This is a genomic window from Pseudomonas sp. GW458-11-26-14-LB4 (assembly GCF_059423925.1).
Map to the genome: position 1 here is coordinate 171,523 of NZ_JBWKYU010000012.1, position 46,151 is coordinate 217,673.

The window sequence follows — 46,151 nt, forward strand, 5'->3', positions numbered from 1 at the left end:
TTCAGCTCGACCGCGTAGGCGTTATCGGCACTCATCTAAACTCCTTGCGATGCAGCCTCTCACTCGGACGCCTGGCTTCCTGGAAGAAAGCCCCTACATCCCGGGCAGGCCGAACTGGCGGCGAACTATATCACTGCAAAGGGCAAGCGCCCAAGGCCTGCACCGGCCCGCATTCGGCGAGTTGAAGGGCTTCAGGCCTTATTTACAGAGTTTTGGTAACGAGGAATGACAAAGCACGACGAACTTGCGTGAGGCTTTTCAACATAACCGCTATAATCGCCGCCTTTTCATCGGGCTATACGATTTCTGACATGAGCCAAACCAGCGACCTGATTCAATCGGCACAACGCACCATCCGCCTCGAAGTGGAAGCCGTACAAGGCTTGTTGCCCCATATCGACGCCGATTTCGTACGCGCTTGCGAGATGATTCTGGCCAGCAAGGGCCGTGTTGTCGTGGTCGGTATGGGCAAGTCCGGGCACATCGGCAACAAGATTGCCGCGACCCTGGCCAGCACCGGCACCCCGGCGTTTTTCGTGCACCCGGCCGAGGCCAGCCACGGCGACATGGGCATGATCACTCGCGATGACGTGATTCTGGCCCTGTCGAACTCCGGCTCCACTAACGAAATCGTCACCCTGCTGCCACTGATCAAGCGCCTGGGCATCCAGCTGATCAGCGTCACCGGCAACCCGCAATCGCCGCTTGCCAAGGCTGCCGAGGTCAATCTCAACGTTCACGTCGAACACGAAGCCTGCCCGCTGAACCTCGCACCGACCTCCTCGACCACCGCTGCGCTGGTCATGGGCGACGCCCTGGCCGTGGCGCTGCTGGAAGCGCGCGGCTTCACTGCCGAAGATTTCGCCTTTTCCCACCCGGGCGGCGCACTGGGCCGACGCCTGCTGCTGAAAGTGGAAAATGTCATGCACGCCGGTCAGGAACTGCCGCAGGTACAGCGCGGCACCCTGCTCAAGGACGCGCTGATGGAAATGACCCGCAAGGGTCTGGGCATGACCGTCATTCTTGAAACGGACGGCAAACTGGCCGGGATCTTCACTGACGGCGACCTGCGCCGCACCCTGGATCGCAGCATTGATATCCATAGCGCCACCATCGACCAGGTAATGACCGTGCACGGCAAGACCGCCCGCGCCGAGATGCTCGCGGCCGAAGCCCTGAAAATCATGGAAGACCACCGAATCAACGCGCTGGTTGTCGTAGATGAAGAGGATCGCCCGATCGGCGCCTTCAACCTCTCCGATCTGCTGCGCGCAGGAGTGATGTAAATGAGCACCGATCTGCTGCAACGCGGCAAAGCCATCAAACTGGCGGTTTTCGACGTCGACGGTGTCCTCACCGACGGTCGCCTGTACTTCCTTGAAGACGGCAGCGAGTTCAAGACTTTCAATACACTCGATGGCCAGGGCATCAAGATGCTGATGAATGCTGGTGTACAGACCGCCATCATCAGTGGTCGCAAGACCCCGGTGGTCGAACGCCGGGCAAAAAACCTGGGGATCCCGCACCTGTTTCAGGGCCGCGAAGACAAACTGGTCGTGCTCGACGGTCTTCTGGAGCAACTGGGCCTAAGCTATGAGCAAGTGGCTTACCTCGGTGACGACCTGCCGGACCTGCCGGTGATCCGCCGTGTAGGGCTGGGCATGGCCGTGGCCAACGCCGCCCCCTTTGTGCGCGAGCACGCCCATGGCGTCACCCAGGCCCGTGGCGGCGAAGGTGCCGCCCGCGAATTCTGCGAACTGATCCTGCGCGCACAAGGCAGCCTCGACGCCGCCAACAACGCGTACCTGTGAGTCCAACCATGTTTAGCAAAAAGTTTCGCAACATCCTGCTGTTCGGTTGCATCGCAGCGATATTCGGTGCGGTCGGCTACTGGAACATCAGCCCGGAACGCTTCCTCGACAAACCGCCGGTTTCGGCAGAGGAAAGCCCGATCGACTGGTATGCGACCAATACCCACACGATCCAGTACCTCGAAGACGGCAAAGTGCAGTACGAAATGACGTCCGACAAGGCTGAGCACGTCAAGGCGACCGACATTACACTGGTCACCAAGCCTGATCTGAACATGTTCCGTGGCACCGATTTCCCATGGCACGTGACCAGTGAACGCGGTGAAGTGAACTCCGGTGGCACCGAGGTCGAGCTGATCGACTCGGTACGCGTCAAGCGCACCGACGAAAAGAACCGCGACACCCTGATCACCTCCACTCGCATGACGGTGTTCCCGCAGCAGCAATATGCGCAGACCCAGCAACCCGTTAGAATCGACGGCGCTGGCGGTGTATCGACTGGCGTAGGAATGAAAGCGTATTTGAAGGAAAGCAGGATACACCTGCTATCGAACGTAAGAGGACAGTATGAGGCTCGTTAAAACCCTCCCTATTTTGCTCAGTCTGGGCGCAGCACTGGGAAGCGTGAGCGCCTGGGCTCTGCCGAACGATCAAGAGCAGCCAATCCGTATTCAGGCCGACGATGCCCAGCTGGACGACAAGAACGGCGTTGCTACCTATAAAGGTGACGTGATCATCACTCAGGGTTCGATGATCGTCAAAGGCAATACCGTGACCATCACCCGCACCCAGACCGGCGATATCGACGTCGTGACCTCGGTGGGCAACCTTGCCTACTTCGAGCAGTTGCAGACGGCGGGCGACACCAAGCCTGTACAGGGCTGGGGCGTGACCATTCAGTACCACGCCGCGCAAAACCGCGTTGTGCTGATCGACAAGGCGAAAGTCGTCGACAAGGACAACAACACCACTCAGGGCGAGAAAATCGTCTATGACACGGTGAAAAAGCTGGCCAGCGCTGGTCGTGCCACCGGCAACAAGGTCACCGAAGCGCGTCCGCGCATTGACATGGTGATCCAGCCGAAGAAGAAAACCGACGAGAAAACCCAGTAATGGCAACTCTGAAAGCTCAGCACCTGGCCAAGGCCTATAAAAGCCGCCAGGTCGTGCGCGACGTCAGCCTGTCGATCGACAGCGGTCAGATCGTCGGCCTGCTCGGCCCGAATGGCGCCGGCAAGACCACCTGCTTCTACATGATCGTCGGTCTGGTCCAGGCCGATCAGGGTCGCGTACTGATCGACGATCTGGACGTCAGCCACCAGCCGATGCACGGTCGCGCCAAGGCCGGTATCGGCTATCTGCCGCAAGAAGCGTCGATCTTCCGCAAACTGTCGGTAGCCGACAACATCATGGCCATCCTTGAGACCCGTCAGGAGCTCGACAAGGCCGGTCGTCGCAAGGAGTTGGAAAGCCTGCTGCAGGAATTCCACATCAGCCACATCCGCGACAACCTCGGCATGAGCCTGTCCGGTGGTGAGCGCCGCCGGGTGGAAATCGCCCGTGCACTGGCCACGGCACCGAAATTCATCCTGCTCGACGAACCGTTCGCCGGTGTCGACCCGATCTCTGTCGGCGACATCAAGCAGATCATCCACCACCTCAAGGCCAAGGGCATCGGTGTACTGATCACCGACCACAACGTCCGTGAGACGCTGGATATCTGCGAAACCGCCTACATCGTCAACGATGGCCAGTTGATCGCCGAAGGCGACTCCGCGACCATCCTCGCCAACGATCTGGTGAAGGAAGTCTACCTGGGCCACGAGTTCCGCCTGTAAGCTCGACGGTATTCGACCAGCCGTCCGGGTGCTGTAACGTTGAAGCGCTTTTTTATACGCTTTTATTGTTACAGCGCTCTAGGCAAACACGACAGTTTCAGGCATATAATTTGCTTAAGTTTGGCGCTCCGGCGCCCTGTAGTGGATGGCGCATAGCGCCGGCGAATAAGGTGTTAAGCCCCTGCCATGAAACCATCGCTAGTCTTGAGAATGGGCCAGCAGCTGACGATGACACCGCAGCTGCAACAGGCCATCCGCCTGCTCCAATTGTCTACCCTGGATCTGCAACAGGAAATCCAGGAGGCTCTGGAATCCAATCCGATGCTCGAACGCCAGGAAGACGGCGACGACTTCGACAACTCCGATCCCATGGCCGACAACGCCGAACAGAAGCCCAACACCGAGATCCAGGAACCTTCTTATCAGGAGACCGCGCCGACAGTCGACAACCTCGAAGACGGCGAATGGAACGAGCGAATCCCCAACGAACTGCCCGTTGACACCGCCTGGGAAGACGTCTACCAGACCAGCGCCAGCAGCCTGCCGAGCAGCGACGATGACGAGTGGGACTTCACCACCCGCACCTCCGCCGGCGAGAGCCTGCAAAGCCACCTGCTGTGGCAGTTGAACCTCGCACCGATGTCCGACACCGATCGCCTGATCGCCGTCACCCTGATCGATTGCATCAACAATCAGGGCTACCTGGACGAAACCCTCGAAGAAATTCTCGAAGCCTTCGATCCCGAGCTCGACATCGAGCTGGACGAGATCGAAGCCGTCCTGCACCGCATCCAGCAATTCGAGCCGGCAGGCATCGGCGCACGCAACCTGGGCGAATGCCTGCTGCTGCAATTGCGCCAGCTGTCGGCCAAGACCCCTTGGCTGGCCGAGGCCAAACGTCTGGTCACCGATTACATTGACCTGCTCGGCAGCCGCGACTACAGCCAGCTGATGCGGCGCATGAAGCTCAAGGAAGATGAACTGCGCCAGGTCATCGAACTGGTGCAGAGCCTCAATCCGCGCCCAGGCTCGCAGATCGAATCCACCGAAGCCGAGTACGTGGTGCCTGACGTCATCGTGCGCAAGGACAACGAGCGCTGGCTGGTCGAGCTGAACCAGGAATCGGTACCGCGCCTGCGGGTCAACGCCCAATACGCCGGTTTCGTGCGCCGTGCCGACACCAGCGCCGACAATACCTTCATGCGCAATCAGTTGCAGGAAGCTCGCTGGTTCATCAAGAGCCTGCAGAGCCGCAACGAAACCCTGATGAAAGTAGCCACCCAGATCGTCGAGCATCAGCGCGGCTTTCTGGAGTACGGCGACGAAGCCATGAAGCCGCTGGTCCTGCACGACATTGCAGAGGCGGTTGGCATGCACGAGTCGACGATTTCCCGGGTGACCACGCAGAAATTCATGCATACCCCACGGGGCATATATGAACTGAAATACTTTTTCTCCAGCCATGTGAGCACCTCAGAAGGCGGTGAATGCTCGTCCACGGCGATCCGCGCGATCATCAAGAAACTGGTTGCCGCGGAAAATCAGAAAAAGCCGTTGAGTGACAGCAAGATCGCTGGTTTACTGGAGGCACAAGGCATTCAGGTGGCTCGCCGCACCGTCGCCAAGTACCGCGAATCCCTCGGGATCGCGCCTTCGAGCGAACGCAAGCGGTTGATGTAAGCCACGTTACAGCGTTCCAGTGGCAGGCTCTTCGGCCTGCCGCTTTATGCACTGGCAACGAAGGAGAAGCTGTATGCAAGTCAACATCAGTGGACACCAACTGGAAGTTACCCAGCCTCTGCGCGAGTACATCGAGCTCAAGCTCAAGAAGCTCGAAGGGCATTTCGACAAGATCACCAACGTACAGGTCACGATGTGCGTCGAAAAGCTGAAGCAGAAAATCGAAGCCACGCTGCATATTCCCGGCAACGAGGTCGTCGCAAACGCGGAACATACCGATATGTACGCTGCGATCGACGCGTTGACCGACAAGCTTGATAAACAACTCAAAAAGCATAAGGAAAAGACCCAGAGCCTGCTTCAGGGCGCTACCGGTCGATAACCCCCACCCCCATGATCCGACTTGAAAGTATCCTGACCCCCGGCCGTTCCCTGGTGAACGTGCCGGGCGGCAGTAAAAAGAAAGCCCTCGAACAAATTGCCAACCTGATCGCCCGGGAAGTTCCGGATCTGGAGATGCAAGATGTCTTCGAGGCTTTGATTGCCCGTGAAAAACTGGGTTCCACCGGTTTTGGCAACGGCATCGCCATTCCTCACTGCCGCCTCAAGGGCTGCGAAGCGCCGATCAGTGCTCTGATGCACCTTGATGCCCCTATCGATTTCGACGCTATCGACGGCGCGCCTGTGGACCTGCTGTTCGTCCTGCTGGTGCCGGAAGCCGCCACCGATGCGCACCTGGAGCTGTTACGCCAGATCGCCAGCATGCTCGACCGCAAGGACGTGCGCGACAGACTGCGCAGCGCGCCAAGCAACGAAGCCTTGTACCAGGTTGTACTGGAAGAACAGAACAGGCCGTAACCATGCGCTTGATCATTGTCAGTGGCCGTTCCGGCTCGGGTAAAAGTACCGCCCTGGATGTCCTTGAGGACAACGGCTACTACTGCATTGACAACCTGCCAGCCGGCTTGTTGCCAGACCTCGCCGAGCGCGCGCTGGTTCATACCGAAATGCTCCAGCCACAGGTGGCGGTCTCGATCGACGCCCGCAACCTGCCGAGCCATCTGTCACGCTTTCCAGAGTTGCTCGAGGAAGTGCGCAGCCGGCACATCCAGTGTGATGTCCTGTACCTGGACGCCGATGACGAAACGTTGCTCAAACGTTTTTCGGAAACCCGTCGTCGCCACCCGCTCAGCAATGCCAATCGCTCGCTGGCCGAAGCCATCAACGACGAAACCGCGCTGCTGGGCCCGATCGCCGATCTGGCCGACCTGAAGGTCAATACCACCAATCTGAACCTCTACCAGCTGCGCGATACCATCAAGCTGCGACTGTTGAACCAACCGGAGCCGGGGACTGCATTTCTGGTGGAGTCGTTCGGTTTCAAACGCGGCATGCCGGTGGATGCGGATCTGGTGTTCGATGTACGCTGCCTGCCCAATCCGTACTGGAAACCGGAATTACGCGCACAATCCGGGCTCGATGAGCCTGTGGCGGAATACCTGGCGGCGCAGCCGGAAGTCGAAGAGATGTTCCAGGACATCTATGCGTACCTGTTCAAATGGCTGCCGCGCTTCGCTGCGAGCAATCGCGCTTATGTGACCATTGCCATTGGCTGCACCGGCGGACACCACCGTTCCGTCTACCTGACCGAACGCCTGGGTCAGGCCCTGCAGAAAACCCTGAAGAACGTCCAGGTTCGCCACCGCGACCTCAGCTAAAGGATTCACACCGCGATGCCTGCTCTGGAAATCGAAATCATCAACAAGCTGGGCCTGCATGCCCGGGCGTCGGCAAAGTTCGTTGGCGTGGCGGGTCAATATCCCGACTGCACGATCAGAGTGGGTCGCACCCCGGAAACCACGGTTGATGGCAAAAGCATCATGGCGATGATGATGCTCGCCGCCGGCAAGGGCACCAAAATCCACCTGAGTACTGAGGGTCATCAGGAACAGGAAGCCATGGATGCGCTGGTCGCGCTGATCAACAACTACTTCGACGAAGGCGGTTGAAAGCCTTTAGTGTCGAGGGAGGGAGCAAGCCTCCCTCTCATCCCAACGCCGTATCCATCACCATCATCAGGCAGAACCCGATCAACAATCCCAGGCTCGCCAGCTTGTCGTGACCATTGCGCCGCGACTCCGGGATCACTTCGTGAGTCACCACCAACAGCATTGCCCCGGCCGCCAGCGCCAGTCCCAGGGGTAATAACAGTTCCGCCAGGCTGACCAGCCACGCACACAGCAGTGCAAACACCGGCTCGACCAGGCCCGATGCCGCCCCGATCAGAAACGCCTTGACCCGCGACATCCCGGCTCCGGCCAACACCAGCGCAATGACCAGTCCTTCCGGCACATCCTGCAAGGCGATGCCCATCGCCAGGCTGTCAGCATCCGGCATGCCGCCGCCAGCGGAAACACCGACGGCCATGCCTTCCGGGATGTTATGGGCAATGATGGCAAACACGAACAACCAGATACGTGGCGGAATCACCGGATGCTCGACAGTGCCGATGAGCATTTCCGGCGAAGCCCCGGACACCTTGCGATCCACCAGATACAGGCCGAACGCCCCGAGCATGATGCCGAAACAGATCAAACCACTGGCGCCCCACGGGCCAAGCCCCAGACTTTCGGCGGCAGCGATTCCCGGCACGATCAGCGAAAACGCGGTTGCCGCCAGCATCACGCCGGCGCCAAAACCCAGCAGCGTATCGCCCAGCGCCTGGGGCATGTTGCGGATCACCAGCACCGGAACCGCGCCGAGTGCGGTGCCGAGGGCGCAGATCGCGCCGCCCTGCAATGCCCGCGACAACTTCGGTTCCAGATTCAGCCATTCCAGTCCGTGGGCGACCAGCAAGGTCATGCCCGCCAACAGCAACAGCGAACCGATTGCGTAACGAAACATACGCCCACTTCCGATCGCCAGTGTTTCAGTGCCCATAGTCACCCTTGGATTGTTTTTATAGGAGACTTAAACCAGCGCGGCCTGATAGCGCGCAGCGACTTCTGGCCAGTTGATCACGTTGTAGAACGCGCTGATGTATTCCGGCCGACGGTTCTGATAGCGCAGATAGTAGGCGTGCTCCCACACGTCGAGGCCGAGAATCGGCGTGTTGCCGTTCATCAGTGGGCTGTCCTGGTTACCGCTGCTTTCCACCACCAGTTTCTTTTCCGGGTTGACGCTGAGCCACGCCCAGCCACTGCCGAAGCGGGTCAGCGCGGCTTTGGTGAAGGCTTCCTTGAAGCTGTCGAGGCCGCCCAGTTGCTCATCGATCGCCTTGGCCAGCGCACCGTCAGGTTTGCCACCGCCGTTGGGCACCATCACTTCCCAGAACAGCGAATGGTTGGCATGACCGCCGCCCTGGTTGATCACCGCCGCACGAAGCTTTTCCGGCAGTTGCTGGACGCTGGCGACCAGCTTCTCCACCGGCCAGTCCGCGAATTCGGTGCCCTCGACCGCAGCGTTCAGATTGTTGATATAAGTCTGATGATGCTTGGTGTAGTGGATCTCCATGGTTTGCGCATCGATGTGCGGTTCCAGTGCGTCGTAGGCGTAAGGCAAGACTGGCAGGGTAAAAGCCATTTCAGTGGACTCCATGGTGATGTTGGGCAGGCACGCGGCGCGCATTGCCGGTATCCGGGTGCAGCAAGCGTTGGGTGCGCGGGTATTCGCCGTGTTCGCTGATGAAATTGAGCAGCTCGACGTAGGTCTTGCTGCTCTGGCGAAGGGCCGCTTCACGCAGCGCCGGGCGCAGGCGCTCGTCCTGCATGGTCTGCAACAGTCGTTGATGGATCGCGCACAGGTACTCGGCGCTCTCCTCCGGCTGGTTCAGGCGCAGATGCAGGTCGGCCAGGTTGTGATGAGAAATGACGCAGGCCGCCACCGCTTCGTCGGCATCGGCCCAGCGCTCGAACAACACCTGTGCCAAAGCCAGGGCTTGCAGGTAAGCCTCGCGGGCATCGATCAGCTCGCCCAGCATGAAGCAGCGATTGGCCCGTTCGATCGTGCGTTTCCAGTGCTCCATGGTGAACCTCCAAAGCGGTTGCGGTGCTTACACGCCGCCGGCGGTGAGTTTCTCGGGATTGAGCAACTCTTCCAGCTGGCTGCGCGACAGGTCGGTGTGCTCCAGCGCGACATCAATCACCGGACGACCTTGTTTGTAGGCCTGCTTGGCGATCTCGGCAGCCTTCTGGTAACCGATGATCGGGTTGAGTGCGGTCACCAGAATCGGGTTGCGCGACAGCGCTTCCTTGAGGCGCGACTCATTGACCTTGAAGCTGGCAATCGCCTTGTCACCCAGCAGACGGCTGGAGTTGGCCAGCAACTCGATGCTGCTCAGCAGGTTCTGGGCGATGATCGGCAGCATCACGTTCAATTCGAAATTGCCCGACTGACCGGCGATGGTGATCACCGAATCGTTGCCGATCACTTGCGCGGCCACCATGGCGGTGGCCTCCGGAATCACCGGATTGACCTTGCCCGGCATGATCGAGGAACCCGGCTGCAGCCCTTCCAGTTCGATTTCACCGAGACCGGCGAGCGGGCCGGAGTTCATCCAGCGCAGGTCGTTGGCGATTTTCATCAGCGACACGGCGGTGGCCTTGAGCTGGCCCGACACGGCCACGGCAGTGTCTTGCGAGCCGATCAGAGCGAACAGATCCTTGCCCGGCGTGAACTGGACGTTGGTCAACTGGCTCAATTGGCGGCTGAAACGCGCAGCAAATTCCGGATGCGCGTTGATCCCGGTACCGACCGCCGTGCCGCCCTGGGCCAGGGATTGCAGGCTTGGCAGCAAATCCTGCAGGTGACCGATATTGGCCTTGAGTTGCTGCGCCCAACCGTTGAGCACCTGACTCATGCGCACCGGCATGGCGTCCATCAAGTGGGTGCGGCCGGTCTTGACGTGGTGATGCACCTGCTCGGCCTTGCGCTCGATCACTTGCACCAGATGCAGCAACGCCGGCAACAGTTGTTCGTGCAGGGCCAACGCCGCGCTGACGTGGATGGTGGTCGGAATGATGTCGTTGCTGCTCTGCCCGCAGTTGACGTGGTCGTTGGCGTTCACCGGCTCTTCGAGCAGGCGGCTGGCCAGGGTGGCGATCACTTCGTTGGCGTTCATGTTGGAACTGGTGCCGGAGCCGGTCTGGAAGATATCCACCGGGAAATGCTGCATGAAGTCGCCTTCCAGCAGACCTTGGGCGGCATCGCTGATGGCTTTGCCTTGCGCGGCGCTGAGCTGGTTAAGTTCGACGTTGGCGCGTGCGGCAGCCGCTTTCGCCAGAATCAGGGCGCGGATGAACTGGGTCGGCATCGGCTTGCCGCTGATCGGGAAGTTATCCACTGCACGCTGGGTCTGCGCGCCGTAGAGAGCGTCCACCGGCACCTGCAGTTCGCCCATGCTGTCGCGCTCAATACGTGTCTTGGTCATCTGAAAATCCTTGCACCAGTTCAATAAGAGGAATCGAGGGTTGCAACTCGCAGGTGGCGAGCTGCCAGGTGTAGATTTGCCAGCGTTTGAGCCGGCATTTGCACAGTGACAGGCGCTCCATTTCACGCAGCGGGAGCCAGGCTTGATCGAGGCAGAGGCTGCGCCAGTGCCACGGCAACGCGATGTCGGTGGCCGTGTCGAGCAGCAGACGGAAAGAGGTTTCGGCGACCGTCCAGGGCGAGGTCGCCGTGCAGCAGGCCAGATACCGGCCTTCAGCCAGGTAGTGTTCGATCAGGCGCGGTTCGTCGGGATCCATCGCGCAACGGATCTGGCGACTCATCCAGCGCCAGCTTTCGAGGTACGGCTGCTCGTGCAAGGCAGAACTCATGATTCTGGGCTCATCCGATAATGAGATTTATTATTAGTTGATAATGAGAACCAAAACAAGAGTGGCTTTTTTGCTGCCCTGATCAACCCGAAAAGTTTGCGGACACAAAAAAGGCGCGCCACCCAATCGGATGACACGCCTTTTTTTGTACCTGCCTGGGGCTTAGCTGCCCGCGACAGTCATCTTCTCGATCAACACCGAACCAGTGCGAATGTTGCTGCGCAGTTCCAGATCGTTACCCACCGCGACGATCTGCTTGAACATGTCACGCATGTTGCCGGCGATGGTCACTTCCTGCACCGCGAACTGGATTTCACCGTTCTCGACCCAGAAACCTGCCGCACCGCGCGAGTAATCACCAGTCACCATGTTCAGGCCATGGCCCATCAGTTCGGTGACCAGCAGTCCACGCCCCATGCGCCGCAGCAAGGCAGCCTGGTCTTCATCGCCATGGGTGACGAACAGGTTGTGCACGCCGCCCGCGTTGGCGGTGCTCGGCATGCCCAGTTTGCGACCGGAATAGGTGCCAAGGATGTACGAGACCAGTTCGCCTTTCTCGACGAACGGTTTAGCATAAGTCGCCAGGCCGTCACCATCGTAGGAAGCACTGCCCATGGCACGCATCAGGTGCGGACGCTCGTCGATGGTCAGCCATTCCGGGAACAGCTTCTGCCCCAGGGTGCCTTCGAGGAAAGACGATTTGCGGTACAGACTGCCGCCGGAAATCGCCGACAGGAAGCTGCCGAACAACCCACCCGCCAGTTCCGCCGAAAACAAAACCGGCACTTCGCAGGTCGGCACCGGACGCGCACCCAGACGGCTCGCTGCGCGCTGTGCCGCGCGCTGGCCAATGCTCACCGGATCCGCCAGCAAGCTGCCCTGACGGTTCACGTCATACCAGTAATCGCGCTGCATCTGGCCATCGGCTTCGGCAATCATCACGCAGCTCAGGCTGTGTCGGGTCGAAGCGTAACCACCGATGAAACCGTGGCTGTTGCCGTACACACGGCAGCCCTGATGGGTGCTCAACGTGGTGCCATCGGCATTCTTGATGCGTGCATCGGCGTCGAACGCGGCGGCTTCGCAGAGCAGTGCCTTCTCGATGGCCTGCTCCGGGGTGATGTCCCATTGGTGGAACAGGTCGAAATCCTGGATATCCCGGGCCATCAGCGCGGCATCGGCCAACCCCGAGGCTTCGTCTTCGGAAGTGTGCTTGGCAATCGCCAGCGCCGCAGCGACGGTTTCGCGAATCGCATCCGGCCCGGTGGCGGATGTACTGGCCGAGCCCTTGCGCTGGCCGACGTACAGCGTGATGCCAAAACCCTGATCGCGGTTGAACTCGACCGTTTCGACTTCACGTTGACGAACCGACGTCGACAGGCCCTGCTCCAGCGATACCGCTACTTCACAGGCACTGGCACCCTGACGCTTGGCTTCGGCGATGATCTGCTCGACCTGTTCCTGCAGTGCCGGCAATGCCTGTGGGCCGACGCTTTCAACTGCACTCATGCTCATCTCCACTCAAATTCTGCTTTCGGCTGGGGCCTTCGAGCGACCGGGCCGGACAAGCGGCCCCCGACTGGTTATCATGGCGGCGTTTCTTTGCGGACTGCCACCATGGTTGATTCTTACGACGACTCCCTCGATACGGGAGAAAAAAGCAAATCCCAGGTCAAACGCGAGCTGCATGCTCTGGTTGACCTTGGCGAGCGCCTTACAACGCTCAAGCCCGACTTGCAGGCAAAACTGCCATTGACCGACGCTTTGCGCCGGGCCCTGGCCGATGCGCCCAAGCACACCGCGAACATCGCGCGTAAACGGCACTTGCAGTTCATCGGCAAACTGATGCGCGATCAGGACACTGACGCGATTCTCACCTTGCTCGATCAACTCGATGCCTCTACTCGTCAGTACAACGAGCGTTTCCACAACCTCGAACGCTGGCGTGACCGCCTGATCGCCGGTGACGATGCCGTGCTGGAGAAATTCGTCGTCGATTACCCGGACGCCGACCGCCAGCAATTGCGTTCCCTGATCCGTCAGGCCCAGCACGAGGTTGCGCAAAACAAACCTCCTGCCTCGAGCCGCAAGATCTTCAAATACATCCGTGAGCTGGACGAGACTCAACGCGGTCTGCGTTGATATTCGCCACCGGGTGGCCGCACCGCGCGCCACCCGAAGCTCCATCCCTTCTTATGCGCCCGTGCCACCCACGGTGATCGCATCGATTTTCAGGGTCGGCTGGCCCACACCCACCGGCACCGACTGCCCGTCCTTGCCGCAAGTCCCCACACCGCTGTCCAGCGCCAGATCGTTACCGACCATCGACACCCGGCTCATCGCTTCCGGACCGTTGCCGATCAACGTTGCGCCTTTGACCGGCGCGGTGATCTTGCCGTCTTCGATCAGATAAGCCTCGCTGGTGGAGAACACGAACTTGCCGCTGGTGATGTCGACCTGACCGCCACCAAGGTTGGCGCAGTAGATGCCCTTCTTCACCGACGCGATGATTTCCGCCGGATCGCTCTGGCCGCCAAGCATGTAGGTGTTGGTCATCCGAGGCATCGGCAAGTGTGCGTAGGATTCGCGACGACCGTTGCCTGTGCGGGCCACGCCCATCAGCCGCGCATTGAGCTTGTCCTGCATGTAGCCTTTGAGCACGCCGTTTTCGATCAGCGTGGTGCACTCGGTCGGGGTGCCTTCGTCGTCGACGCTCAGGGAACCGCGACGACCGCTCAGGGTGCCGTCATCGACGATGGTGCAGAGTTTCGAAGCAACCATTTCGCCCATGCGACCGCTGTAGGCCGAACTGCCCTTGCGGTTGAAATCGCCTTCCAGACCGTGGCCGACCGCTTCGTGCAGCAGCACGCCGGACCAGCCCGAACCCAGAACCACCGGCAAGGTGCCGGCCGGTGCCGGAATCGCTTCCAGATTCACCAGCGCCTGACGCAGCGCTTCACGGGCATAACCCATGGCGCGGTCTTCAGCGAGGAAATAACGGTAGTCGGTACGCCCGCCGCCGCCATGGCCACCACGCTCGCGACGGCCGTTCTGCTCGACGATTACGCTGACGTTGAAGCGCACCAGCGGACGCACATCGGCAGCCAGGCCACCGTCGGTCGAGGCCACCAGAATCCGCTCCCAGACCCCGGCCATGCTTACGCTGACCTGCTGGATACGCGGATCGAGGGCGCGGGTCGCTACGTCGATGCGCTTGAGCAGTTCGACTTTTTCAGCGCGGCTCAGGACTTCCAGCGGATTATCCGGCGCGTACAACTGGGCGACGTCCTGGGTGCTGAACGCCTGTACCGTGCCGTTCTGCCCGGCGCGGGAAATCGAACGGGCCGCACGGGCCGCTGCGCCGAGGGCTTCGAGGGTGATCGCGTTGCTGTAGGCGAAACCGGTTTTCTCACCGGACTGCGCACGCACGCCGACACCCTGGTCGAGGTTGAAACTGCCTTCCTTGACGATGCCGTCTTCCAGCGACCAGGACTCGGATATCTGCCCCTGGAAATACAGGTCGGCCGCATCGATGCCTGGACCCGCCAGATCACCGAGCACGCCTTGCAGGCTCTCGATCGTCACGCCGCCGGGCGCCAACAGGTGATCACTGACTGAGGACAACAACTCGCTCATAGGTTTTACGCCTTAAATTCGTGTTCTGAAGCAGGTCGCTGTGCGCCCTGCGAAAAAAACCGCCGATGACCGGTCACCGGCATTCGCGCCCGGATGGACGCTTGTTCATTGCTGTCGCGTTCGGCCAGCAACACGGCTTCGCCTTGCTCTTGCTGTGCCAGCACGCGGCCCCACGGATCGACAATCGCCCCGTGGCCAAAGGTTTCCCGCGGCCCCGGATGCGTCCCGCCCTGGGCTGCCGCCAGCACGTAACACTGGGTTTCAATGGCTCGCGCGCGGATCAGTACATCCCAGTGGGCCGCCCCCGTCACCGCGGTGAAGGCCGACGGTGCGGTAATCAGTTCGGCCCCGGCTGCGCGCAATTCGCTGTACAGCTCCGGGAAGCGCAGGTCGTAGCACACCGTCAGGCCGATTCGGCCGACCGGCGTGTCCGCAACCACCACGCCACTGCCATAAGCATAGTCATCGGATTCGCGGTAACGGCCGCGATTGTCCGCCACATCGACATCAAACAGATGCAACTTGTCATAGCGAGCAACGATTTCGCCCTGATCGTTCACCAGCAACGAGCAGGCATGGGACTTCGCCTCGGGCTGTCCCACAGGCGGCAACGGCAAGGTGCCGGCCACTATCCATAACTTGAGGTCGCGGGCGGTCTGTTTCAACCACGGCAGGATCGGGCCTTCGCCGAGCGCTTCGGCGCGGCCGATGTCGGCGATGTCGCGACGGCCCATGGCGGCGAAGTTTTCCGGCAGCACGGCCAGCTTCGCACCGGCGTTGGCCGCCTGTTCGAGCAAACGTCGGGCATCGCGCAGATTGGCCAGCACATCGCTCTGGCTGACCATTTGAATCACCGCTAAAGACATGGCGCACTCCGCAAGAGGTATGCGGCCATGCTACTCCATCGGTTCAGGGGCTGGCTGTTCAAAAAGGCTTGTCGAAGGTGATTTTCGGCTCTTTCCATGGGCCTTTGACGGTGTATTTGACGCTGGCGAACCGCGCCACGCGATCGCCGATCAGCTTGTCGATCAGAAACAATGCGCCGCCGACCGCTGGCGCGCCGACAATCAGCGCGGCAATCGGCAGGTTGTTGGTCACCGGCAAAGTCACCAGCAATTTGGCATCCACCTTGTCGCCCACCAGATCCAGCGTGCCGTCCAGTTCCAGGTTGCTCGAAGGCCCGGTCAACTTGATCGGTTCTTTCGTCACATAAACGCCATTGGTCGCCTCCAGCAATCCCTTGACCCGGTCATAGCTGAGGCCCTTGCCGAAGAGGTCGGAGAAGTCGAGGCGCAAACGCCGGCCAATCGAGTTGAAGTTGAGCAGTCCGAACACGCGCAAGGCCTGAGCGCCGCCCTCCACTTCAACAAACTGGCCTTTGTTGAGGGACGCATCGAGGGTACCGGAGAAGCGCTTGGTCGCCAGCCACGCCGGCGAGCCCGGCCAGCGGCCATCGACATCCATGTGGAATTCTTCGCTGGTCACACTCGGCGCAAAACCCCATCCCTTGAGGACATCGGCGAGGTTCTTGCCGCCGATCCGCCCCTTGTACCAACTGGTCGTGGCACCGGGCGTGCCTTCCCAGCCGCCGCTGCCCTGCAAAAGAATGCCCTTGAGGCCCAGATCGAGGTTGTTCAGGGCGATGCCCTTGGCGGTCGGCCGAACCTTGAGCGACCAGCCGCCGACCAGATCCTGGCCCTGGAACAATTGATTGATGGTGATATCCAGCGCCGGAATCTTGCTCGGATCGACCGAGGCCAGCGGGTCCGGCGCATTCTCGTCGGCCTGCACCGTAGGGTCCGGTGCCGGCAACCGCACGTATTGCAGGTTCACCGCAATCGGCGCGCCCTTGGCGTCGGGAATGCCGGCCGTGCCTTTGGCCTGCTGACTGTCGAGGGCCAAAGCCCAGGCGCCGGGCTTGCGATTAACCTGCACTGCCGCCTGATCCAGCGTGGTGCCGAAAGCCGTAAGCTTGCCGATCTTGAAGTCCGCGCTGCTGAGCAACTGCTTGGCGTTGCCGCCTGGATCCTGGCCGGCGTACTTGTCCAGCAGATCCTGCCAGGGTTTGACATCCAGCTCGGACAACACGCCGCGTATCCGCAAGCCTTTGTTACCCGGCAACACCGCTTCGCCGGCGCCAAGGAACAACTCGCCACGGCCATCGGCGAAATTGCCTGGTGGCGCGGCGAAGGTGAGGTTGGCCAGTTGATCGTAATTGACCCAGTAACGCCGCTCCTGCCCCTGTAACGTCATGCGGAACACAGTGTCACGCCCGACATCGGCCGCCATGCCGAACGGCGCCGGCAGATCCACTGCCACGCCCTTCAGGCTTGAACTGACCATCAACTGGCTGTCGGCACCGTCCAGATTCAATTGCAGTTGATAAGGGATAGTCCCGGACACCGGCAACGGTTGAGTCACGCCCAGCCAGTCGGTGAGTTTCTTGACCTCGACCTGCCCCGACGCCGCCACCCGGGTCTTGAGTTTGCCGGGGCCGCCGTCGGCGAAGATCTGCGCAGTGACCGGTTTGTCGAAGGCCCGGGCACTGATGTTCTGCCCGCTCAGGCCCTTGGCGCTGTCGAAGCGGAAATCACCCTTGAGCTGGCTCAGTTCGAGCTTCGGCTCCGCCAGGTTCAATCGCGCATTGGCGGTTTTGAAGTCGACGAGGATTTTCGGCTGATCGCCCTTGGCCAACGGCACATCGAGTTTGAGCTTGCCCTGCAGATCACCCGCGCCTTCCCAGCCGGCGAAGGTATCGGCGGTGCCGATCGGTGCTTCCTGAAGAATCTTCAGGCCATCGCCCAACCCACCCGCGAAGGTGCCGTCGAGGAACATATGGCTGTGCTCGCCGCTCGGCACATGGGGAATATTGACGAAGACATCGCTGACCTGGGTGTCGAGCAATTGGCCCTTGCTGGCGAGAATCCGCACACCGCTGTCTTCGATGAACACGTCACCGCTGACCTTGCTCACCTGCGGCCAGCCCGGCTGGAACGCCAGCTCGGCGTCGTGCACCTTGAAGAACAGGCTGATGCTGCGATCCGCTTCCCCGGCGTTCTTGTTCAGCGAACCCTGATACTGGAAGAAGCCCTGATCTACCGCGCCCTTGAGAATCGCCGTGCGCAGCCACTCGTCGAGGGCCGGGCTCAGGACTTCCGGCAGGTACTTGGCGGTGTAGCGACCGTCGCCATCCACCAGGCCGACCCGCAGGTCCATGTAGTCTTCCTGGCTGTGATCGAAATGCAGGCGGATCAGGAAGTCGCCGGCAATCTTGCCTTCCTCGCCGAGCACCTTCAGGTACGGTGCGATCAGAGTGAAACCTTCTTTATCGAGCTTCCAGGTCAACCGGGCGTTGGCCTGAATGTATTGCCATGGCTTGGCGAAGATCGGATCAAGGTGCAGGACGAAGTCCTTGCTGTCCATGCGCAGCTCGCCGCCGCCGAGATTGCCGGTAAGGCTGCCGCTGACATTCCGTGCCGCGGGCGCGCCGTGGTAGGCGTCGAAGCCGACTTGATCAAGGTTGGCGGCGAAGCCGAATTTGCTGTCGTCGGTGGCGTTCGGCCGGAAATCCAGCAGCACGTTACGCAGCCCGCCGGTGACTTTCAGGCGCTCGACCACGGTGGCTAAGCCTTGGGGTAACGGGCCGAGGGCATTGAGCAAAGGTGTGATCGGCGTCAGGTCGAGCCGGTCAGCCTGCAGATGCCAGAGTTCTTCGGTGTTGTCGGTGGCGACAGTCTGTTTGATCTGGACATGGGATTCCCAACGGGTTTCGCCGAAATTCATCGCCAGCGAATCAAGTGTGACAATGGCTCCCTCGGAACCGCGCTGGAAATAGCCATTGAGCGCCAGATTGTTGATCTGGATCGGCTTGCGTTCGGCGTAGGCACCGGTCAGTTGCGGCGCATTGAGGCGGATCGCAGCACTCTGCAACGCCCCCTCGCGCCAGTTGACCCACAGCTCGCCGCCGGCCTTGATCTCGGAGAAATTCCATTGCTGGGTCAGGCGCTCGGGCAGCCATTTCGACCAGTCACTCTGCGGCAGGCTGACATAACCTTCCACTTCGCTGCTCTGCCACTGACTCGGACGAATCCGCGTGCGCAGGCTAAGCGCCACGGGCTGGCCGTCAGGCAAGGTCAATCGTGCATCGAGGCGCTGGCGGCTGGTGCCGGTCTTGAGATTGAGGCCGACATACGTGAAGGTCAGCGGTGCCTGCTCCCGCGGCTGCAAGGTCACTTGGCTGTCGAGCACCGACAGTTGCTGAATCATTTGCATGCGGTTGAACAGTTGCTCGGGATCCATGGGCTGATCCTGCTGCACCGGCAAGCCTTCCAGCGCCCACTTTCCGTCCTCGCCTTCCTTGAGGCTGATCTTCAAACCGTTGAGTTCAAGATGGGCGATGCGCACTTCGCGGGCCATCAGGCTGGCCCACAGATCAGGCACTGCACGCACCCGATCCAGGCGCAGGGCATTGGCGCCGCTGCCGACCATCACATCGTGGGCCAGCAGGATCGGTGCAAATCCGCTCCAGTTGCCTTCCAACTCGCCGATCTGCAGCGGCAGACCCAGGGCGGCGCTGGCCTTGTCTTCGATATCGGTGCGGTATTCGGCCACCAGTGGCGTGAGTTCCCGGCCAAGACTGACGTACAACGCCATCAATACCAGAACCAACGCGCACAGGCCCAGACCCCAGCGGGTCAGTGCGGCCAAAATGCGTGTCAGACGTTCCATGTCAGTTGGCTCCCATGGCAAAAATACTGCAAAAAGCTGAGGCCAGCCGTTTCAGGAAAAGGGTGACGCAGGGGTTCAGAGCAGCACCACGTCATATTGTTCCTGGGAATACATGGTTTCTACCTGGAAGCGTATGGTGCGCCCGATGAAACCTTCAAGTTCGGCCACGTTACCGGACTCTTCATCGAGCAGGCGATCCACGACTTTCTGGTTCGCCAGCACCCGATAACCCTCGGCCTGATAGGCCCGGGCTTCACGCAGGATCTCGCGGAAAATCTCGTAGCAAATGGTTTCCGGGGTCTTCAGCTTGCCCCGGCCCTGACAGCTGCTGCACGGTTCGCACAGCACTTGCTCGAGGCTTTCGCGGGTGCGCTTGCGCGTCATCTGCACCAGGCCCAACTCGGTAATGCCGATGATGTTGGTCTTGGCGTGATCGCGCTCCAGTTGTTTCTCCAGGGTGCGCAGCACCTGACGCTGGTGCTCTTCGTCTTCCATGTCGATGAAGTCGATGATGATGATCCCGCCCAGGTTGCGCAGGCGCATCTGCCGGGCAATCGCGGTCGCCGCTTCGAGGTTTGTCTTGAAGATGGTTTCTTCAAGGTTGCGATGACCGACGAACGCCCCGGTGTTCACATCGATGGTGGTCATGGCTTCCGCCGGATCGATCACCAGGTAGCCGCCAGACTTCAGCGGAACCTTGCGTTCCAGGGCTTTCTGGATTTCGTCTTCGACGCCATACAGATCGAAAATCGGTCGTTCACCTGGGTAGTGTTCCAGACGATCGGCGATTTCCGGCATCAGTTCGGCGACGAACTGCGTGGTTTTCTGGAAGGTTTCCCGGGAGTCGATGCGGATCTTCTCGATCTTCGGGCTGACCAGATCGCGCAGGGTGCGCAGCGCCAGGCCTAAGTCCTCGTAAATCACGCTCGGTGCGCCGATGGTCTTGATCTGTTCGTTGATCTGATCCCACAGGCGGCGCAGGTAGCGGATGTCCATGAGGATCTCATCGGCCCCGGCACCTTCGGCGGCGGTACGCAAAATGAAGCCGCCGGCCTCCTTGATGCCTTCTTTGGCCACGCAATCGCTGACCACCTGCTTGAGGCGTTCGCGCTCGGCTTCGTCTTCGATCTTCAGAGAAATGCCGACGTGGGCGGTGCGCGGCATGTACACCAGATAGCGCGACGGGATCGACAGTTGCGTGGTCAGGCGCGCACCTTTGGAACCGATCGGATCCTTGGTGACCTGCACCACCAGGCTCTGGCCTTCGTGCACCAGAGCGCTGATGCTTTCTACCGCCGGGCCTTCGCGCAGGGAAATTTCCGAAGCATGAATGAAGGCTGCACGATCCAGACCGATGTCGACGAATGCCGCCTGCATGCCCGGCAGGACCCGCACCACCTTGCCTTTATAGATATTGCCGACGATCCCGCGTTTTTGCGTACGCTCGACGTGCACTTCTTGCAGCACACCGTTTTCGACCACCGCCACGCGCGATTCCATCGGCGTGATGTTGATCAGAATCTCTTCACTCATGGCAGGGTCTCGTTCAGGCATGTTCACGATAAAGGCCGCATCTTGTCCGTTCGACGCTCATTGCGCGTTCAGGGTTTGCCAACAGGGTATGCCGAAATGGCCGAGCAGTTCTGCGCTTTCGCACACCGGCAAGCCGACGACCGCCGAGTAACTGCCATTGAGGCTGGCAACGAACACCGCGCCGAGCCCCTGAATGCCGTAGCCACCCGCCTTGTCCCGGGGTTCGCCGCTGGCCCAGTAGGCGGCAGCTTCTTCGCGGCTGATCGACCGGAACCGCACCAGACTGCGCACCACCCGCGACTCGCAGCGCTCGCCGTCGAGCACGGCAATCGCCGTCAGCACTTCATGCTCCTTGCCGGACAACATCATCAGCATGGCGCATGCGTCGGCTTCGTCCACCGGTTTGCCAAGAATTTTGCCGTCCAGCACCACGGCGGTGTCGGCGCCCAGTACGCAAAACGCTACGTCGGAAGCGAAGGTGCGCCGCCCGGCCTCGGCCTTGCCGCGCGCCAGGCGCTCGACGTAGGCCGATGGGGATTCATTGGCGAGAGGGGTTTCATCGATATCCGCGCTGATGGCGGTAAACGGGATGCCGATCTGCGTGAGCAACTCACGCCGACGCGGCGATCCTGAGGCGAGGTAAAGCGGCTTCATCCAAACATCTCCCTGTTGAGTGCCCTGCCTCATGGCACCGGTGGGGGCCCATGCCTGACCGAATCAGTTGATTTTGTAGCGCCGGCGCAATCCACGCAAAGCGAAGCTGACCCAAGGCCAGAGCAAGGCACTGACCAGTGCCGGCAGGACCAGCGCGAGGGTCGGCTGACGGTTGCCGGTCAAGGCACTGAGCCAGAGTTGTACGAGCTGGGCGAGGCCGAAGATCACCAGGATCACCAGGCTCTGCTGCCACATCGGGAACATTCGCAGGCGCTGCTGCAATGACAGCACCAGGAACGTGATCAAAGTCAGGATCAAGGCATTCTGACCGAGCAGATCGCCCTGCAGCACGTCTTCGGCCAATCCCAGGCAGAAAGCTGTGACCATGCCGACGGTGTGCGGCAAATACAAAGCCCAGAAAGTCAGGAGCAAGGCCAGCCAAAGCGGGCGCAGGATTTCCATGAAAATGGGCAGTGGCGATACGCTGAGCAGAATGCCGACAATAAATGTCAGCCAGACAATCCAGCCGTTACGCGATGCGGTAGCCCCGACCATTATTCTTGCCTCCCGGTGGTCGCCGGCGCAGTGACAGGCGGTTTGACCGCTGGTCGAGCCGCCGGCTGATTCGCCGGTGGTTTGCTGGCCGCTGGTGTGGCTGCAGGCGGTTTGCTTGCAGCGGGTTTGGCCGGTGTAGTGCTGGCAGCAGGCGCAGCCGGCGACGCCGCCGTGGCAGGAGTCGCAGCTGCGGCAGGCGGGGTGACGATCTTCGGCACCGTAGACGGAATCACCGGACCGCCACCGAAGGCATCAAGGTTTTCCTGAGCCTGCGCAGCATCGTTGGCACGCTCTTCCGCGGTGCGGTTGTCACTGAACACCAGCAACAGGTAACGGCTGCGGTTCAGTGCGGCGGTCGGCACGGCGCGAACAATGGCGAATGGCTGGCCGGAATCGTGAATCACTTCCTTGACCGTCGCCACCGGATAACCGGCCGGGAAACGCTGACCCAGGCCGGAGCTGACCAGCAGATCGCCTTCCTTGACGTCAGCAGTGTCCGCCACGTGGCGCAGTTCCAGACGCTCGGGGTTACCGGTGCCGCTGGCAATCGCCCGCAGACCGTTTCGGTTTACCTGCACAGGAATGCTGTGGGTCGAGTCGGTCAGCAGCAGCACACGGGAGGTGTACGGCATCAGTTCGACCACCTGCCCCATCAGACCGCGAGCATCGAGCACCGGCTGACCGAGCACCACGCCATCACGCTCACCTTTGTTGATGATGATGCGATGGGTGAAAGGGTTGGGATCCATGCCGATCAGCTCGGCCACTTCGACCTTCTCGTTGACCAGCGCGGAGGAATTGAGCAACTCGCGCAGACGGACGTTCTGCTCGGTAAGGGCGGCAAGCTTCTGCATGCGACCCTGCAACAGCAGGTTTTCCGACTTGAGTTTTTCATTTTCGGCGACGAGCTCTGTGCGACTGCCGAACTGGCTGGCGATACCTTCCCACAACCGTCCGGGCAGGTCGGTAATCCAGTAGGCGTCCATCAGCACCAGCGAGGCCTGGCTGCGTACGGGTTTAAGAAGGCTAAAGCGCGCGTCAACGACCATCAGCGCGACCGACAGTACGGCCAGCACCAACAAGCGCACGCCCAGTGAGGGGCCCTTGGCGAAAAGCGGTTTAATAAGCCGCTCCTCCCAGGCAAATGTTCTGTTTATTCATACGGCATCAAACCGGCCTGGATGAAGACTGACAGAAGATAAACGCCAACAGGCAGCACTGCAAAGTGCTGCCTGTGCGCTCACCCACGTATTGCATCCGGCGATTATTCGCTGGAGAGCAGGTCCATGGTGTGCTTGTCCATCATTTCCAATGCACGGCCACCGCCGCGAGCGACGCAGGTCAGCGGATCTTCGGCAACGATCACCGGCAGACCGGTTTCCTGGGCCAGCAGCTTGTCGAGGTCACGCAGCAGCGCGCCACCACCGGTCAGCACCAGGCCACGCTCGGCGATGTCGGAAGCCAGTTCCGGCGGTGATTGCTCCAGAGCACTTTTCACGGCCTGAACGATGGTTGCCAGCGACTCTTGCAGAGCTTCCAGCACTTCATTGGAGTTCAGGGTGAATGCGCGTGGAACACCTTCGGCCAGGTTACGACCGCGAACGTCGACTTCGCGAACTTCGCCGCCCGGGTAGGCCGTACCGATTTCCTGCTTGATGCGCTCGGCGGTGGATTCACCGATCAGACTGCCATAGTTGCGGCGCACGTAGGTGATGATCGCTTCGTCGAAGCGGTCGCCGCCAACGCGTACGGATTCGGCATAGACCACACCGTTCAGGGAGATCAGCGCGATTTCGGTAGTACCACCACCGATATCCACGACCATCGAACCGCGTGCTTCTTCAACCGGCAGACCGGCACCGATCGCAGCGGCCATCGGCTCTTCGATCAGGAACACTTCACGGGCACCGGCGCCAAGGGCCGATTCACGGATGGCACGACGCTCAACCTGGGTGGATTTGCATGGAACGCAGATCAGCACACGAGGGCTGGGCTGCAGAAAGCTGTTTTCGTGAACCTTGTTAATAAAGTATTGCAGCATCTTTTCGCAGACGCTGAAGTCGGCGATCACGCCATCCTTCATCGGACGAATGGCAGCAATGTTGCCCGGCGTACGGCCGAGCATGCGCTTGGCCTCGGTGCCGACAGCGACGACACTTTTCTGGTTACCGTGTGTCCGAATGGCCACAACCGATGGCTCATTCAGGACGATACCGCGCTCGCGCACGTAAATAAGGGTGTTGGCAGTGCCCAGGTCAATGGAAAGATCGCTGGAAAACATGCCACGCAGTTTCTTGAACATGGGAAAGGGACCCTAGGCAACGCGTGGGTAAAAAAGTGCGGCAAACTCTAACAACGACAGGGATTTTGGGCAAGGCGCCAATATGTTAAATTGGCCGCTTTTCTGTGCACCAAGCCCCACAATCGCGGCCTTATGACCGTAGAAGTGCGGTAGTGTTCCGACAATCTAACACACGGACGCCGTCCGTCCTGTTTTCCACTGGAGAAACCCGATGGCGCTAGAACGCTCCGACGTGGAAAAAATCGCTCATCTGGCCAGCCTTGGCCTTAATGACGCCGATCTTCCACACATCACTTCGGCCCTCAACAGCATTCTCGGGCTGGTCGACGAAATGCAGGCGGTCGATACCGACGGTATCGAGCCGCTGGCCCACCCGCTGGAAGCCAGTCAGCGCCTGCGCGCCGACGTCGTGACCGAAAGCAATAACCGCGAGGCTTATCAGTCCATCGCACCAGCGGTCGAAAACGGCCTGTACCTGGTTCCGAAAGTCATCGACTAAAGGGAAAGAGCCTGCAATGCATCAATTGACTCTGGCCGAGATCGCCCGCGGTCTCGCCGATAAAAAGTTTTCTTCCGAAGAGCTGACCAAAGTCCTGCTGGCGCGCATTACCCAGCTCGATCCGCAGCTCAACAGTTTCATCAGCCTCACCGAAGAGCTGGCCCTCGAGCAGGCGAAAGCCGCCGACGTGCGCCGGGCCAATGGTGAGAGCGGCGCCCTGCTGGGTGCGCCGATCGCCCACAAAGACCTGTTCTGCACCCAGGGCATTCGCACCAGCTGCGGCTCGAAGATGCTCGACAACTTCAAGGCTCCGTATGACGCCACCGTGGTGTCGAAGCTGGCCGCCGCCGGCACCGTGACCCTGGGCAAGACCAACATGGACGAATTCGCCATGGGTTCGGCCAACGAGTCGAGCTGGTACGGCGCGGTGAAAAACCCGTGGAACCTGGAACACGTACCGGGCGGCTCGTCCGGTGGTTCGGCGGCGGCGGTTGCCGCTCGTCTTTTGCCTGCTGCGACAGCCACCGACACCGGCGGTTCGATCCGTCAGCCAGCTGCATTCACCAACCTCACCGGCCTGAAACCGACCTACGGTCGCGTGTCGCGCTGGGGCATGATCGCTTACGCCTCCAGCCTCGATCAGGGCGGCCCATTGGCTCGCACTGCCGAAGACTGCGCGATTTTGTTGCAAGGTATGGCCGGCTTCGATCCGAACGACTCCACCAGCATCGATGAGCCAGTGCCAGACTACGCCGCTGGTCTTAACGGTTCGCTGCAAGGCCTGCGCATCGGCGTGCCAAAGGAATACTTCGGCGCCGGTCTCGACCCGCGCATCGCCGACCTGATCCAGAACAGCATCAAAGAGCTGCAGAAGCTCGGTGCCGTGATCAAGGAAATCAGCCTGCCGAACATGCAGCACGCGATTCCTGCGTACTACGTGATCGCCCCGGCAGAAGCCTCCTCCAACCTGTCGCGTTTCGACGGCGTGCGCTTCGGCCACCGCTGCGAAGATCCGAAGAACCTGGAAGACCTGTACAAGCGCTCCCGTGGCGAAGGCTTTGGTGCCGAAGTGCAGCGCCGGATCATGGTCGGTGCCTACGCACTGTCCGCCGGTTACTACGACGCCTACTACCTGAAAGCGCAGAAGATCCGTCGCCTGGTGAAGAACGACTTCATGGCTGCCTTTAATGAAGTCGACATCATCCTCGGCCCGACCACGCCAAACCCGGCCTGGAAACTCGGCGCCAAAAACAGCGACCCGGTCGCTGCCTACCTGGAAGACGTCTACACCATCACCGCCAACCTCGCGGGCCTGCCGGGCCTGTCGATGCCGGCCGGTTTCGTCGACGGTCTGCCGGTTGGCGTACAGCTGCTCGCGCCGTATTTCCAGGAAGGTCGCCTGTTGAACGTTGCCCACCAGTATCAGTTGAACACTGACTGGCACACCCGCACCCCAACCGGCTTCTGAGGAGACACACATGCAATGGGAAGTCGTGATCGGGCTGGAGATTCACACCCAGCTCACCACCCGGTCGAAAATCTTTTCCGGTAGTTCCACCACGTTCGGCTCCGAGCCGAACACCCAGGCCAGCCTGATCGACCTTGGCATGCCCGGCGTGCTGCCGGTGCTGAACCAGGAAGCTGTGCGCATGGCGGTGATGTTCGGTCTGGCGATTGACGCCGAGATCGGTCAGCACAACGTGTTCGCCCGTAAAAACTATTTCTACCCGGATCTGCCGAAGGGCTACCAGATCAGCCAGATGGAATTGCCGATCGTCGGCAAGGGTCACCTGGACATTGCGCTGGAAGACGGCACGGTCAAACGCGTCGGCATCACCCGCGCGCACCTGGAAGAAGACGCCGGCAAGAGCCTGCACGAAGAATTCAGCGGTGCCACCGGCATCGACCTGAACCGTGCCGGCACACCGCTGCTGGAAATCGTGTCCGAGCCGGACATGCGCAGCGCCAAGGAAGCCGTGGCCTACGTCAAGGCGATCCACGCGCTGGTACGTTACCTGGGCATCTGCGACGGCAACATGGCCGAAGGCTCGCTGCGTTGCGACTGCAACGTGTCGATCCGTCCGAAAGGCCAGGTTGAATTCGGCACCCGCTGCGAGATCAAGAACGTCAACTCGTTCCGCTTCATCGAGAAGGCGATCAACTCCGAGATCCAGCGTCAGATCGACCTGATCGAAGACGGCGGCAAAGTGATCCAGCAGACCCGTCTGTACGATCCGAACAAGGACGAAACCCGTCCGATGCGCAGCAAAGAGGAAGCCAACGACTACCGTTACTTCCCCGATCCGGACCTGCTGCCGGTGGTCATCGAGGACTCGTTCCTCAACGACGTGCGCGCCACCCTGCCGGAGCTGCCACCGCAGAAACGCGAGCGCTTCCAGAGTGCTTTCGGTCTGTCGGCCTACGACGCCAACGTGCTGGCCACCAGCCGTGAGCAGGCGGACTACTTCGAGAAAGTCGCAGCCATCGGCGGCGACGCCAAACTGGCGGCGAACTGGGTGATGGTCGAGTTGGGCAGCCTGCTCAACAAGCAGAACCTGGACATCGAGGATTCGCCGGTTTCGGCCGAGCAACTGGGCGGCATGCTGCAGCGCATCAAGGACAACACCATCTCCGGCAAGATTGCCAAGGTGGTGTTCGAAGCGATGGCCAACGGCGAAGGCAGCGCAGACGAGATCATCGAAAAACGCGGCCTGAAGCAAGTCACCGACACCGGCGCAATCTCGGCGGTGCTGGACGAAATGCTTGCGGCCAACGCCGAGCAGGTCGAGCAATACCGAGCGGCAGACGAAGCCAAGCGCGGCAAGATGTTCGGCTTCTTCGTCGGTCAGGCCATGAAAGCCTCCAAAGGCAAAGCCAACCCGCAGCAAGTGAACGAACTGCTGAAAAGCAAGCTCGAAGGCTGACGATGGTCCCGCGCCCGAGGATCGTTCCCACGCTCTGCGTGGGAATGCCGCCTCGGACGCTCCGCGTCCATTGCGGTGTGACGCAGAGCGTCACGGGGGTGCATTCCCACGCCGGAGCGTGGGAACGATCACTTGGGAGCTTTTGAATGAAACGTCTGCTCGGCGCCTGCGCCCTGCTCTCTTTGCTGGCCGGCTGCGCCAGCACAGATGTCATCGACCCGCACGGTTACGACCAGACCGGCGTCGCCTCCTATTACGGAGCCAAGCACCACGGTAAACGCACCGCCAGCGGCGAAGCGTTCAACCAGAATTCCCTGACCGCCGCCCACCGCCAGTTGCCCTTCGGCACGCGGGTGAAGGTCACCAACCTGAAAAACGATGAATCCGTCGTGGTCCGCATCAACGACCGCGGCCCGCACACCCGTGGCCGTCTGATCGATGTTTCACGTGCGGCGGCCGAACAGCTCGGTATGCTGCGCAGTGGAACCGCCCGGGTTCGGGTCCAGGCCCTCGACGACTGATGGAGCGTCCACCATTTTCGGACTGACCGACTTACCCCTGATCAGCGTGATCGAATTGCTCAGCGGGCTGTTCCTGCTGATCGCCGGCGCCGAGTTGATGGTGCGCGCCGCCGTGCGCCTGGCCGCGCGCCTGCATGTACGACCGCTGATCATCGGCCTGACGATCGTTGCCCTCGGCAGCAGCGCCCCGCAAATGGCCGTCAGCCTGCAAGCCGTGCAGGCGCACACGCCGGACATCGCCGTCAGCAGCGTGATCGGCAGCAGCATTTTCAACATTCTCGTCACCCTCGGCCTGTCGGCGCTGATCATCCCGCTGCGGGTGTCGCGGCAACTGGTGCGCCTGGACATCCCGTTGATGATCGGCGCTAGCCTGCTGGTGTTCGTGCTGGCGTGGAATGAAGAACTCGGGCGCTTCGACGGCATTCTGTTGCTCGGCGCCCTCGCCCTGTATCTCGGATTACTGCTGCGCCAGTCGCGGCACTCTACCCGCCCGCATTCCGATCAACCGCACGATCCGCAGGCGCCGTGGTTCACCAGCCTGCTGATGATTGTCGGCGGTCTGGGCATGCTGGTGTTCGCCGGACACCTATTGCTGGGTGCGGCTGTGGTCGTCGCCACCGACCTGGGGTTCTCCGAGCGAGTGATCGGTCTGACCGTGGTCGCGGTCGGCACCTCGCTGCCGGAGCTCGCCACCTCGCTGATCGCCGCGCTGCGCGGTCAGCGTGACATCGCAGTGGGCAACGTGATCGGCGCCAACCTGTTCAACCTGCTTGGGGTGCTGGGCCTCACCGCGCTGATCGCGCCGACGCCGCTGTCGGTGTCACCCAACGCACTGGATTTCGACCTGCCGGTGATGCTCGGCGTCGCCGCGCTGTGCCTGCCGGTGTTCTATTCCGGTTATCGCGTGACACGGGCCGAAGGTTTGCTGCTGTTGGGTTTGTATCTGGCGTACGGGCTGCACGTGGTGTCGTTCACCACCGGCATGCCACTGGCCGGCAAGCTTGAACGATTGATGCTGTTTTATGTGCTGCCGACGCTGCTGACGTTTCTGTTTTTTACGTCCGTGCGCGCCTGGCGCCGCCAACACCACAAGAGGGATGTGCCATGACCGAATCGAAGAAATCCGGGGTTGAAGTCCGCCGCCAGGTAATGGGTGACGCGTTTGTCGACCGCGCGCTGGGCAACGCCACCGAGTTCACCCAACCGTTGCAGGATTTCGTCAACGAACACGCCTGGGGCGGCGTGTGGAATCGCGAAGGTTTGCCGCTGAAAACCCGCAGCCTGATCACCCTCGCCGCGCTGACCGCGTTGAAGTGCCCGCAGGAATTGAAGGGCCACGTGCGCGGTGCGTTGAACAATGGCTGCACGGTCGATGAGATCCGCGAAGCGCTGCTGCATTGCGCGGTGTATGCCGGCGTGCCGGCGGCGATCGATGCGTTCCGCGCGGCGCAGGAAGTGATCGACAGTTACCAGAAGCCTGAGTAACCGCCGGCCTCAGATCCACCCGCCCCACTGCAGAAAGAAGATCCCGATGTTGGTGGTGATCGCCGCCATCAACGTGGTCAGCACGATGATCGCTGCCGCCAGCTCATGGTTGCCCTGGGCCGCACGGGCCATGACAAAACTGGCGGCGGCGGTCGGGCTGCCGAAGTACAGGAACAGAATCCCCAGCTCCGCCCCGCGAAAGCCCCACAGCCATGCGCCCAGCGTGGCGATGACCGGCAGGCCGATCATCTTCACCAGACTCGAACTGAGCGCCATGTTGCCGCTCTTGCGCAGCGCCGCCAGCGACAGCGTGCCGCCAATACAGATCAGCGCCAGCGGCAATGTGGTTTGAGCCAGGTATTGGCCGGAGGTTTCCAGCCAGCCCGGCAGACCGATCTTGAAATAAGCGAACGGCGCTGCCGCGATCACGCTGATGATCAACGGATTGCTGACCACGCTTTTGCAGATGCTCCACGGGTCGGACTTGATCACCGGGCTGTAGACCGCGAGCACGATGGTCGACAGGGTGTTGTAGAACAGGATCACCAGCGCTGCGAGAATCGCTCCGAGGGAAATCCCGTAGTCGCCGTACATACTCGCCGCCAGCGCCAGGCCGATCACCCCGTTGTTGCCGCGAAATGCGCCTTGGGTGTAGATGCCACGATCTTCACGCGGGCAGCGGAAAATCGCCCAGCCCCAGGCCACGGCAAAACTGACCAGCGTGGCGAGGGCGAAATAGATCAGCAGCGCCGGTTGCAGTGCCGCGTGCAGGTCGGCATGCAGGATGCCGAGAAACAGCAGCGCCGGCATGGTGACGTTGAACACCAGCGACGATGCCGTGTGGATGAAGTTGTCGTTGATCCAGTCGATGCGCTTGAGCAGCACACCGAGAAACAGCATGGCAAACACCGGCGCGGTGATGTTCAGGGTTTCGAGGAAGATTGCCAGCATGCCGGGGAGCCTTGGAGGTGAGCGTCGTTAGGGGGCTAATGATAAGCCAAAACCTTCAAAAGCCCCTCACCCTAACCCTCTCCCGGAGGGAGAGGAACTGACCGAGCTGTCTTGCGTCATCCATCGACCTGGAAGACCGAGTCGATTATGGATTCGGTAAATCCCTTTCAGGTCGGTGTATTACTGAAATATTCCCGGATCGGCCCCCTCTCCCTACGGGCGGTCCGACGTTTCGGGAGGGCTGGGGTGAGGGCATGGCCAGTGCGGGCACCACCCCCCTCAAGCAGATCAAGTAATCGGCGCCGGATTGAACAACGTAATGTCGTTATGCAGCTTGTGCTTCTCCGCCCACGTCTGCTGCTTGCCGCTCGCCACATCCAGGTAGTAGTGGAACAACTCCCAGCCCAACTCCTCGATGGATGCGCGACCGGTAGCAATCCGCCCGGCATCGATATCGATCAGATCCGGCCAACGCTGAGCCAGCTCCGTACGGGTCGAGACCTTCACCACCGGCGCCATCGCCAACCCATAAGGCGTGCCACGACCGGTAGTGAACACATGCAGATTCATCCCCGCCGCCAGTTGCAACGTACCGCAGACAAAATCACTCGCCGGCGTTGCACAGAAAATCAAACCCTTCTGCTTGAAACGTTCCCCAGGGCCGAGCACGCCGCTGATCGCACTGCTGCCGGACTTCACGATCGAGCCCAAGGACTTCTCGACAATGTTCGACAGCCCGCCCTTCTTGTTGCCCGGCGTGGTGTTGGCGCTGCGATCCGCTTCGCCCTTGGCCAGGTAACGGTCGTACCAGTCCATCTCGCGCACCAGTTCCTCGGCAACGGTTTTGGTCTGGGCCCGTGAGGTCAGCAGGTAGATCGCATCGCGCACTTCGGTGACTTCGGAAAACATCACCGTCGCCCCCGCCCGCAGCAGCAAGTCCGAGGCATAACCCAGCGCCGGGTTGGCAGTGATGCCGGAAAACGCATCGCTGCCGCCGCACTGCATGCCGAGGATCAGCTCGGACGCCGGCACGGTTTCGCGGCGACGCTGGTCGAGTTTCTTCAGGCGGACTTCGGCCAGTTCCATGATCTGCTCGATCATCTCGGTGAAACCGTGACTGGAATCCTGCAAGCGATACAGCCACGGCTCGCTCAGATCCACCGACGCATCGTCCTCGTGCATCACCTGCCCCGCCTGCAATTTCTCGCAGCCCAGGCTGATCACCAGCGCCTCGCCACCGAGGTTCGGGTTGCGCGCCAGATTGCGCACGGTGCGGATCGGGATGTAAGCGTCAGTGGCCGTGATGGCCACGCCGCAACCGTAACTGTGGGTCAGCGCCACCACGTCATCGACGTGCGGGTACTTCGGCAACAGCTCGTCCTTGATCCGCTTCACCGCGTGATCCAGCACCCCGGTGACGCATTGCACGGTGGTGGTGATCCCGAGGATGTTGCGCGTGCCGACGGTGCCGTCGGCGTTGCGATAACCCTCGAACGTGAAGCCTTCCAGCGGTGCCTGCGCGGCCGGCACATCGGTGGACAGCGGCAGGCTGTCCAGCGGCGGCGCGGTCGGCATGCGCAGTTGATCTTCCTTGACCCAACTGCCACGGGGAATCGGCTGCAACGCGTAGCCAATGATCTGGCCGTAGCGAATCACCGTGCCGCCCTCGGGAATGTCCACGAGGCTGACCTTGTGACTCTGCGGTACAAAATCCACCGTCACCAGGCCATCGGCAAATGCGGTGCCGGCCGGCACGCCCTGGTCGTTCACCACTACCACTACGTTGTCCCGCTCGTGCAGGCGGATGTAGCGCGGCGAGTCGGAATGTTCAATCAACTGCATGACGCCGCTCCTCAGGAATGCGCTTGAGACAATTTACCAGCCGCTTCGGAACCACCGTTGGTTGGCGGCTCTTTCAGGACCACACGCTTGATCGGGCCGACGATCACCAGGTAGCTGAACACCGCCACCAGCGCGTTGGCGCCGACGAACACCAGCGCCCATTTGAACGAACCGGTGGAACTGATGATGTAGCCGATGACGATCGGAGTGGTGATCGAGGCGATGTTGCCGAAGGTGTTGAACAGGCCGCCACTCAGACCGGCGATCTGTTTTGGCGAAGTGTCGGACACCACCGCCCAGCCCAGCGCGCCCACGCCTTTGCCGAAGAATGCCAGGGCCATGAAACCGACCACCATCCATTCAACGTCGACATAGTTGCAGGCCACGATGCTGCTCGAAACCAGCAGACCGGCAATGATCGGCGCCTTGCGGGCGAAGGTCAGCGAATGGCCCTTGCGCAGCAGGTAATCGGAAATCACCCCGCCAAGGACGCCGCCGATAAAACCGCAGATCGCTGGCAACGAAGCAATGAAACCGGCCTTGAGGATGGTCATGCCGCGTTCCTGCACCAGGTACACCGGGAACCAGGTCAGGAAGAAATAGGTGATGCCGTTGATGCAGTACTGGCCCAGATACACGCCGAGCATCATGCGGTTGGTCAGCAGCTGGCGGATGTAATCCCATTTCGGGCCGTCTGCCTTTTTGCCTTGTTTCTGGTCCATGTCGACCATGCCGCCGTTGTCGGCGATGAACTTCACTTCCGCTTCGTTGGCCATCGGGTGTTGGCGCGGGCTGTGGATAACCTTCAGCCAGACCAGCGAGAACACGATACCGAGCAGGCCCATGACGATGAACACGTGCTCCCAGCCAAAGGAGAACACGATCCAGCCCATCAGCGGTGCGAACAGCACGGTCGCGAAGTATTGCGCCGAGTTGAAGATCGCCGAAGCGGTACCGCGTTCAGCGGTCGGGAACCAGGCCGCGACGATACGGGCGTTGCCGGGGAACGATGGCGCCTCGGCCAGACCGACCAGGAAGCGCAACATGAACAGCGCGACGATGGCCGTGGACATGCCGAACTCACCGACGAAGCCTTGCAGCACGGTGAACAGCGACCAGGTGAAGATGCTCAGGGCGTAGACTTTTTTCGAGCCGAAGCGATCGAGCAGCCAGCCGCCGGGAATTTGCCCGGCCACGTAGGCCCAACCGAATGCAGAGAAGATGTAGCCGAGGGTGACCGCGTCGATGCCGAGGTCTTTTTGCAAACTGGAACCGGCGATCGCGATGGTGGCGCGGTCGGCGTAGTTGATCGTGGTCACCAAAAACAGCATGAGCAGGATCAAATAGCGGACGTGAGTCGGCTTGGACGATTGCATGTAGATGTACTCCCACTGATTATTTTTATGCGGGTAAAACATTCTTTGGTCTTGTGCCGCGCAGGGCCTCAGGCGAAGGCCCGGCGCGGGTGCAGCGATTTACGAACCGATGTAGCTGGTCTTCACGACCGTGTAGAACTCTTGCGCATAGCGGCCTTGCTCACGTGAGCCATAGGATGAACCCTTACGGCCACCGAACGGAACGTGGTAATCCACACCGGCGGTCGGCAGGTTGACCATCACCATCCCGGCCTGGGAATGACGCTTGAAGTGGTTGGCGTACTTCAGCGACGTAGTAGCGATACCCGCCGACAGACCGAATTCGGTGTCGTTGGCCATGGCCAGTGCAGCCTCGTAATCGGCCACGCGGACGATGTTGGCCACCGGGCCGAAGATCTCTTCGCGGCTGATGCGCATCGACGCTTCGCTGTCGGCAAACAGAGTCGGCGCGAGGAAGTAGCCCTCGGTGTCGCAGGTCACCAGACCACCGCCACTGACTACGCGCGCACCTTCGGACTGACCGATGTCGATGTATTTCAGATCCTGCTCAAGCTGCGCTTGCGAGACCACCGGACCGATGTCGGTACCGGCCTTCAGCGCGTGGCCGACCTTGATCGACTTCATGCGCTCGGCCATGGCCTCGACGAACTTGTCGTGAATCCCGGCGGTAACGATCAGTCGGCTCGAAGCCGTGCAACGCTGGCCGGTGGAGTAGAACGCGCTCTGCACCGACAGCTCGACCGCCTGCTTGAGGTCGGCGTCGTCAAGAATGATCTGCGGGTTCTTGCCGCCCATTTCCAGCTGAACCTTGGCCTGGCGCGACACGCAGTTGACGGCGATCTGACGGCCCACACCGACGGAGCCAGTGAAGCTGATGCCATCGACTTTCGGGCTGTTGACCAGCGCTTCACCGACCACGCGACCGCTGCCCATGACCAGGTTGAACACGCCGGCAGGGAAGCCTGCGCGGGAGATGATTTCAGCCAGGGCCCAGGCGCAACCCGGCACCAGATCCGCCGGTTTCAACACCACGCAGTTGCCGTAGGCCAGGGCCGGGGCGATTTTCCACGAAGGGATGGCAATCGGGAAGTTCCACGGGGTGATCAGGCCGACCACACCGAGCGCTTCGCGAGTGACTTCTACGTTGACGCCCGGGCGCACCGACGGCACGTAGTCGCCGGACAGACGCAGGCATTCACCGGCGAAGAACTTGAAGATGTTGCCGGCGCGGGTCACTTCGCCGATGGCTTCGGGCAGGGTCTTGCCCTCTTCCCGGGCCAGCAGGGTGCCGAGCTCTTCGCGGCGGGCGAGGATTTCAGTGCCGACTTTGTCCAGCGAGTCGTGACGGGCCTGAATGCCCGAGGTCGACCACGCCGGGAACGCGGCGCGGGCGGCGTCGATGGCGGCGTTGACCTGAGCCAGGTCAGCCTTGGCGTAATCGCCGATGGTGTCGCTCAGTTCGGACGGGTTGATGTTCGCCGAGTAATCGTTACCGGCGACCCATTCACCGTTGATGTAGTTGTCATAGCGCTTGGTCACGAATCATTCTCCTGACGCAAAAGGCCGCTGATCGCTCAGCGGCCTTGTTTATAGAGTTGTGTTACTGCGCACCTTGCTTGTCGATCAGCGCGGCGAGCATTTCGTACTCTTCGCCGGTCAGGTCGGTCAGCGGCGCACGCACCGGGCCTGCGTCATAGCCGGCGATCTTGGCGCCTGCCTTGACGATGCTCACGGCGTAACCGGCCTTGCGGTTGCGGATGTCCAGGTACGGCAGGAAGAAGTCGTCGATGATCTTGCCGACGGTGGCGTGATCTTCGCGGGCAATCGCGTGGTAGAAGTCCATCGCGGTTTTCGGGATGAAGTTGAACACCGCCGACGAGTAGACCGGCACGCCCAGGGCCTTGTAGGCAGCGGCATAGACTTCGGCGGTCGGCAGACCACCGAGATAGCTGAAGCGATCGCCAAGGCGACGACGGATCGACACCATCAGTTCGATATCGCCCAGACCGTCCTTGTAACCGATCAGGTTCGGGCAGCGTTCGGCCAGACGCTCCAGCAGCGGCGCGGTCAGGCGGCAGACGTTGCGGTTGTAGACGACCACACCGATGTTCACCGATTTGCACACTGCTTCAACGTGGGCGGCAACGCCGTCCTGGCTGGCTTCGGTCAGATAGTGCGGCAGCAGCAACAGGCCCTTGGCGCCCAGACGCTCGGCTTCCTGAGCGTATTCGATGGCCTGGCGGGTCGAACCACCGACACCGGCGAGGATCGGCACGCTGCTGGCGCAGGTGTCGACGGCAGTCTTGATGATTTCCGAGTATTCGCTGGCAGCCAGAGAGAAGAATTCACCGGTGCCACCGGCGGCGAACAGGGCTGAAGCACCGTACGGGGCCAGCCATTCCAGGCGTTTGATGTAGCCAGCGCGGTTGAAATCGCCCTGGGCATTGAAATCGGTCACCGGGAACGACAGCAGGCCGGCGGAGAGGATGGACTTCAGTTCTTGTGGATTCATTATTCGAACACCCTGGTAGCAACGTTTTTTGTGAGTGGACCATTCAGCCTTCGCCGAAGTTGTAGGTCATCGTACAACTTAAAAGATAACCGTCAACTGCATTTCATCGCTGGAGGGCATTTTTTGTCAGACAAGATTTCTTTTTGACGTAGGAGATTTCTCGACTAGGCTCGATTTAACTGTATATGCATACAGTTAAATAGAAACCCACCGACGACATATCAAGGAGAAAGAAATGTCCGGTCAACTAACAAAATGCCTTGAAAAACCCACACCGGTCATCGCCCGTTTCGATGACCTTTTCACCCCCGGCGGCATCGCCTTCAGTGCCGAAAATCCGCATCTGTTGCTGCACATCGCCGACTCGCACAGCGATGTCGAACCCGTGACCGCCCTGACCGCTCAAGCCTTGAAAGGCAAACCGCAGTTACGCTTCGAGGGCGCGGAACACACGGCTATCGGCGATAACACCCGGCTGCGCTTTATTGAAAATGCCGAGCCGGTGCTCGCGCAAAATGTTCCGCTGCATCTGCCGAACGGGTTGGCGCTGACCTACGGCCAGATGCTGGCGCTGGGTGGTGATTTCTATGGAATCGTCGACCGTCCGATCAACGAAGGATCGACCCCGGCCGATCGCCTTCAGCGCTTCACGGCGGCCTTCGACAGCCTCGCCGCGCTGACGGCCTCGAAGACCGAGGCGACGCAAATTCTCGCAATCATGCAAAAGGAGATCGACGCGGTTAAACAGGCCATCAAGGATGGCAAGCAACCTCATGAGGCCTACGACGCGTTAGGAGATACGTTGTCGGAAGAGTGGAACAAAATCACCGGCGGCGGCAGTTTCGTTTCGGCACTGTTCCCGCTCGGTCGCTACCTGAAACTGGCCGCGAACAACGCCGACCACTTCGGCGAATGGGCTCGCCAAGCCTACATCGCCGGCCACACCGCCGCCCTGCAAACCGCCGCTGCGGCCCACGCCAGTCAGGACGAACTGCAACTGGAACGGGCCTACGCGATGAACGCATTCGCCGACCACTACCTCACCGACCTGTTCTCCTCCGGGCATTTGCGAGTGCCGCGCAAAGCCATGGCCGCCGCCGTGACGCCGAGCGACCTGGGTTCACTCATCACTCGCTTCATGCACGACGAAGACAGCAAGTTCGGGCTCAAGGTGCGCAACGGCCATGGCGAGCAATGGCGGGCGTTCGGTGACAAGCGCTACTTCGACGCCACGGATGCCGACAACCGAAATCAGGTGAATCAGGCGGTGCAGGATTCGGCGGACGAGGTGTATGCCGCGTATTCCAGCGGCAATGTGCCGACCACCTTCAACGCGCTGCAACGGCTGCCGGATCTGACGGCCGTGCTGGATCCGGCCAACAACTTCTCGCCACTGTTCCGCCTTCAAGGCAACAAAGTGCTGCGGCGCAAGGACGTCAACAACCTCAACGACACCGCCACCGTCGACGACTGGTGGGGCTGGAGCACTTACCTGCTGCTCAAGGACTATCACCCGACCGGTAACACGAATTAAGGAGCGATTCGATGACGATCAAATTGAAACTGGAACTGGCCTCGGGCCAATCTTTGGAAGGTGCGCCGCTGCAATTGCTGCGTGACGGCATGGCCATCGCCCGGTCTTCGGTGGATGCTCAGGGCCAGGCGACGTTCGACGTCAGGCCCGGCCCGGGCAAACTCGCGGTCAGGGTGGATCGTTCGATTCTGCCCCAGAGTTGAAATGCCCGGACAAGATTGCCCCGGCGCGCCTCACCGATTCGCCGGGTAAAGTGCGACGACTGCCGCGAAGGATCGCGGCAGATCTTTCAAGGAGAACAAAGCATGACGTTTGCCGCTGCACACCTTCCGCAATTCCCCGATCACGCCAGCGATTCGATCATCCTGCGGCTGTCGACGCTGGATGACGACCTGATCGTTCAGGTACCCGATGGCCAGAACACACCGCCGAACTGGGACGTGTACCCGATCCTCGGCGATGATCCGGAAGAGCCTGAATGGCAGGGTTTGTCGGAGCCGACCGGCGTCTGGGATGACGCACTGGATGACATGGTCGGCATGACGGGAATTGAACTGAGCATCCCGAGATTCGAGCTGGAAAAGTACCTGAACTGTACCGTTGAGCTGCGCTACAAGTTCGCCGATGAGGCCAGTCTGGAGCCCTGTTCGGAGCCGTTGAAACTCTACATCGAAGCCTGATCGTGACGCGCGGCGGAATCAATTACGACCGTTTGTCGCCACTGTCATTTCTGACAGTGGCGCTCCGCCCCTCAAGAACGCTCAACTTACGGAGTAAAAAACGATTGCACTTACCCCTACCAGGAGAGTTTGTCATGCAAAAACTTGCCGCAGCAGAAGCACCTCAGGCGCCGAATGGAGTGCTGGACACCCAGAAACTGAGTGATGCTTTTCTCCTCGATTTCTTTTATGAAGAGAAAGCAGCAAACCAACAGATCGACATAACAATTGAAGTTAAGCCTGACCGTTTTAGCATCCCTATAGAAAAGCACGCTAGATTTACGACGTTCATAGCCGAAAAGGAACAGTTCTCTCTGGGTTCAAAAAGCCTGTTCGACTATCAATTCAAAAATGGGTCCGCAGTTATCCACTTCATCGCAACAATAAACGGAACTCCACAACCGTCAGACACGTTAGAGCTGTCTATCGTCGACACCATATGACGTTTTCCCGCCCCTTCGGAGTTCAACCCTGCGCCTGCGCCTCTTCATGGGCCTGACGCAGCCGTTCGCGGCTGTTGGTCAGGTGCAGGCGCATGGCCGCGCGGGCGGCATCGGAATCCTGACGGGCGATGGCGTCGTAGATTTCCTCGTGCTCGCGACTCAGGCGACTCATGTAGTGCTGCTGATCGTCATGGGCCAGGCGCGCCGAGTTCAGCCGCGTGCGCGGAATGATGCTGGTGCCCAGGTGGGTCATGATGTCGGTGAAGTAGCGGTTGCCAGTGGACAATTACCTGAACCGTACCGTTGAGCTGCGCTAAAAGTTTGCAGACGAGGCCAGTCTTGAGCCTCGTTGGGAGCCGTTGAGACTGTACATCGAGTCCTGATCTTGCTCCTTCGAGTCCTTCCCAAAATAGAGCCATCTACTACCGCTTGTCGCCACTGTCATTTCTGACAGGTGCAAATGCTTGGCGGGTTCAGGCTTACTGACTTGGGAGTTAACGAACCGGCTCCATCAGCGCAACACCATGGTTTGCGTTCTTACACGGTTCAAATGGATGTGAAAGGAGTTTGATCATGACTGCACAAGTCAAAACCTGGGCGGCACCTGGTCTCGAGGAATCCGAGAATGGTGTACTCCACGTTGGCAAACTGAAAGAAGACGCGCACGGTGTTGTACCGCCTAACCAGCAGGCCGCTGCTGGCGACACGATTACTATGCACGTAAAGACATCGACCGGTAACAAATGGGACAAGTCCCGTTTACTGACCGCAGCCGAGGTGGGAAAGCCAGTTATTTACAAGATTCCCAAAGCTGTTTTTGAGGAAGGATTGGTGACGGATGCCAGTGCCGATCTGGATTACAGAATCACCAAAAACGGCGGCGCCCCTCAGCAATCCCCAACGCTGAGAGTCAAACTCGTTCGTTAAGCAACAATCACCCCTGCGCCTGCGCCTCTTCATGCGCCTGACGCAGCCGTTCGCGGCTGTTGGTCAGGTGCAGGCGCATGGCCGCGCGGGCGGCATCGGAATCCTGGCGGGCGATGGCGTCGTAGATTTCCTCGTGCTCGCGGCTCAGGCGATTCATGTAGTGCTGCTGATCGTCATGAGCCAGGCGCGCCGAGTTCAGGCGAGTGCGCGGAATGATGCTGGTGCCCAGGTGGGTCATGATGTCGGTGAAGTAGCGGTTACCGGTGGACAGCGCGATTTGCAGGTGGAACTGGAAGTCCGAGGCAACGGCATCGCTGGCGTGGGCGACACTTTCATTCAGCGCATCGAGGGCGGCGCGCATGGCGGCCAGTTGTTCGGCGCTGCGCCGTTGTGCGGCGAGGCCGGCGGATTCGACTTCAAGGCTGATACGCAATTCGAGAATGGCCAGCACATCACGCAGGGTAACCACCGTCGCAGGGTCGATCCGGAAGCCGCTCGGGCTCGGGGTGTCGAGCACGAAGGTGCCGATGCCATGACGGGTTTCCACCTGCCCCGCCGCCTGCAAACGGGAAATCGCCTCGCGCACCACGGTGCGGCTGACGCCATGGGCTTCCATGATCGCCGACTCGGTGGGCAACTTGTCGCCGCGCTTGAGCAGACCGTCGCGGATCTGCTCGGTCAGCACCGTCACCAGTTCCTGAGCCAGGCTGCGGCGCTTGCGGGGGAAGCGCGGGGTGTCGATCGGGTTTTCCATGATCTGCGTTTGTCTCGAAAAATCGGCTTGAGGGGCATCATAGCGCAAGCGGGTTGTACGATCACTCAGTGCATCATTCTGTGGGAGCGAGCTTGCTCGCTCCCACAGGATGATGTGTTATCAGGCCGTGACGGTCTGTTCCACCAAGTGCCCGCCATCGATCCGCACATGCCGTGGATGGAAACGCTTGAGGCTGCTGCGATGGCCGACGCTGACGATGCTCAGGCCCGGCAACTGGTCGATCAACGCCTGATACAGCGTGGCTTCGTCTTCTTCATCCATCGCCGACGTCGCTTCGTCCATGTACAGCCATTGCGGTGCGTAGAGCAGCGCGCGGGCAAAGGCCAGACGTTGCTGTTCACCCGGCGAGAGCATGCGCTGCCAGTGATTGGCCTCGTCCAGTCGAGCCACCAGATGCGGCAGACGGCAGGTTTCCAGCACTTGTGCATAACACTCGGGCGCGTAGGTGTCGCCCGGTTGTGGATAACTCAAGGCGTCGCGCAGGGTGCCGATCGGCAGATACGGTTTCTGTGGCAAGAACAGATAACGCGAAGCCGGCAATCGAATACTGCCGTGCCCGGCCGGCCACAAATGGCCCATCGCCCGCAGCAGCGTGGATTTACCGCTGCCGGAGCGGCCACTGAGCATCACCCGCTCGCCCTGCTCCACGGTCATGTCTGCACTGGTCAGCAGGTGACGACCGTCAGCCAGATCGAGGCCCAGGTTATGAACCTTCAGCTCATTGCCCTGATTCTGCACATCAATGGCCGGTGCGCGTTCTTCGTTGTCGGTCATCGCCTGACGGAAGCTCAGCAGACGATCACATGTGGCGCGCCACGCGGCGAGATCCGAATACGCGTTGATGAACCAGCTGAAGTTCTCCTGCACGTTGCCGAATGCCGAGTTGATCTGCATCAGCTCACCCAGCTCGATCTTGCCGGTCAGGTAACGCGGTGCCGCAACGATGAACGGGAAGATGATTGCGATCTGGCCGTAACCGGAGGTGAAGAACGTCAGGCGCTTGGACACCCGCATGATGTCCCAGAAGTTGTGCCAAACCAGCCCAAAGCGGTTGCTCAGGCGACGATTCTCGTTCGGCTCGCCGTTGTACAGCGCAATGCTCTCGGCGTTCTCACGTACCCGCACCATGGAGAAGCGCAGGTCAGCCTCGAAGCGTTGTTGTTGGTTGTTCAGGCCGATCAGGCGTCGACCGATCAGGTGCGTCAACCAGCTGCCGACCGCCGCATACAGCAGCGCACACCAGAACATGTAGCCGGGAATCTCGATGCCGAACACCTCGATGCTGCCGGACACGCCCCAGAGAATGATCGAGAACGACACCAGGCTGACCACCGTGCGGATCAGGCCCAACGCGAGACTCAAGGTGTTGCTGGTGAAGGTGTTGAGGTCTTCGGAAATCCGCTGGTCAGGGTTGTCGGTGTAACCGCCCTGCTCCAGCTGGTAATAGTTTTTGTGCCCGAGCCAGCGCTTGAAATGGTTCTCGGTGAGCCATGCCCGCCAGCGGATGGTCAGCATCTGCGTCAGGTACAGGCGATACACGGCGCCGAGGATTGCCACCGCCGCAATGCCGCAGAAATACAGGATCAACTGCCAGAATGCCGCCTCATCCTTCTTTTGCAGGGCGTTATAGAAATCCTTGTACCAACTGTTGATCCACACCGAGATCGCCACGCTGAACAACGTCAGCGCGATCACGGCGATCAGCAACGTCCAGGCCTTGCCCTTCTCTTCGCTGCGCCAGTAAGGCGTGGTCATGGCCCACACCTTGCGAAAAAACTGCCCGCGCACAGTATCGTTGACCGCGGAATATTCAGCGTTCTGATTCATGGAAAAGGCTCGATAAAGAAAAGAACAGACACGCACCGATCATAGATGATCGGTGCGCTTTATCGCGAGGGCTGGCGATGGTCGTTCAGCGCAGGTTCAGCGACGAACCGGGCGCTTCTGCAATTTGCGCTGCAGGGTGCGGCGGTGCATGCCCAGGGCGCGGGCCGTGGCGGAGATGTTGCCTTCGTGCTCGGTCAGCACGCGCTGGATGTGCTCCCATTGCAGGCGATCCACCGACATCGGGTTTTCCGGCACCAGGCTGTCGAGGTCGGCGTGTTCGGACAGCAGCGCTGCCAGCACATCGTCGGCGTCGGCCGGTTTGCACAGGTAATTGCAGGCGCCGCGCTTGATCGCTTCAACCGCGGTGGCAATGCTCGAGTAACCGGTGAGGATCACCACGCGCATTTCCGGGTCCAGCTCCAGCAGCTTCGGCAGCAGGACCAGACCGGAGTCGCCGTCCATTTTCAGGTCCAGCGCGGCGTAGTCCGGCAGATCGGCCTGGGCGATGGTCAGGCCTTCTTCGGCGGAACCGGCGGTGCTGACGCGGAAACCACGGCGGGCCATGGCACGGGCCATCACCCGGGTGAAGGTCGCGTCGTCATCGACCAGCAGCAAATGCGGCAGTTCTTCGCCTTCGACTTGGATTTCGTCACTCATGTTGCTCTCCTCGGGCGCCGTGGGGCAGGCGCAGCTCGGTGAGCGTGCCGCCTTCCTCATGACTATAGAGTTTCACTGAGCCGCCGGCGCGTGTCACGCTGGCCTTGCTCAAAAACAGGCCCAGGCCGAAACCTTTGCCCTTGGTGGTAAAAAACGGTTTGCCGATCTGCTCGGCGATGGCCAGCGGCACACCGGCGCCATGGTCGCGAATGCTGATGGTCAGGTCTTCGGCGGTCCAGTCCAGGGTCACCTGAAGGTTTTCCGGGCAGGCGTCGGCGGCGTTGTTCAACAGATTCAACAGGGCCTGGGTCAGATCCGGCGGCGGCGCTACACGCGGCAACGGGCCCTGCCCCAGACGCTGGAAGCGATAACTGGCCTCCGGGCGCATCAGGTGCCAGCGATTGAGCGCCTCGTCGAGCCACTCGGTAACGTCCTGCATCTCCACCGCCATCCGGCGATTGGCCTCGGCGGCGCGCACCAGTTGTTGCAGAGTCTCCTTGCAGAGCTTCACCTGATCCTTCAACACCTTCAGGTCTTCCTGCAGCATTGGATCGGGGTGATCCTGCTGCATTTCGTTGAGCAACACGCTCATGGTCGCCAATGGCGTGCCCAGCTCATGGGCGGCACCGGCAGCCTGAGTCGCGACGGCCAGCAATTGCTGATCGCGCAGGCCTTCTTCCCGGCGGATCGCGCGCAATTCTTCCTGCCGCCGCAGCTCTTCAGCCATCCGCGCGGCGAAAAACGTAATCACCGCTGCTGCAAGAGCGAAGCTCAGCCACATGCCGTAGATCTGCAGGTTCTCCCGGGCCACCGGCAGGGTTTCCAGCGGATAGAAGTGCGTCAGCATCAATGTGTACAAGGCCAGCGCAATACCGGACAGCACCACCGAATACCGCCATGGCAGCGTCACCGCAGCGATGGTCAGCGGCACCAGATAATACGAAACGAACGGGTTGGTCGAACCACCGGAGAAATACAGCAAGGCACTGTGAATAACCAGGTCGCAGGCCAGTTGCAACGCATATTCGAGCTCGGTGACCGGCCACGAAGTGCGCAGGCGCACGGCGGTGAACACACACAGCAGAATCGAACAGCCGAGGGTCATCACCAGTTGCACCCACGGCAACGGCAACAGATCCAGCCAGTAGGCCAGGCCCACGGAGCCGGCCTGCGCGGCGAGCACCAGGGTGCGGATGAAAGTCAGCCGCCAGAGGTTCTGGCGAGTGGCGGAAGTCAGTTGTACGGGGGCGAGCATGAGCTCTCCTGATGAGCGCTCCAGGCGGATCGCACGGAGTATAACCAAGGCGCGGGCTTGAGAGGCGAAAGTGCGGCAAACGACCACATGGCAAAAAGCGTCGCGGCGGCTATAAGGCCCATCTGTATAGAAGTTGTAACTGGGCGAACCGGATCATAAAAGCTAGAGTCTGATGGTTTCACGCAGGCCCCCGAACCACCACCTGCGCCCTCATCAAGGAGCTTTCATGCACACATTTCGCCGCAGCGCCGCCCTTCTCGCCCTGACCGTCGGCAGCATCGCCAGCCTTCCGGCCCTGGCCGCCGATGAGCTGCACTACAACCAGATTTCCCTGCGCGCCGAAGTCAGCCAGGAAGTGGCCCGCGACCTGATGATCGTGACCCTCTACACCGAAGAACAGAACACCGACCCAGCCAAACTCGCCGCCGACGTCAGCACCACCATGAACAAGGCCCTGGCCCAGGCCAAGCAGGTCAAAGACATCACCCTGCGCCAGGGCAGCCGCAACAGCTACCCGATCTACGACACCAAGGGCCAGAAAATCACCGGCTGGCGCGAACGCGCCGAACTGCGCCTGGAAAGCGCCGACTTCGCCGCCCTGTCCAAACTCACTGGCGAGCTGCTGACCGACCTGAAAATGGGCGGCATGGACTTCGCCATCGCCGACCCGACCCGCAAGGCCAGCGAGGACCAACTGCTGAAAGAAGCCGTCACCGCCTTCAAGGCCCGCGCCCAACTGGCCACCGACGCCCTGGGCGGCAAGGGTTACAAAATCGTCAGCCTGAACCTCAACAGCAACGGCTTCCCACAACCGTACATGCGCGCCCCGATGATGATGAAAGCCGCCGGCATGGACGCAGCACCGGTCACGCCTGAAGTCGAAGCCGGCACCAGCCAGGTCAGCCTGACTGCTGACGGCTCGATTGAAGTGTTGATGCAGTGATTGAGTGACGGCTGAATGAAAAACCGGCGATCAGTGATGATCGCCGGTTTTTTTTATACCTGGGATTTGTGTTGTCAGGTTTGCGGATCAACCCGGTCCAGCGCGCGGTTCACTGCGAGCTCGGCCAGCATGATGATCTGCTGGATGCCGAGCGCCGTACTGCGCTGCGGGCCCGAAAGCTCATTGGCGAAATTGCTGGCGATGGTTCTGGCCGACGCCAGGGATTCGCAGGCATTGGCCAGCAGGCTTTCGGTGTCGACGTTGGGTGTGACCATGTACATCGTGCTCGGGCGCGGTTTGGAAGGGTTGGGGCACAGGTAATAGTCGAGGGCGCGTTTGATGGCTTCGCGGTTGCGGGCGAGGTCTTCGGCGCGCATGGCTTCTTCGAGTGGGGTGGGTGATTCGAGG

The 46,151-nt window shown here is 60.7% G+C and carries 48 protein-coding genes and 1 pseudogene (1 of these 49 running past the window's edge); 23 read left to right on the top strand and 26 right to left on the bottom strand.

Going from position 1 to position 46,151, the window contains the following annotated elements; all coding sequences use genetic code 11:
- Positions 1–35: the beginning of an ATP-binding cassette domain-containing protein gene (locus tag AC07XZ_RS17720; protein WP_085746930.1), read on the bottom strand. It extends 778 nt beyond the left edge of the window; only the first 35 of its 813 coding nucleotides appear in the window; it begins with the start codon at positions 33–35; its stop codon lies off the left edge, out of view.
- A 276-nt stretch (positions 36–311) separates the two neighbouring features.
- On the opposite strand from AC07XZ_RS17720, the gene AC07XZ_RS17725 reads away from it, so the two are divergent.
- The 10 genes from AC07XZ_RS17725 to AC07XZ_RS17770 all read left to right on the top strand — a co-directional run bounded on the left by AC07XZ_RS17725 (position 312) and on the right by AC07XZ_RS17770 (position 7,338).
- A complete protein-coding gene (locus AC07XZ_RS17725) occupies positions 312–1,286 on the top strand; it encodes a KpsF/GutQ family sugar-phosphate isomerase (RefSeq protein ID WP_064593399.1) in 975 nt (324 codons plus the stop codon).
- On the top strand, positions 1,287–1,811 hold the full coding sequence (locus AC07XZ_RS17730) for a KdsC family phosphatase (protein WP_039769294.1): 525 nt from the start codon (positions 1,287–1,289) through the stop codon (positions 1,809–1,811). It begins immediately after the preceding gene.
- Between the two features lie 8 nt (positions 1,812–1,819).
- The gene (gene lptC / locus AC07XZ_RS17735; RefSeq protein ID WP_007953568.1) at positions 1,820–2,392 is read left to right on the top strand and encodes an LPS export ABC transporter periplasmic protein LptC; all 573 of its coding nucleotides are present in this window, start codon (positions 1,820–1,822) and stop codon (positions 2,390–2,392) included.
- A complete protein-coding gene (gene lptA / locus AC07XZ_RS17740; protein WP_074691817.1) occupies positions 2,379–2,924 on the top strand; it encodes a lipopolysaccharide transport periplasmic protein LptA in 546 nt (181 codons plus the stop codon). Before lptC ends, lptA begins: the two co-directional genes overlap by 14 nt.
- Entirely contained in the window at positions 2,924–3,649 is a 726-nt protein-coding gene (gene lptB, locus AC07XZ_RS17745; protein WP_007953572.1) for an LPS export ABC transporter ATP-binding protein, read from the top strand. The genes lptA and lptB overlap by 1 nt, the downstream gene beginning before the upstream one ends.
- A gap of 186 nt (positions 3,650–3,835) precedes the next feature.
- A complete protein-coding gene (locus AC07XZ_RS17750; protein ID WP_085746929.1) occupies positions 3,836–5,329 on the top strand; it encodes an RNA polymerase factor sigma-54 in 1,494 nt (497 codons plus the stop codon).
- A 73-nt stretch (positions 5,330–5,402) separates the two neighbouring features.
- Positions 5,403–5,711: a ribosome hibernation-promoting factor, HPF/YfiA family gene (gene hpf, locus AC07XZ_RS17755; RefSeq protein WP_011332471.1), complete on the top strand. Its 309-nt coding sequence runs from the start codon at positions 5,403–5,405 to the stop codon at positions 5,709–5,711.
- 11 nt (positions 5,712–5,722) lie between these two features.
- Complete coding sequence (ptsN, locus tag AC07XZ_RS17760) at positions 5,723–6,187, top strand: PTS IIA-like nitrogen regulatory protein PtsN (protein ID WP_007953580.1); 465 nt, start codon at positions 5,723–5,725, stop codon at positions 6,185–6,187.
- A gap of 2 nt (positions 6,188–6,189) precedes the next feature.
- Positions 6,190–7,047 carry an RNase adapter RapZ gene (gene rapZ / locus AC07XZ_RS17765; RefSeq protein ID WP_085746928.1) on the top strand — a complete coding sequence of 286 codons (858 nt, stop codon included), beginning with the start codon at positions 6,190–6,192 and terminating at the stop codon, positions 7,045–7,047.
- 15 nt (positions 7,048–7,062) lie between these two features.
- The gene (locus tag AC07XZ_RS17770) at positions 7,063–7,338 is read left to right on the top strand and encodes an HPr family phosphocarrier protein (protein WP_085711786.1); all 276 of its coding nucleotides are present in this window, start codon (positions 7,063–7,065) and stop codon (positions 7,336–7,338) included.
- Positions 7,339–7,375: 37 nt separating this feature from the next.
- Here the strand turns inward: AC07XZ_RS17770 and AC07XZ_RS17775 are convergent, their stop codons facing one another.
- The 6 genes from AC07XZ_RS17775 to pmbA all read right to left on the bottom strand — a co-directional run bounded on the left by AC07XZ_RS17775 (position 7,376) and on the right by pmbA (position 12,654).
- Positions 7,376–8,269 carry a ZIP family metal transporter gene (locus AC07XZ_RS17775; RefSeq protein WP_102686871.1) on the bottom strand — a complete coding sequence of 298 codons (894 nt, stop codon included), beginning with the start codon at positions 8,267–8,269 and terminating at the stop codon, positions 7,376–7,378.
- Between the two features lie 30 nt (positions 8,270–8,299).
- A complete protein-coding gene (locus AC07XZ_RS17780; protein ID WP_102686870.1) occupies positions 8,300–8,911 on the bottom strand; it encodes a superoxide dismutase in 612 nt (203 codons plus the stop codon).
- Position 8,912: 1 nt separating this feature from the next.
- Positions 8,913–9,353, bottom strand: a complete 441-nt coding sequence (locus AC07XZ_RS17785) for a DUF2753 family protein (RefSeq protein WP_085711789.1) — start codon at positions 9,351–9,353, stop codon at positions 8,913–8,915.
- Between the two features lie 27 nt (positions 9,354–9,380).
- A complete protein-coding gene (locus AC07XZ_RS17790; RefSeq protein WP_085746924.1) occupies positions 9,381–10,757 on the bottom strand; it encodes a class II fumarate hydratase in 1,377 nt (458 codons plus the stop codon).
- Positions 10,738–11,145: a FagA protein gene (locus AC07XZ_RS17795; protein ID WP_102686869.1), complete on the bottom strand. Its 408-nt coding sequence runs from the start codon at positions 11,143–11,145 to the stop codon at positions 10,738–10,740. Before AC07XZ_RS17795 ends, AC07XZ_RS17790 begins: the two co-directional genes overlap by 20 nt.
- Positions 11,146–11,307: 162 nt before the next feature.
- Positions 11,308–12,654, bottom strand: a complete 1,347-nt coding sequence (gene pmbA, locus AC07XZ_RS17800; protein ID WP_039769277.1) for a metalloprotease PmbA — start codon at positions 12,652–12,654, stop codon at positions 11,308–11,310.
- Positions 12,655–12,762: 108 nt separating this feature from the next.
- On the opposite strand from pmbA, the gene yjgA reads away from it, so the two are divergent.
- Positions 12,763–13,287, top strand: coding sequence for a ribosome biogenesis factor YjgA (yjgA, locus tag AC07XZ_RS17805; RefSeq protein ID WP_007953598.1), 525 nt, complete (start codon positions 12,763–12,765; stop codon positions 13,285–13,287).
- Positions 13,288–13,338: 51 nt separating this feature from the next.
- Here the strand turns inward: yjgA and tldD are convergent, their stop codons facing one another.
- The 8 genes from tldD to mreB form a co-directional block, all read right to left on the bottom strand.
- Positions 13,339–14,781: a metalloprotease TldD gene (tldD, locus tag AC07XZ_RS17810; protein ID WP_007953601.1), complete on the bottom strand. Its 1,443-nt coding sequence runs from the start codon at positions 14,779–14,781 to the stop codon at positions 13,339–13,341.
- A 5-nt stretch (positions 14,782–14,786) separates the two neighbouring features.
- On the bottom strand, positions 14,787–15,647 hold the full coding sequence (locus tag AC07XZ_RS17815) for a carbon-nitrogen hydrolase family protein (RefSeq protein WP_102686868.1): 861 nt from the start codon (positions 15,645–15,647) through the stop codon (positions 14,787–14,789).
- Positions 15,648–15,705: 58 nt separating this feature from the next.
- Positions 15,706–19,509, bottom strand: a complete 3,804-nt coding sequence (locus AC07XZ_RS17820) for a YhdP family protein (protein ID WP_102686867.1) — start codon at positions 19,507–19,509, stop codon at positions 15,706–15,708.
- Between the two features lie 75 nt (positions 19,510–19,584).
- Complete coding sequence (rng, locus tag AC07XZ_RS17825) at positions 19,585–21,042, bottom strand: ribonuclease G (RefSeq protein WP_007953605.1); 1,458 nt, start codon at positions 21,040–21,042, stop codon at positions 19,585–19,587.
- Between the two features lie 57 nt (positions 21,043–21,099).
- Positions 21,100–21,696, bottom strand: coding sequence for a Maf family protein (locus AC07XZ_RS17830; RefSeq protein ID WP_102686866.1), 597 nt, complete (start codon positions 21,694–21,696; stop codon positions 21,100–21,102).
- A 63-nt stretch (positions 21,697–21,759) separates the two neighbouring features.
- The gene (mreD, locus tag AC07XZ_RS17835; RefSeq protein ID WP_064593386.1) at positions 21,760–22,251 is read right to left on the bottom strand and encodes a rod shape-determining protein MreD; all 492 of its coding nucleotides are present in this window, start codon (positions 22,249–22,251) and stop codon (positions 21,760–21,762) included.
- Positions 22,251–23,375, bottom strand: coding sequence for a rod shape-determining protein MreC (mreC, locus tag AC07XZ_RS17840; protein ID WP_085746918.1), 1,125 nt, complete (start codon positions 23,373–23,375; stop codon positions 22,251–22,253). The genes mreD and mreC overlap by 1 nt, the downstream gene beginning before the upstream one ends.
- A 140-nt stretch (positions 23,376–23,515) precedes the next feature.
- On the bottom strand, positions 23,516–24,553 hold the full coding sequence (gene mreB / locus AC07XZ_RS17845; RefSeq protein ID WP_002555108.1) for a rod shape-determining protein MreB: 1,038 nt from the start codon (positions 24,551–24,553) through the stop codon (positions 23,516–23,518).
- Positions 24,554–24,764: 211 nt separating this feature from the next.
- Here mreB and gatC point away from each other — a divergent pair, with 211 nt between their 5' ends.
- From gatC to AC07XZ_RS17875, 6 genes are all read left to right on the top strand, one after another.
- The gene (gene gatC, locus AC07XZ_RS17850) at positions 24,765–25,052 is read left to right on the top strand and encodes an Asp-tRNA(Asn)/Glu-tRNA(Gln) amidotransferase subunit GatC (protein WP_085698446.1); all 288 of its coding nucleotides are present in this window, start codon (positions 24,765–24,767) and stop codon (positions 25,050–25,052) included.
- A 16-nt stretch (positions 25,053–25,068) separates the two neighbouring features.
- Positions 25,069–26,520: an Asp-tRNA(Asn)/Glu-tRNA(Gln) amidotransferase subunit GatA gene (gene gatA / locus AC07XZ_RS17855; protein ID WP_102686865.1), complete on the top strand. Its 1,452-nt coding sequence runs from the start codon at positions 25,069–25,071 to the stop codon at positions 26,518–26,520.
- Between the two features lie 10 nt (positions 26,521–26,530).
- Entirely contained in the window at positions 26,531–27,976 is a 1,446-nt protein-coding gene (gene gatB / locus AC07XZ_RS17860; RefSeq protein ID WP_102686864.1) for an Asp-tRNA(Asn)/Glu-tRNA(Gln) amidotransferase subunit GatB, read from the top strand.
- 146 nt (positions 27,977–28,122) lie between these two features.
- Entirely contained in the window at positions 28,123–28,497 is a 375-nt protein-coding gene (locus AC07XZ_RS17865) for a septal ring lytic transglycosylase RlpA family protein (RefSeq protein WP_011332454.1), read from the top strand.
- 46 nt (positions 28,498–28,543) lie between these two features.
- Positions 28,544–29,605, top strand: a complete 1,062-nt coding sequence (locus AC07XZ_RS17870; RefSeq protein ID WP_085746915.1) for a calcium/sodium antiporter — start codon at positions 28,544–28,546, stop codon at positions 29,603–29,605.
- A complete protein-coding gene (locus AC07XZ_RS17875; RefSeq protein ID WP_011332452.1) occupies positions 29,602–29,982 on the top strand; it encodes a carboxymuconolactone decarboxylase family protein in 381 nt (126 codons plus the stop codon). The genes AC07XZ_RS17870 and AC07XZ_RS17875 overlap by 4 nt, the downstream gene beginning before the upstream one ends.
- Before the next feature lie 9 nt (positions 29,983–29,991).
- Here the strand turns inward: AC07XZ_RS17875 and AC07XZ_RS17880 are convergent, their stop codons facing one another.
- The 5 genes from AC07XZ_RS17880 to kdgD all read right to left on the bottom strand — a co-directional run bounded on the left by AC07XZ_RS17880 (position 29,992) and on the right by kdgD (position 36,663).
- A complete protein-coding gene (locus AC07XZ_RS17880) occupies positions 29,992–30,933 on the bottom strand; it encodes an AEC family transporter (protein WP_085702465.1) in 942 nt (313 codons plus the stop codon).
- A gap of 288 nt (positions 30,934–31,221) precedes the next feature.
- Positions 31,222–32,775, bottom strand: coding sequence for a galactarate dehydratase (gene garD, locus AC07XZ_RS17885; protein ID WP_007953621.1), 1,554 nt, complete (start codon positions 32,773–32,775; stop codon positions 31,222–31,224).
- 11 nt (positions 32,776–32,786) lie between these two features.
- A complete protein-coding gene (locus AC07XZ_RS17890) occupies positions 32,787–34,151 on the bottom strand; it encodes an MFS transporter (protein ID WP_085608178.1) in 1,365 nt (454 codons plus the stop codon).
- A gap of 99 nt (positions 34,152–34,250) precedes the next feature.
- Positions 34,251–35,690: an aldehyde dehydrogenase family protein gene (locus AC07XZ_RS17895; protein ID WP_085746913.1), complete on the bottom strand. Its 1,440-nt coding sequence runs from the start codon at positions 35,688–35,690 to the stop codon at positions 34,251–34,253.
- Between the two features lie 61 nt (positions 35,691–35,751).
- Positions 35,752–36,663 (bottom strand): 5-dehydro-4-deoxyglucarate dehydratase, encoded by a 912-nt coding sequence (gene kdgD / locus AC07XZ_RS17900; RefSeq protein ID WP_011332448.1) that lies wholly within the window; start codon positions 36,661–36,663, stop codon positions 35,752–35,754.
- A 235-nt stretch (positions 36,664–36,898) separates the two neighbouring features.
- Here kdgD and AC07XZ_RS17905 point away from each other — a divergent pair, with 235 nt between their 5' ends.
- The 4 genes from AC07XZ_RS17905 to AC07XZ_RS17920 all read left to right on the top strand — a co-directional run bounded on the left by AC07XZ_RS17905 (position 36,899) and on the right by AC07XZ_RS17920 (position 39,359).
- Positions 36,899–38,197 (top strand): phospholipase, encoded by a 1,299-nt coding sequence (locus AC07XZ_RS17905; protein ID WP_102686863.1) that lies wholly within the window; start codon positions 36,899–36,901, stop codon positions 38,195–38,197.
- A gap of 11 nt (positions 38,198–38,208) precedes the next feature.
- A complete protein-coding gene (locus tag AC07XZ_RS17910; protein ID WP_102686862.1) occupies positions 38,209–38,400 on the top strand; it encodes a hypothetical protein in 192 nt (63 codons plus the stop codon).
- A gap of 102 nt (positions 38,401–38,502) precedes the next feature.
- Positions 38,503–38,877 carry a hypothetical protein gene (locus tag AC07XZ_RS17915; RefSeq protein ID WP_102686861.1) on the top strand — a complete coding sequence of 125 codons (375 nt, stop codon included), beginning with the start codon at positions 38,503–38,505 and terminating at the stop codon, positions 38,875–38,877.
- Positions 38,878–39,011: 134 nt separating this feature from the next.
- Positions 39,012–39,359, top strand: a complete 348-nt coding sequence (locus AC07XZ_RS17920; protein ID WP_102686860.1) for a hypothetical protein — start codon at positions 39,012–39,014, stop codon at positions 39,357–39,359.
- A 22-nt stretch (positions 39,360–39,381) separates the two neighbouring features.
- Here AC07XZ_RS17920 and AC07XZ_RS17925 read toward each other — a convergent pair.
- Positions 39,382–39,645 (bottom strand): annotated as a pseudogene (locus tag AC07XZ_RS17925) (FadR/GntR family transcriptional regulator); the annotation flags it as partial.
- A gap of 287 nt (positions 39,646–39,932) precedes the next feature.
- Between AC07XZ_RS17925 and AC07XZ_RS17930 the strand changes: the two are divergent.
- The gene (locus AC07XZ_RS17930; RefSeq protein WP_102686859.1) at positions 39,933–40,286 is read left to right on the top strand and encodes a hypothetical protein; all 354 of its coding nucleotides are present in this window, start codon (positions 39,933–39,935) and stop codon (positions 40,284–40,286) included.
- 7 nt (positions 40,287–40,293) lie between these two features.
- Here AC07XZ_RS17930 and AC07XZ_RS17935 read toward each other — a convergent pair whose 3' ends face one another.
- The 4 genes from AC07XZ_RS17935 to AC07XZ_RS17950 form a co-directional block, all read right to left on the bottom strand.
- On the bottom strand, positions 40,294–41,040 hold the full coding sequence (locus AC07XZ_RS17935; protein WP_102686858.1) for a FadR/GntR family transcriptional regulator: 747 nt from the start codon (positions 41,038–41,040) through the stop codon (positions 40,294–40,296).
- 120 nt (positions 41,041–41,160) lie between these two features.
- Positions 41,161–42,888, bottom strand: coding sequence for an ABC transporter ATP-binding protein/permease (locus AC07XZ_RS17940; protein WP_102686857.1), 1,728 nt, complete (start codon positions 42,886–42,888; stop codon positions 41,161–41,163).
- 96 nt (positions 42,889–42,984) lie between these two features.
- Entirely contained in the window at positions 42,985–43,545 is a 561-nt protein-coding gene (locus tag AC07XZ_RS17945; protein ID WP_003221630.1) for a response regulator transcription factor, read from the bottom strand.
- Entirely contained in the window at positions 43,538–44,800 is a 1,263-nt protein-coding gene (locus tag AC07XZ_RS17950; protein WP_064593366.1) for an ATP-binding protein, read from the bottom strand. The genes AC07XZ_RS17945 and AC07XZ_RS17950 overlap by 8 nt, the downstream gene beginning before the upstream one ends.
- Before the next feature lie 226 nt (positions 44,801–45,026).
- On the opposite strand from AC07XZ_RS17950, the gene AC07XZ_RS17955 reads away from it, so the two are divergent.
- The gene (locus AC07XZ_RS17955) at positions 45,027–45,743 is read left to right on the top strand and encodes an SIMPL domain-containing protein (RefSeq protein WP_102686856.1); all 717 of its coding nucleotides are present in this window, start codon (positions 45,027–45,029) and stop codon (positions 45,741–45,743) included.
- A gap of 74 nt (positions 45,744–45,817) precedes the next feature.
- Here AC07XZ_RS17955 and AC07XZ_RS17960 read toward each other — a convergent pair.
- Positions 45,818–46,151 (bottom strand): DUF6124 family protein (locus AC07XZ_RS17960; protein WP_102686855.1); only part of this gene is annotated, 334 nt, incomplete at its 5' end.

Bases quoted from the DNA above. Each gene is read 5' to 3' on its own strand.
- mreD (WP_064593386.1), bottom strand. From the start codon at position 22,251: ATGGTCGGGGCTACCGCATCGCGTAACGGCTGGATTGTCTGGCTGACA.
- pmbA (WP_039769277.1), bottom strand. From the start codon at position 12,654: ATGAGTGCAGTTGAAAGCGTCGGCCCACAGGCATTGCCGGCACTGCAG.
- AC07XZ_RS17770 (WP_085711786.1), top strand. From the start codon at position 7,063: ATGCCTGCTCTGGAAATCGAAATCATCAACAAGCTGGGCCTGCATGCC.
- AC07XZ_RS17790 (WP_085746924.1), bottom strand. From the start codon at position 10,757: ATGACCAAGACACGTATTGAGCGCGACAGCATGGGCGAACTGCAGGTG.
- AC07XZ_RS17890 (WP_085608178.1), bottom strand. From the start codon at position 34,151: ATGCAATCGTCCAAGCCGACTCACGTCCGCTATTTGATCCTGCTCATG.
- AC07XZ_RS17780 (WP_102686870.1), bottom strand. From the start codon at position 8,911: ATGGCTTTTACCCTGCCAGTCTTGCCTTACGCCTACGACGCACTGGAA.
- AC07XZ_RS17730 (WP_039769294.1), top strand. From the start codon at position 1,287: ATGAGCACCGATCTGCTGCAACGCGGCAAAGCCATCAAACTGGCGGTT.
- yjgA (WP_007953598.1), top strand. From the start codon at position 12,763: ATGGTTGATTCTTACGACGACTCCCTCGATACGGGAGAAAAAAGCAAA.
- lptC (WP_007953568.1), top strand. From the start codon at position 1,820: ATGTTTAGCAAAAAGTTTCGCAACATCCTGCTGTTCGGTTGCATCGCA.
- lptB (WP_007953572.1), top strand. From the start codon at position 2,924: ATGGCAACTCTGAAAGCTCAGCACCTGGCCAAGGCCTATAAAAGCCGC.
- AC07XZ_RS17920 (WP_102686860.1), top strand. From the start codon at position 39,012: ATGCAAAAACTTGCCGCAGCAGAAGCACCTCAGGCGCCGAATGGAGTG.
- gatA (WP_102686865.1), top strand. From the start codon at position 25,069: ATGCATCAATTGACTCTGGCCGAGATCGCCCGCGGTCTCGCCGATAAA.
- rapZ (WP_085746928.1), top strand. From the start codon at position 6,190: ATGCGCTTGATCATTGTCAGTGGCCGTTCCGGCTCGGGTAAAAGTACC.
- AC07XZ_RS17820 (WP_102686867.1), bottom strand. From the start codon at position 19,509: ATGGAACGTCTGACACGCATTTTGGCCGCACTGACCCGCTGGGGTCTG.
- tldD (WP_007953601.1), bottom strand. From the start codon at position 14,781: ATGAGCGAGTTGTTGTCCTCAGTCAGTGATCACCTGTTGGCGCCCGGC.
- AC07XZ_RS17935 (WP_102686858.1), bottom strand. From the start codon at position 41,040: ATGGAAAACCCGATCGACACCCCGCGCTTCCCCCGCAAGCGCCGCAGC.
- AC07XZ_RS17830 (WP_102686866.1), bottom strand. From the start codon at position 21,696: ATGAAGCCGCTTTACCTCGCCTCAGGATCGCCGCGTCGGCGTGAGTTG.
- AC07XZ_RS17875 (WP_011332452.1), top strand. From the start codon at position 29,602: ATGACCGAATCGAAGAAATCCGGGGTTGAAGTCCGCCGCCAGGTAATG.
- AC07XZ_RS17880 (WP_085702465.1), bottom strand. From the start codon at position 30,933: ATGCTGGCAATCTTCCTCGAAACCCTGAACATCACCGCGCCGGTGTTT.
- gatB (WP_102686864.1), top strand. From the start codon at position 26,531: ATGCAATGGGAAGTCGTGATCGGGCTGGAGATTCACACCCAGCTCACC.
- AC07XZ_RS17785 (WP_085711789.1), bottom strand. From the start codon at position 9,353: ATGGAGCACTGGAAACGCACGATCGAACGGGCCAATCGCTGCTTCATG.
- garD (WP_007953621.1), bottom strand. From the start codon at position 32,775: ATGCAGTTGATTGAACATTCCGACTCGCCGCGCTACATCCGCCTGCAC.
- AC07XZ_RS17815 (WP_102686868.1), bottom strand. From the start codon at position 15,647: ATGTCTTTAGCGGTGATTCAAATGGTCAGCCAGAGCGATGTGCTGGCC.
- AC07XZ_RS17910 (WP_102686862.1), top strand. From the start codon at position 38,209: ATGACGATCAAATTGAAACTGGAACTGGCCTCGGGCCAATCTTTGGAA.
- mreB (WP_002555108.1), bottom strand. From the start codon at position 24,553: ATGTTCAAGAAACTGCGTGGCATGTTTTCCAGCGATCTTTCCATTGAC.
- AC07XZ_RS17945 (WP_003221630.1), bottom strand. From the start codon at position 43,545: ATGAGTGACGAAATCCAAGTCGAAGGCGAAGAACTGCCGCATTTGCTG.
- AC07XZ_RS17915 (WP_102686861.1), top strand. From the start codon at position 38,503: ATGACGTTTGCCGCTGCACACCTTCCGCAATTCCCCGATCACGCCAGC.
- AC07XZ_RS17905 (WP_102686863.1), top strand. From the start codon at position 36,899: ATGTCCGGTCAACTAACAAAATGCCTTGAAAAACCCACACCGGTCATC.
- AC07XZ_RS17750 (WP_085746929.1), top strand. From the start codon at position 3,836: ATGAAACCATCGCTAGTCTTGAGAATGGGCCAGCAGCTGACGATGACA.
- kdgD (WP_011332448.1), bottom strand. From the start codon at position 36,663: ATGAATCCACAAGAACTGAAGTCCATCCTCTCCGCCGGCCTGCTGTCG.
- AC07XZ_RS17930 (WP_102686859.1), top strand. From the start codon at position 39,933: ATGACTGCACAAGTCAAAACCTGGGCGGCACCTGGTCTCGAGGAATCC.
- rng (WP_007953605.1), bottom strand. From the start codon at position 21,042: ATGAGTGAAGAGATTCTGATCAACATCACGCCGATGGAATCGCGCGTG.
- AC07XZ_RS17795 (WP_102686869.1), bottom strand. From the start codon at position 11,145: ATGAGTTCTGCCTTGCACGAGCAGCCGTACCTCGAAAGCTGGCGCTGG.
- AC07XZ_RS17940 (WP_102686857.1), bottom strand. From the start codon at position 42,888: ATGAATCAGAACGCTGAATATTCCGCGGTCAACGATACTGTGCGCGGG.
- ptsN (WP_007953580.1), top strand. From the start codon at position 5,723: ATGATCCGACTTGAAAGTATCCTGACCCCCGGCCGTTCCCTGGTGAAC.
- gatC (WP_085698446.1), top strand. From the start codon at position 24,765: ATGGCGCTAGAACGCTCCGACGTGGAAAAAATCGCTCATCTGGCCAGC.
- lptA (WP_074691817.1), top strand. From the start codon at position 2,379: ATGAGGCTCGTTAAAACCCTCCCTATTTTGCTCAGTCTGGGCGCAGCA.
- AC07XZ_RS17955 (WP_102686856.1), top strand. From the start codon at position 45,027: ATGCACACATTTCGCCGCAGCGCCGCCCTTCTCGCCCTGACCGTCGGC.
- hpf (WP_011332471.1), top strand. From the start codon at position 5,403: ATGCAAGTCAACATCAGTGGACACCAACTGGAAGTTACCCAGCCTCTG.
- AC07XZ_RS17865 (WP_011332454.1), top strand. From the start codon at position 28,123: ATGAAACGTCTGCTCGGCGCCTGCGCCCTGCTCTCTTTGCTGGCCGGC.
- AC07XZ_RS17725 (WP_064593399.1), top strand. From the start codon at position 312: ATGAGCCAAACCAGCGACCTGATTCAATCGGCACAACGCACCATCCGC.
- AC07XZ_RS17775 (WP_102686871.1), bottom strand. From the start codon at position 8,269: ATGGGCACTGAAACACTGGCGATCGGAAGTGGGCGTATGTTTCGTTAC.
- AC07XZ_RS17950 (WP_064593366.1), bottom strand. From the start codon at position 44,800: ATGCTCGCCCCCGTACAACTGACTTCCGCCACTCGCCAGAACCTCTGG.